Source organism: Nitrosomonas sp. (genome assembly GCA_016703745.1).
GTDB lineage: Bacteria > Pseudomonadota > Gammaproteobacteria > Burkholderiales > Nitrosomonadaceae > Nitrosomonas.
The window spans coordinates 2074731-2132401 of sequence record JADJBK010000006.1 but is presented as its reverse complement, the minus strand read 5'-3'; the positions used below and the strand labels follow the sequence as shown (position 1 = coordinate 2132401).

Below are 57671 nucleotides of genomic sequence, written 5' to 3'. Positions count from 1 at the left end.
AGATCTGGTCAAGCGTACAGATATTCGCCATTTGCCTTTGGTTACCATCGATGGTGAAACAGCCAAAGATTTTGATGACGCAGTTTTTTGCCAACCGGAAGACAAAAATTTCCGACTGTTTGTGGCCATTGCCGATGTCAGTCACTATGTTCTCGATCAGAGTGCGCTGGACAGAGACGCTTTCGATCGGGGCAATTCTGTGTACTTTCCCAGAAGGGTGATTCCTATGTTGCCGGAAAAACTCTCAAATGGGTTATGTTCGTTGATTCCTCAAGAAGATCGCTTGTGCATGGCATGTGAAATGCTTTGGACTCCCAAGGGAGAGCTGGTCGAATACCGCTTCTATCCGGCTGTCATGCACTCCCATGCTCGGTTGACCTATACCCTTGTTGCGGAGATGCTCAAAAAACCGAAAGGAGCCGCTGCCAGGAAATTTGCTGATTTACTGTCACCCATTCAGTCGCTCTACAAGCTATACAAAATATTGCTTAAATCCCGAAAAATACGTGGTGCCATTGATTTTGAGACGGTTGAAACCGAAATGGCTTTTAATGATCTGGGGAAAATTGAGCAGATTCGTCCAGTGATTCGTAATGAGGCGCATCGTTTGATAGAAGAATGCATGCTGGCAGCTAACGTATGCGCATCCGATTTTCTGCAGAAGCATGGACAACCGGTGTTGTATCGTATTCACGAAGGCCCTGCAGCTGAAAAATTGGTTGCATTACGTGATTTTCTCAAGGAATTTGGCCTGCAGTTAAGCGGAAAGGATGAGCCTCACGCCAAGGATTATGCAAAGACACTTTCCCAGATCAAAAATAGACCCGATGAACAGCTGCTGCAGACCGTTATGCTGAAATCATTGCGACAAGCCGTGTATAGCCCCGATAACATTGGCCACTTTGGTCTGGCGTATGAATCCTATACTCACTTCACCTCCCCCATTCGCCGTTATCCGGATTTGCTGGTACACCGAGCAATTAAGGCGGTTCTGGCTGGCAAAATGTATGCACCCGGTGACTGGTATGAATTAGGCAAGCACTGTTCTAAAACCGAGCGTCGCGCCGATGAGGCGACCCGTGAGGTAGAGTCCTGGCTGAAATGTTTTTATATGCAGGATAAAATTGGGAGTAGCTTTGATGGCGTGATCAGTGGCGTAACGGGTTTTGGCCTTTTTGTGGCACTGGATGATATCTATGTGGAAGGGTTGGTACATATCTCTGAGTTACCCAGAGATTATTTTCACCATGATGCGGTCAAGCATTTGTTACGTGGCGAGCGAACCGGCAAATGTTACCGATTGGGCGACAGACTGTGCGTCAAACTGGTTCGGGTCGATCTGGAAACGCGCAAGATAGATTTTATCCTCGACGGCAAAAGCAAACTCCATTAACCCGATTCAGCATCGCAGCCTGACTGGATAAAAAATGACGCACTCATACTCTATATTTAGCTTCCACGCCATTGCCAGCCGTTTGCGGCAACACCCTGACAGTATCCAAGAAATTTATCTGGATGAGAATCGCCAGGATCAACGTGCGCGCGACCTGGTTAAGCGTGCAAAAGAAACTTCGGTTCGACTGATCCTCTGTCATCAGGACAGACTGAATCGCATAGCTGGGACAGTTCACCACCAAGGTGTGGTTGCCAATGTGCGCCATCTCAAAAAATACGCCAGTATCGAGGACATGCTGGATAGCCTGGCGGAGCCGGCGCTACTCCTTGTGCTGGATGGCGTAAAGGATCCACATAATCTGGGAGCTTGTTTGCGGGTTGCTGATGCATTTGGTGTGCATGCTGTCATCACACCCAAGGATCGCGCAGTGGGCTTGACTGCTACTGTGCATAAGGTGGCAAGTGGCGCGGCCGACAACGTGCCACTTTTCCCCGTAACTAATCTTGCCAGAACCCTGGATGAGCTCAAGGAAGGTGGCATTTGGGTAATGGGCGCGGCAGCCGATGCGGGCAATCGGCTGGATTCGGTTACGTTAAAAGGCCCCATGGCCTGGGTGCTGGGCGCCGAAGGGGAAGGAATGCGCCGCTTGACCAGAGAGCGCTGCGATCAATTGGTGCAGATTCCCATGGTGGGCGGCGTCGAGAGCCTGAATGTATCAGTAAGTGCAGGGATTTGTTTATTCGAGACGTTCCGGCAGCATGCGTATGCGCTCAAGCTACCGGGTGAAGATATTGCATCAAGCCAGGAGGCTGTCCGAGAATAGCGATCGTAGCGAGAGCGAGGCTGGTTGAGCGGGATTTTTCGATCATTTGAGGCGAATAGTCGTTCTATTCAACGAAAAGGATCGGAAAATTCAGCCAGCCAGAATCGTCCGCAGTAGATCAGTCTATTCTCGTTATCCGTAGGCCTTTATCTCATAAAAAAAAGGTGACCGGATAACATCTACAGCCACCTTTACAGGAGGGGTAATCTTTGTTGAACGCGGGTTTCTATTAATCCGATCCCGATGCGACAACCAGCAGAATTTATGTATTACTTCAGCTTCATACAATTTGCGTAATAAGTGACCGTTGCAGGCCAGTCTGAAAAAATACCCAAAATACCAACTTGCTTTGCCAGCACATCAAGCGTAACGTATTTGTCTCCATCATTGTTGACGACTGCATCCGTCGTTTGATGGTACCAGGCACCATCATTGACCAGCGGTTCGGAACGCTCAAACGTCCAGGCGATGATATCGAGTCCTGCTTCCCTTGCTTTTCTAGCATAAATCGATGGGACAATTTCCTGGTTGTCACCGACAGCGACGAGCATCCACATTGGTGGCGCGATAATGCTGACTCCTGCGGCAATGAGTTCCTGCATGTCAGGTTGCCAGGTAGAAGGATTGGTGTGATCAAACTGCGGGTCATCATAGCGTCCGTCGAGATAGACTGCTTGTTTTCCAAAAACAGGTTCATTCTCGATCCAATAGCGCACATCTTCAAGGTTAAAGGATTGCGCGTAGACATCCTTTGGATGAATGCCAGCCTGTTTGTATTCATCGATCATTTTTTGTGCGTAGGTCTGCTGCGTAAAATCTCCCTGAAAAGGCATGGGCACTTCTGGTTCCTTGAGCTCAGGCGTCATTTTGGCGCCCAGAGATTTAAATAGCGCGATGCTTTCCCTGTGAGAAAGAACTGTACCCTTGTCAGCATAGAGATCCGTTCTCCATGGGACTGTGCCTTCCAGAAACTGCTGTACGGTGGTTGCTGCACGATTACTTGCATCCATTTTTCCAGAAAGAGTTTTGAATTCGGCAAGCGTGATGTCGCTAGTGCAGCATTTGGCTGATGCTGGCCTGATGACTTCACCGGTAGCAGAGTTAATTTCAGCGGGAGTAAATGGCTCGGAACATTTCGCGGCCAGCTCGGGGATGGCAAGAATGTTCGTGGTCGTATGCAGGTCGCATTGTGAATGGCGGCAGACCAATTCACGATCACGGGTGAAAGTAACATCGCATTCCAGAATCCCTGCACCCATTCTGGCGGCAGCAAGATAAGACTCGCGGGTGTGCTCTGGAAATTGTAAGGCCGCACCACGGTGGCCAATTGAAAAACTGCTGGCCTTGAATGGCCCTTCCGAACACGAAAGTAGTTTTGTTTTGAGCGGACTTTCATCCATATCATCAACCAGGAAGAAAGGACGCGGTCCTAATTGCACATTAAGATGCCGCGCTTTCAGCTTTTTGAGATGCTGTGTTTTAAGTGTTTTAAACTCTTTAGATGGTTTTGTCTTGATAAAATCATCATCGAAAGATGCAGCTGTGGCAGCCTGCAGTATCAAACCAGGCATTATCAGGGCGATCGTTATCGCAATTACTTTGAAGTAAATCATGGCAGTTCCCCGTATTGAGTCGTTGTATGCAGTCGAACCTCTCAATTAGCTGAATGAAGAGGTTAATACGTATGCTACTGCCAGTTTATGACATTATGATTGCCTGGAGATTAAGAACAGATGGCTGTATCGTAACCGTCCAACGCTCCCATCCACGCAATCACAGTTTTCTGGAATTACGGGAATTACGGTGACAGTTTATTAAATATACTAATTATGCTATGCTACCAGCATGATATAATTAGTATATTTAATAAACTGTCACCGTAATTGGTCAACATATGCAGCTATGTCAAAACAGGAGGGATATGGCGGGTATCCGGATCAGGATTGCAGCATAAGCTGCACGCGATAGATCAATCTTACGGACTGGGAAAGTATGCATTGGATTTTTCACAAACACCTGGCCCGGCATCGCCCGGCTGGAAAGGACAACATGACATGTTCAATTTAGGTTCCATGCTTAATCTGGGCTCTACCGAGCCTGTCGTAGGCAGGGCATCTACTTTAGTGCGATGCTCAACCGGAGAACTCTTCCGATTTCTCGGTGAAAATCTGTTCCAGAATTATCCGAAATGGTCACCGGAAGTCAAAGAACTCGATCAGATTACACCCGGCCCGGTTCAACTGGGCACAATCGGCCGCCAGGTGCGCATCGATCACGGACGCCGCACCGAATCCCGGTTCAAAATATCGGCGTATGATCCGGGTGAACGCCTGACGCTTCTGGGCATGCCCGATCCTTTTCGCTGCACCTATGAATTTCAGCGTATCGATTCGGATGAAACCACGCGGCTGACGTTTACGTTTGAGCTGCTTGAATTGCTGATGGTCATGCGGCCCATGGAGGGACTGGTGCGCGCAGCGATCAAGGATGGCGCCGAACGAACGGTGCAGAATATCAAACGCCTGATCGAAACCGAAAAATCCGCAAACGCACTGCCCGGCCAGAAATTGCCGTAAGCGCGCTGCATCGCTGCATCAATCACCGGCCAGTCCGCTAAACCAGGAAAAATAAACGCAATAAGGAGGCGTAATGTCGCACAATACTGATTCCAATGTTCAGATACCACAGGTGGATGATCGTCCGGTGTGGGATGTCGTCTTTGCGGTTTATGGCTATCCGGCATTACTCCTGGCCCACCGCTTGAAAATATTTCCTTTGCTGGCTGAACGTGCGTGCACCCTGCCGGAAATTTGCGCTGCGCTGAACATACATCAGCGCCCTGCGGAAGCGATCCTGACGGCGGCCACTGCACTGGGCTTTCTTTCCTTACAAGCGGAGCGATATGCACTGACGCCGGTTACGCGAGAGTATCTACTTGAAGAAAGCCCCAATTACTTCGGTTTTTTCTGGGATCTGATGATCGACAATTATCAGGTATGTTCCTTCAAAGAGCTCGAAAAAGCAGTCCTCACCGATGCGCCGCAGGCTTACGGCGGCGGCGATATATTCAAATCGCATGAAGAGCAGATCGAACTGCTCCACCGCTTCACTTGTGGCATGCACAGTATCAGCATCACGCCCGCGCTCGTCTGGCCGGGTATCATGGATTTTTCAAAGCACCGCGTGATGCTCGACATCGGCGGTGGTTCCGGCGCGCATTCGATCGGCGCGGCGCTGCGGCTGCCGGACTTGCAGAAAGCGCTGATCCTGGATTTTCCGCAGGTTTGCGAAGTGGCTGAAGGTTACATTGCACAATATAACTTGCAGGATCGCGTCAAAACACACCCGGGCAATATCTGGCAGGATCACTGGCCGCAGGCGGATTTGCATCTTTTCTCCAATCTGTATCACGACTGGTTGCCGGAAAAATGTCATTTTCTGACGGCAAAGAGCTTCAACAGTCTTGAATCCGGCGGGTGGATAGTCATTCATGAAATGCTCTACAATGACGAAAAAAACGGCCCTTTCGCTTCCGCGGCATTCAGCATGATGATGCTGGGCTGGACGGAAGGTAAACAGTATTCCGGCCAGGAATTGTCCGCCATGCTGAAGAAAATCGGTTTCCAGGATATCCGAATTCACAAGGCATTCGGCTATTACAGCATAGTGACCGGCGTGAAACCCTGATACTTGAATCCGCGTCTTTAAAAAAACCACACATATTACGATCGCTATTCCCGGAAAGCTTACTGGCCGCGCCTTGCCACCTGTGTGATCACCTTAAAAATACGCTCGACCGTTTCCCGCTCCATATCACGGGTGATGAAGACGATTTTCGAGCGGCGGTCATTGTCCGGCCAGGCGGGTAATGGTGTCAGCGGGTGGAGGATATGCTGCACGCCATGCATGGCCATAGGCTGGTCGTTGCGGGCATAGGAAAAATAAACCACCTTTTCCATGAGGGTTGAATGTACTGAAAGCTGGCACGGTTGTCAAACACCATGATAATCTATCAAAAAATGACTGTATTCCGATTCAGTTGTCACAAAAAGTCAAGGATTTTGCCGCGTTTTGGCGCTTCAGGCGAAAGACGCCCAAGGGTAAAGGAACCTCTGAAAAACAAACATTCTGAACGGCAGTCACTCAAAAACTAGCCACTATTTTCAAATAGTGACGCTGATTTTTATGAAAACAGCTATTTCTCCCTGGAAACAAGTCCATTTACTGGCTTGTTTTCAAATTTCAGACGCAACAAGACATCGACGTTCATAAGCATCACCACGGATGACGTTGGCAATGGCTGTCAGGAAGGTCAAGCGGGCCGCATTTTTGGCCAGGCCACGATAGCGATTTTTAGCATACCCAAAGCGGATTTTGATATCCCGAAACACGTGTTCGACTTTGGCGCGGCGTTTCGCCAGTTCGCGGGCGGCCTCGCGCAGTAGTTGAGCCGCTCCGGAATCGTCTTTCGTGAGTCTGGCCAGTTTGCCCGGACGCATCGCGATCACGCAGGCCGGAGGGTTTTCCACCGGCATCTCCGGGCGTTTATCCAGCCCCTGATATCCGGCATCGCCATGAATAAACTGTTCCTCGCCATGCAGCAGGGCGGCGGCTTCGGCAACGTCGCTGACATGCCCCGAGGTTACTTTGAGCGTATGCACCAACCCGGTTTCATGATCGACGCCGATATGAAACTTGCTGCCGAAAAACCATTGATTGCCCTTTTTACTGGAATGCATTTCTGGATCACGCGACCGGCTTTTATTTTTGGTCGAAGTCGGCGCGGCAATCAGGCTGGCATCGACGATGGTGCCGGCTTTCAAGAACAGCCCACGCTCACTCAGCGTTTGGTTGATGATCTGGAAGATCTGATCCATTAACCCGTGTTTTTCCAGTAAATGCCGAAATTGCAAAATGGTGCTTTCATCCGGCACGGCTTCCAGACGAATGCCGCAAAAGCGGCGCAGTGATTCAATCTCATACAGCGCATCTTCCATGCCCGGATCGGAATAGTTGTAGATAATTTGCGCAACATGCGCGCGCAGCATCAATTCCAGGGCAAATGGTTTGCGGCCACGCCCATTGCCTGGCGCATAGTGTGGTTCAATAACATCAATCATAGCCTGCCAAGGCAATAACCCGTCAAGTTGATCGAGAAACTTCTCGCGGCGCGTGACTTTGCCCTTATTGGCGTATTCTGCATCAGCAAAACTCATCTGTTGGTAAGGTTTCATGAATGGCTTCTCGGAAAAGTTTGATGCAGAATTATATTGCTTGCGGGGAATTAATCAGAGGTTCCTTAAACAACGCGATTTATCTTTAAAAATTCATAAAATGGCAGGAAAACAAATTTAAATTTCAAGTTTTCTCCTGTTGTTCTTGGATTCAGATGTTTTGTAAAGGTCTCTGGCAATATCTATACCAGTAAAAATCGAATTAAGCCTGGACGAAAAAACCAGAGAAGATCTGATTGAGCTTGCGGTTAAAATGAAGCGAAGAAATACACGACTCGGATATAGTCGCATTGACTCTCATTTTTTAAGGCTATGTCATCGTTAGTTAGTGGTTGTCATGTAACCCAATGAATTTAAAGAAAAATATCAATTATTGGTTTTTTGGCTAATGGCTCGTTTATAAATGATAAATAGTGTTTATTTGCAGCGACCAACAATTAACGATGACATAGCCTTTTTTAATGAACCTGGCACATCCAAATACAACTCCCGCAATTAAGACCCTAAAAATCCAGGACTTAAAATGAAAGGTGATCCGATTATTAATCAGAGGTGCTAGCCACAAAGTTAGAGACCTAAAAGTAACCTCTTAACATCTTGATTATAAATACTTAAATTTCTTAACAACAAACTTGATTTACATAACGCATATCGCAAAAATCTATATAGAGATATGCATAACCTTATGTATTTATTGAGTAAATATGAGTGGTGCCGGCACCAAGAATCGAACTCGGGACCTTCTGATTACAAATCAGCTGCTCTACCATCTGAGCTATGCCGGCATGATGATATCTATGCTACTAACTATAAGAAATTTATATAAAAAACTGAGGCAGTATTACTTTACGATTTTCAGGAAAGATTTATCGCGGTTAACTTGAGTATTTATTTTAGAGTCTATTGTTTTAACAGGTATCTTGACTTTTTCATTCTTAGTTTCAGGAGTGAAACTTAATCCATGTTCCAATTCCTTGGAAAAAATTGCTTTGACAGCTTCAATAGGAATTAAAATTTTTCTGGAAATTCCATTAAAACGAGCGTTAAATTGTACAAATTCATCGTTTATTGAGAGGCCATCCGTTGCGACTGGATCTATATTCAGAGTCACGTCCTCATGCAGAACCAGGTTTTCCGGCAAGTTGTGGCAATGAATAGAAACAGCAGTAAGATGAGGAGCGACCTCACTGGCAATGCACCACTCATAAACCGCACGTATTAAATAGGGTTTGATTGCTATATCTTTCATTTCCGCATCAATTTTTCGGAAGGTGTCAACGCATCAATAAACAATGGCCTGATAAATAAACGCTCGGCATACTTAAGTAGTGAGGCGGCCTGCTTAGGCAGTTTGATTCCATAATGATCAAGCCGCCATAAAAGTGGCGCAATTGCAACATCCAGCATGGAGTATTCGTCCCCCAGCATATATTTCTGCTTATCAAAAATAGCAGCAATCATGGTCAGTCCATTGGACATCTCGACACGAATACGATCAATCGATTTTCGATCATTATTTTCAAGCGCCTCGATATGACAGAACAGTTCTTTTTCAAACCGATGCAACAAAAGTCTCGCCCGCGCCCGCATCACCGGATCAGCCGGCATTAATTGTGGATGTGGAAAACGCTCATCGATGTACTCATTAATGATATTCGCTTCATATAAGACCAGATCTCGCTCTACTAACAGAGGCATCTTACCGTAAGGGCTGATGACTGCAAGATCCTCGGGGATGTTGTTAGGATCAACATCAATCACCTGAAAATCCATGTCTTTCTCGTGCAACACTATCCGACAACGATGACTGAATGGGCATGTTGCAATTGAGTAGAGCGTCATCATATTTTTTAATTTACTGCAATTAATTTATTATCTGGTAGCCGACTCTGTATTACTACTGAAATCAACCACCAATAGCAATTACATCTCGCTCGATCAGTGAATATCCCGCCAGTATTCTTTTTTAAGCAAGTAAGCTAGCCCCAACAACAGGAATAAAAACAATAGAACTCCCATTCCCAACTCTTTTCTATGCGCCGCATGAGGCTCGCCAAGATACACCATGTAGTTGACTAAGTCGACTACAAAATTATTAAACTCGGCTTCCGTCATTACGCCGGGGACAGCCAGCTCAAGCTGTTTAGTCGTTGAAGCTTTTTCAATTTTATGGTCGTTACCACTTAAAACCTGCTGACCTTGGAGCTGATGCAAAACATGAGGCATGGCCACTTTATCAAAAACCAAATTATTCCAACCGCTCACTGTTGATGAATCTCTGTAGAACGCCCTTAGGTAGGTATACAACCAATCTGCTCCACGCGCACGAGAAATGACTGATAAATCTGGCGGCACAACACCAAACCAAGTTTCCGCTTCTTTTTTCCTCATCGAGCTCTCCATCAACTCGCCAACTTTTTGACCAGTATGGATTAGTTGATCGACAATCTCACCCTCGCTCATGCCAAGATCACGATGGCGATTGTAACGCATAAATTCTGCGCCGTGACAAGTCAGGCAGTACTCGACAAAACTTTTAGCACCCCGTTTCAATGATTCTTTATCATCCACATTAATTGGGGCCTTATCCAAGGCAACACTGGCAGCAGCATGAGCAAAGCATGGAATCAGCAATACCATACTCGAAATCAGCAAAAGTTTCATTATTTTCATTTCGTCACACTTGTCGGTTCTGGTTTGGTTTTATCGATTTTGCTATACCACGGCATCAGAATAAAAAATGCAAAATACACCACTGTGAATATTTGTGCTAGCAAGGTATAGAGAGGGGTAGGAGTCTGCGTTCCCAGCCACCCCAACACAAAAAAGCTGATCACAAAAAGTGTGAGCGCTATTTTGAAGTAAGGACCTTTGTAACGGATAGACTTGGCTGGGCTACGATCCAACCATGGCAGAAAACAAAAAACCACCACACCAGCCGCCATTAGAATTACTCCCCATAATTTTGCATCTATCCAAAGAAAATTAACTGTGACTGCACGCAACATTGAGTAGTAAGGCGTGAAGTACCAGACTGGCGCAATGTGATCCGGCGTTTTGAGTCTATCAGCTGGAATAAAATTATTGTATTCCAGAAAATAGCCACCCATTTCTGGCGCAAAGAAAACAATTAGGCAGAAGATAATTAGAAATACAACCGTCCCAACGATATCTTTAATCGTGTAATAAGGGTGAAATGGAATTCCATCCACAGGAATTCCAGTTTTAGGATTGCGATTAGTCTTGATTTCGATTCCGTCTGGGTTATTAGATCCCACTTGATGCAGAGCGACAATATGCACGAACACGAGAACAACAATCAAGCCAGGCAAAGTAACCACATGGTAGGCAAAGAACCGGTTTAATGCTGCATCCGACAGCATAAAGTCCCCCAGTATCCAGTTTGACAAGGTTTCACCAATGAGCGGGATTGCACCAAACATACTGACTATTACCTGGGCCCCCCAATATGACATTTGTCCCCATGGCAAAATATAACCCGTAAAGGCAAGGCTCATCAAAACAAAGAAAATTGCCATCCCGATCAACCAAAGCAATTCACGAGGTTTACGATAGGAGCCATACATCATGCCGCGAAACATATGCAAGTAGACCACCACAAAAAACATGGATGCACCCGTTGAATGCATGTATCTGATCAGCCAACCCATATCCACATCACGCATGATGTATTCCACCGATGCGAATGCCATGCTGGCATCTGGTTTATAGCTCATCGTCAGAAAAATACCGGTCAACAACTGGTTAACCAGTACCAACAAGGCCAGAGAGCCAAAGTAGTACCAGAAATTAAAGTTTTTGGGCGCGTAATATTCTGATAAATGCGCCTTCCAGGTTACCGTCATCGGAAATCGTTTATCAATCCACGCTACTATCGAATTTTCTTGTTTGCTCATTTTATGAGGACTCTTTACTTTCAGCACCAATTAACAGACTGCTATCACTTAGATAGGTATAAGGCGGAACAACCAGATTAGTGGGCGCCGGTACACCACTATAGACCCTTCCGGCCAGATCAAATTTTGATCCATGGCAAGGACAAAAAAATCCTCCTAACCAATCGGTTCCCAGATCAGCCGGTGCAATATCTTTTCTGAATGTTGGGGCACAGCCCAGATGCGTACATACCCCTTCAACAACAAGAAACTCGGGCTTAATTGAGCGCGTCAAATTTTTTGCATATGCCGGCTGCTGTTCGCGCAGCGAATCTGGATCAGCGAGTTGCGCATTAAGCTTCTCCAGCGTCTCCAGCATAGCCTCGGTACGCCTTAGTACCCAGATTGGCTTGCCACGCCATTCGACTGTCAACAGCATGCCCGGCTCCAGCTTACCAATATCCACTTCGACCGGAGCACCAGCTGCTTTTGCTCGCTCACTTGGCATCATACTGCGCAAAAAAGGTGTTGCCACTCCCACTCCTGCAATGGCACCAGCAATTGAAGTAGTTACCAGAAGAAACCGCCTGCGCCCGCTCATCTCTCCCTTATTGAAGCTATCAGTCATTTTTCAAAAATTCCATGTCAGACAGTATAAATTCCTAGAAACCTTGCCGTACAACCAGCCAGCACCCCATACCCCAATAACCCATGCTGGGAAGGTGGGCATTTTAACACAACCAATAATATAGGTAAGTGCAAAACAATGTGATCATCACCTTTTAATTCAGGAAGGACATGATTACCACAAAATGAAGAAGCCATGAAAACCCAGAATCCAAAACCAGACTGAATATACGTCTAGCGGTTATGATATGACAGGTTAATACATTGAATAAACGTAAATATATTTTATAAGCGAAGCGGCACACAGCATAAGAAATCACCAAAACCTAAAATCTCAGGATGTCCTAAATCAAACCTATGGCAGGATGCTTGGTTAGCGCAACCAACACGATATACAAAAAAACAATCTGGGCTAGCACCCAGTTAACCAACCTCACTTGTTGAGTTTTGCCAAATCTGAAAGCCATCATTCCCAACACAATATAAATGATTAATCCGGCAATTTTTGCTGCCAACCAAGGCTCATCAACAGGATTTCTATGTGTCAGAACTGCCAGAGTAATCGCACTGGAAAGCAATATAGTGTCATTAACATGTGGCAGAATTTTTACCCAACGCTGCTGCAACACAGTCGAAACCTGCAGCATCCATATTCCACGGAATAAAAACAGAGCGTAACTGAGTATAACGCTTGCAACATGAACATATTTCAGTGCGAGATAATCCATAATCTTTTTTAGAGCATTAACCAGCCATGACTTCCGGCAACTGCACCCGCAACAGTCACTAGACTGATGCTCAAAAGAATCCAGTGAAAACGCTGCATTCTTCTGAATGTTGCTTCCGATGCTTGCTGAACGCTTGTCTCAACACGGCGACGTAACACATTCGGTTCCAAAATAAACAGGAGAATCGAGAACAGCAACCAGACAAATACCATCGCATGCATCCACCAATATCGCAGTTCACCAAAGCGACCCCAGGCGTGCAACGCATGCACCATATAAAACCCGCTCAGCCCAACTAATAAGGTAACAATTCTCGCCTGCGCCGCAAAGCGTTTTTCGAATTTCCTAAAAAACTCAGCACGATTCTGCGCTGAGGGCATCTGTATCAACAAGGGCAGCAGCACACTTGTTACCATGGCAACGCCACCAATCCATATGACAACACCAACCACATGCAGCGCCCTCGCCAGCAACAACTCATTCATTTTGTTCGGCTCTTATATTATTCAGGCAATAACCCATTTTTCAGCCTTATCGTAATCGGAAAAAACCATAACCTCCGCATCAGTCAGCAAACTGGACACCCAGGCACTCCATGCCTGCCATTGATTATCAGTTACGATCGCCACTCGACCAACTTCATCGCCATGTTCGCGTACAAATGTCAGCTCTCCCCAAGCCACATCAACTGTATAGGACAGCATATCTCGCAAATCCAACAATATGCTGACTTTACCGCCCAAATGTACCTGGTAGAGCACCTCATCTTCAAACTGCCGAAAATCATTCAGCGTAAATTCACCGGCAACCGCCACAGCAATCAAACTATCATCCTTGTTTATACTGATCATTTCAGTTCGCTCCAGTTAGTATCATATGACCTCAATCTGTTACTCGGTGATCTTTTATTCTGTCAAATAAGGCCCGATCTCGCGCCGTAGAAATTGATGAAAATGCGCCATGCCTGCTTCCATCGGAAGCTGATAAGGACCAACCTCATTTCTCCCCTGCTGATAAAGCGCGCGCCTGCCTGCGGTCATTCGCCGACAAATCTCATCATCTTCTTTGGCCGTTTCCTGATAGGCCGCCTGCTCTGCCTCAACAAACTCCCGTTCGAACAATGCAATTTCCTCCGGATAATAAAACTCGACAATATTGGCGCAACTCTCCTGGCCAGTTGGCAATATCGTGCTAATTACCAGTGTATGCGGATACCATTCCAGCATTATATTCGGGTAATACAGCAACCAGATTGCACCATGTGGCGGTAATTGACCATGATATTGCTGCTTAACGAGTTCACGCCACTTTTGATATGTAACCGAATCAGCCATGCTTGATTCAGTCCGCATTCCAACAGTCTGTATGCTGTACCAGTCGGAGAATGTCCATTCGAGTCGACTGACATCAACAAATTTACCCAGTCCCGGATGAAAGGAATCCACATGGTAATCCTCCAGATACACTTCGATAAAAGTTTTCCAGTTGCATTGATAATAATCGACCCGTACCCGATCGAGCATATATCCAGAGAAATTAAATTCATTGAAATGCAGCCCATTTAGATCTTTCTGAATATCTCGCTTTCCATCAAAGAGCAATCCATTCCATTGCTGCAATGATTTTTTTTCCAGATTCAGGCATGGATTTTGCCTGAAATGTGGCGCACCCAGCAGCTTGCCATCGGTTGCATACGTCCAGCGATGTATCGGACAAACAATATTACGAATATTGCCTCGCCCTTCAAGCAACAACGCTTGTCGGTGACGACAGATATTTGACAACAGCTCGATGCCATGCTGGTTGTGCACCAGCATGCTTGCATCATTTGTGCTCTGCAGTACATGGTAATCGCCTTGTTTCGGAACCATCAGTTCGTGACCGACATAGCCAGGCCCCTGATCAAAAAGTAGTTTTTTTTCTAGTGTATATATTTCATGATCCAGATACCAATCGACAGACAGTTGGGGAGAACCTGAATCTGCTCCTGAAATACAAACTGGACTGGTCATGACACACAAACGCAATCAAAAAGTGAACGCTCACAAATAAAGCGAAAAATGGAGCACAACGCACCCATAAAACGAAGAAACATCATCCTACTCGGCGAAAAATAAAGTTTCACGACTGCAGAAAAATTACTAAAAACCAAGCATTATAAGCCAAATAGGCAGACTTCAAGCATGTACTGCTTGCTAACCTGCAGGTACCGTCCTGAGTTCAATTACCCAGCCCACCTTGCCCAATCCTGCCAAACACTACGCCACACCTCAACTTTCAAACGCACTTTCCAAGAAACTTTATTGCACCCTTTGATTGCCGTTATCGAGCAGACAACGTCGATCACTTTTACAACATCTCGCATAAAAAACGACACCTCATCACAACTCAATGTAAACAAATGCTAATTATTCTTGGCACGTTAATTGCTTTTATACAAATACTGATTTTCAGTTCATGCAGCAAGAACTCCACAGCCTGACGTGGCAATGCATGAGCGATGAAAACACAGCAAAACTGACGATTTACGAATAACAAACAAGGAGACGAAGATGAAAAAATTATTAGTCATAAGTGCATTGGTTACTATTTCAGGCTTGGCAGGCAATAGTCACGCTACGCCAGTTTCCTGGGGGCTGTCCTCGGGCACATGCACTTCTGGCGTGGGTAATGAATGTACTTTTACCAATGCCGGCAAAACGCTCACGGCCCGCGCTTACGCAACCAATGACAATCCTGGACTGGGTTTGTTTGTTAAAGCAACGCTCAAACAGTTTAACGGAGGTTTAGGTGTCAAGAGTCCCGGTGAGTCAGATTCCTCCCCACAACATGCCGTAGATAACGACGGCAAGGATGAGCTGATCGTTTTTGAATTTGGTAGCGCCGATTATCTGTTTACCGATTTTCAGATTGGCTGGAAACAAAATGATGCCGATATCCGCGCCTGGATTGGGGGCGATGCGCTCGGTGCCGATTATAATTTCTTTGGCAAAAAATTCTCTGATCTGAGTAGCCTGGGTTTTACTGCTTTTGATTTCCTGAATGTACCCATCAATAACACACAAAATTTCGGTATAAATGGAATCGCCGGGCGTTACCTGATTCTTGCTGCAGCTCCCTATAACGCAAGAGGTTACGACAAAAACCTCGACTATTTCAAAATCAGCCGGATCAGTGGAAACGATCGCCCCACGCCTCCTGTAGCCATTCCCGAATCGGGCACGCTGGCGTTACTCGGTATTGCCCTGGCTGGTTTAGGTGTAAGCAGGGCACGTTCAATACGTCCGTAAATAAATCACTCGCAACTCTGGGATCAGGCTCTTCAACTGACTCCCAGGGTTGAAAAAGCAGGAGATTATCTTACTGCAGTTAATGCTTGTTTAATATTCAGCGCTTTCGCCAGCGCCGCGTCGAGCGTATCGGCCAGTACCGTGAAATGCCCCATTTTCCTGCCGTGACGGGCGGCCTGCTTACCGTACAGATGCAACTTTGCATCTGGATGATCAAGTATCGAACGCCAGTCAGGCGGAGAATCGCCCTGCCATAGATCACCCAGCAGATTGACCATCACAGCAGGACGCAGGAGACCAGTGCCGCCCAAGGGCAGGCCGCACAGCACGCGCACCTGTTGCTCGAACTGAGAGGTGACGCAGGCGTCAAGCGTAAAATGGCCGCTATTATGTGGACGAGGAGCCATTTCATTGATCAGGAGCTGGTTGTTATCCAGCAAGAAGAATTCAATACCCAATATACCGACATAGTCCAGCTGGACGGCGACTTGCCTGGCAATTTCACACGCCTGTGCGGCAATCGACTCTTCGATCTCTGCCGGAATAATGCTGACATCGAGAATACCGTTGACATGGCGATTTTCAGCAACAGGATAGCAGGCAGTCTGCTGATCCCGTCCTCTGGCGAGAATAACCGAAATTTCCCGCACCAGAGATACCCTTTTCTCCAGCACACAGCCCCCGTTATTCATGTGAATCAGCGCACCACGTAATTCACCAGGGCTGTCAACGGATACCTGGCCTTTTCCATCGTAGCCAAAACGGCTGCTTTTAAGTATCCCGGGAAACAGGGCAGGATCAATCGTGGCAATTAACGGTCGCTGACCATCCAAAACAAGGTAAGGCGCCAGCGCAAAACCATGACGGGTAAAAAACTTTTTTTCCCGAACTCGATCCTGTGCGGTGGCAACGCTATCCGCATCCGGACTGATCAAACAGAATTTTGACAGATAACGCAGAGCATCCGCTGGCACGTTTTCAAATTCGGTGGTGACACCTGCACAGGTCGAGCCCAACTCATCCAGCGCCACAAAGTCCAGATAATCCGCACACAGGTGCCGTTCGGCAACACGACCAGCCGGGCTATCCCGAGCCGGATCCAGCACCGTAACCCTGTACCCCATCGAATGAGCTGCCATGACAAACAGCCTTCCCAGCTGACCACCGCCCAGGATGCCAAGCATTGCACCCGGCTCGATCATGCTTCTTCTGAAGGAAGTGTCATTGCTGCAACTTGCGCTGACTGATTCTGACGAAACTGATCGAGACGATACGCGAGCACGCTGTCACTAATGGAAAGTAATGCGATTGCGAACAGCGCGGCATTAGCTGCCCCCGCCTCACCGATAGCAAAAGTGGCGACTGGTATACCTTTTGGCATCTGCACGATGGAAAGCAGGGAATCAATACCCTGCAGGTGCCGCGATGTAACCGGCACACCCAATACCGGCAACGTAGTTTTGGCAGCAAGCATGCCAGGCAGATGAGCCGCTCCACCCGCGCCAGCAATAATACATTTCAGACCACGTGTACACGCTGTTTGCGCATAGTCAAACATTTTATCCGGGGTACGATGGGCGGAGATGATCAGGTTTTCATATGACACCCCGAAATCCCTGAGCATGCTTGCAGCATGCTGCATCACGTTCCAGTCACTACTGCTACCCATCACAATGCCGACCTGGGGCTGATTCACTTGGTGTCCTTCAAATAAATATATCCGCGAGGTTTGGTGAAAAGGTAATAATAAACTAGAATAAAAATGTGAGTTCGAAATTTCCTCATCCACTAACCAACTGACCCCAGATGAATTTTCAACGAGGACGCAAAAAAGAAGAGCCTGAAATCAACCTGGTTCCCATGATTGATGTATTGCTGGTTATCCTTATATTTCTGGTTATTACAACCACTTACTCAAAATTTGCAGCGCTGGAGATAACCCTCCCGCAGGCAAACGCCCTGGAAACGGATATCGCCAAACAATCCGTCGTAATTGATGTGGCCGTCAGTGCAGGCGGGGAATACACCATCAACATGGTCCCGGTAAAGTTTGTCAGCATTGAAGATTTGCGCGATTCGCTGCATCGTGCAGCCAAATCACAGGAGCACCCCATCATTGTTATCAGTGCGGATGCCAGTGCCAGTCACCAATCCGTTATCACAGTCATGGAAGCTGCACGGTTGGCAGGGTATAATCAGGTCACCTTCACTACAGAAATTTCAAATGGTATTCAGTAAAATCTCCAATAGACTAGATCACCAGGCTGGTTATGGCTTCATTTTTTAACTTTATTTTCAAAGGAAGCAAGATGAGCAATTCTCTGGAAAACTTTTCTAAACCGGCTCAATCCGGCAATGTTTACGTACTAGCACCACTACCTTATAGCGACCATGCTTTGGAACCTGTTATTTCCGCACATACGCTCAGCTTTCACTATAGCAAGCACCACAAGGCCTATGTCGACAACTTGAATAAACTGGTGGCGGGTACGCCATTTGCAGGGCAATCGCTAGAGCAGATTATCACCGCAACGGCTGGAAAAGCGGATCAGGCAGGCATTTTCAACAATGCCGCGCAAATTTGGAATCATATGTTTTACTGGCACAGTTTGAGTCCCAATGGAGGGGGAGAACCCTCATCCACACTAGCACAGAAAATTAAAGCAGCATTTGGTACCGTGGACAACTGCAAACAAGAGCTTGCCAATGCGGCGGTTACTCAATTTGGTAGCGGCTGGGCGTGGCTGGCACAGGATGGTGACAAACTCGTCATTACCAAAACTGCCAATGCAGATTCACCACTAACCAGCAATCTTCGTCCATTATTGACCGTAGATGTATGGGAACATGCCTATTATCTTGATTACCAGAACCGACGCCCAGACTACATCAAGGCTTTACTCGACAAATTGATTAACTGGGAGTTTGCAGAAGCCAATCTCATTGGGTAGCTCCAGATTGTCGACATCAACACCTGATTCAGCAGTCACCATCGCTCTTTCAAAAGGGCGAATTTTTGAGGATACGCTGCCTTTTCTCAAGGCAGCTGGCGTGGTTACGCTGGATGATCCCGAAGCCTCACGTAAATTGATTATCGCTACCAACCGGCCAGGCATTCGTCTCATTATGGTACGCGCTACGGATGTGCCGACTTATGTGCAATATGGGGCGGCGGATATGGGAGTGGCTGGCAAGGATGTGCTACTTGAACACGGCACTAGCGGGCTTTATCTGCCACTTGACCTGCAGATAGCCAGTTGTCGCATGATGGTCGCTGTCAGAAATGATTTTGATTATGCCGCCACGGTTTTCCAAGGTGCGCGGCTACGCGTGGCAACGAAATATGTCAAAACGGCAAGAGATCATTTTGCAGCCAAAGGAATGCACGTCGATCTAATCAAGCTTTATGGCTCCATGGAACTGGCGCCATTGGTAGGACTAGCCGATGCCATCGTTGATCTGGTTTCAACTGGCAGCACGCTCAAAGCCAACAATTTACGAGTGGCAGAAGAAATCATGCCTATTTCTGCCAGGCTGATCGTCAACCAGGCCGCATTAAAATTAAAGTACCAAGCTATTCAGCCCTTACTTGATATATTCCGCGCAGTCATTCAAAGAAAATGATTAATATCAATCAACTATCGACTTTAGATGCGGACTTCGAGCAATCCCTTGCCAACTTGCTTGCAGTTGAGTCTTTACAGGATGTTGAAGTGACACAAGTAGTTCACCAGATTTTGAATAACATCAAAACGCTTGGTGACTCAGCACTGATGGACTATACCCGTCAGTTTGATCATCTGGAATTGACCCAGATCGATCAGATTGAAATATCTCAAGAACGCGCACAGAATGCTTTGCAGTCAATCGATATGGAAGCGCGAACGGCGCTGGAGTGTGCAGCAACGCGCATTCGTCGATATCACGAAAAACAGATAGCCGCCTCCTGGCAGTACACTGAGGCAAATGGCACCATGCTGGGACAGAAAATTACTCCACTGAAGCGTGTTGGGCTATACGTTCCTGGTGGGAAAGCAGCCTATCCTTCATCTGTATTGATGAACGCTATTCCAGCAAAGGTCGCGGGGGTGCAAGAACTGATTATGGTAACCCCTACCCCTGGCGGCTATTGCAATCCACTGGTGCTGGCCGCAGCAGCTATCAGCGAGGTAGACCGGATTTTCACCATCGGCGGTGCTCAAGCCATAGGCGCGCTTGCTTACGGAACAGCGACCATTCCGCGAGTCGACAAAATCGTCGGGCCAGGTAACGCCTTTGTGGCTGCAGCCAAACGTCAGGTGTTTGGAGCAGTTGGTATCGACATGATTGCCGGTCCATCTGAAATTCTCATAATCTGTGACGGATTGACCCATCCGGACTGGATCGCGATGGATCTATTCTCACAAGCCGAGCATGACGAACAGGCACAATCGATCCTGCTCTGCCCTGACGCGGCCTTTCTTGCACGCGTCAGGGAAAGCATCTCCAGGCTGATTAAAACCATGCCTCGTCATGAGATCATTCGCACATCGCTACAAAATCGTGGCGCCCTGATCCGGGTAAGAGATTTGCAGGAAGCCTGCAAGATCGCCAACCATATCGCGCCGGAACACCTGGAATTATCGGTTGAAAATCCAGAACAATGGGTAGACAGCATTGAACACGCCGGCGCTATTTTTCTGGGGCGACATACCTGTGAAGCGTTGGGCGATTACTGCGCAGGACCGAATCATGTATTGCCCACATCAGGCACTGCCCGCTTCTCTTCTCCACTGGGTGTCTATGATTTCCAGAAACGCACCAGCTTGATTCAGGTTTCATCGGCAGGTGCCGCACAACTGGGCCATATTGCCACAATACTGGCACGTGGCGAGGGGCTGGAGGCTCATGCGAGATCAGCACGCTATCGCTATGAGTAATAGCGATCCAGACAAACCGGGCGTCTTGCCTGAACAACAGGTTGACATACTTATTGCCGGTGGCGGGCCAGTGGGTATGGCGCTGGCACTGGCCTTACAGGAATATGATTGCTCGGTTCTGCTGCTGGAAGCACGTGCATTGCCTGAAGTAGTGGATGATCCACGGCCGCTGGCACTTTCTTATGGCAGCCATCTGATTCTGCGACGTCTGGGTGTATGGGAAAAACTGACGCAGCCCACACCCATTTTAGCGGTACATATTACCAATCGAGGTCATTCAGGCCAGACACACCTGACCCCGGGTGATGCCGGTGTTCCGGCACTCGGTTATGTGGTGAATTATCATGAGCTTTATGCTGCGTTACGCTCACAGGTACAACAAGGGCAAACCGATTATCAAACAGGAGCACAAGTGGCTTCATTCCAAACCGATGCGCAGCACGCCAGAATAAGATACCAGCAGAACGGAATCGATAAACTGGCATCAACCGCCCTGCTGGTATTAGCGGATGGTGGCAGGCTGGCGGAGCAGGTACCTGGGGTGAAGTACCAGACTCACGACTACGGCCAGACCGCTATCATCGCCAATCTTGAGGTAACGTCACAACAGCAGGGCGCGGCATTTGAGCATTTTACGCTGGATGGTCCGCTGGCGTTACTGCCTTCCGGCCAGGGCTATGCGCTGGTGTGGACATTACCCACTGACAAGGCTGAAACTATCCTGCAGCTTGCGGACCAGGAATTTTTGTCGCAATTACAAAACAGCTTTGATAATAAATTAATCAATTTTGTTGCAGCAGGCCAGCGTACCAGTTTTCCATTGATACTCAAGCATGCATCGAATGTCACTGCTGAACGGACTGTTCTAATCGGCAACGCCGCACAAACCCTGCACCCGGTCGCAGGCCAGGGCTTCAATCTCGGCTTGCGTGATGCATGGGAACTTGCCGATGAAATAAGTCATACCTCTCCTGGCGGCGCCAATGAAGCTGGTAGTCCTCACATGCTGGCAAGTTATAATAAACGGCGCCGCATTGATCGCGAAGGTGGCCGGTTGTTCACCGATTCCCTGGTTAAATTATTTACCCGCAATTTTCCTTTGCTACAAACCGCAACGGGGTGGGGGCTGGCCGCTCTCGACCATTTACCACCTGCCAAGCGTTTTGTCGCACGCAGAATGATATTTGGGGCAAGAGGATAGTTTTAATTTCCACCGTATTATCTGTCAGAACGGCTCTAAAGTTGAATGTCATCTCTATAGGTACCCGCAAAATTAACGGTTTTTTATGCAGATTGGTCAACATAAACTCAAAAATAAATTGATCGTTGCGCCAATGGCGGGAGTCACCGATCGCCCTTTTCGTCAATTGTGCAAGCGAATGGGAGCGGCGATGGCTGTCTCCGAAATGGTATCCAGCAACTCATTGCTGTGGGGGTCAGAAAAAACCCGGCGACGCGCTTGCCATGAGGGTGAAGTCCGGCCTGTATCGGTGCAGATTGCAGGTGCCGACCCATTGATGATGGCCGATGCTGCCAGACACAATGCTGAACAAGGCGCTGAAATTATTGATATTAATATGGGCTGCCCGGCTAAAAAGATTTGCAATGTCATGGCGGGATCCGCCTTGATGAAAGATGAAAGTCTGGTCAGCAAAATTCTGCAGGCAGTGGTGAATGCAGTCGATATTCCAGTCACACTTAAAATCCGAACCGGTTGGGATCCAGATCATAAAAATGCATTGGCCATTGCGCGTATCGCCGAGGATGCCGGCATTCAGGCGCTGGCAATTCATGGTCGAACTCGTGCCTGCGCTTACCGGGGAGAAGCAGAATATGAAACGATTTCGCTGGTTAAAACGGCGATCCGCATACCTGTTATCGCCAATGGTGATATTACTTCCCCACAAAAAGCCAGACAGGTACTGGCTGATACAGGTGCCGATGCCGTCATGATCGGACGCGCTGCACAGGGCAGACCATGGATTTTTCGAGAAATTGAACATTTTCTGATGACTGGCGAGTATATGCCTCCACCAACCACCGTAGAAATCCGCCGCATTCTGATCAATCATCTCCATGAATTATATGAATTTTATGGAGAATACTCGGGGGTACGCATGGCACGTAAACACATATCCTGGTACACCCGAGGGCTGGTTGGTTCCGCCGCGTTTCGTCATGCCATGAACCAGTTACAAACAAAAGATGCGCAGCTGACAGCAACCCATTTTTTCTTTGATGAACTCGCGGAGCAGGGTATGGAGCTCGCCTATACGGATAATGAGGAAACCGCACGATGACTGCTACCATTGATGAGAATGAAATTGCCTCGTGTGTCCGTAAATCCCTGGAAACCTACTTCCGGGCACTGGATGGTGAAAAGTCCTGCCCAATTTACGAAATGGTCATTAACAGCGCGGAGAAACCGCTTCTGGAAATCGCCATGCGCCATGCTAATGGGAATCAGAGCAGAGCCGCCCAACTGCTTGGCATCAACCGCAATACCTTGCGCAGCCGCCTGCTCAAACACCAACTCATCAAATAATTGACCCAAAAATGACTATCAAACAAGCTCTAGTGAGTGTTTCCGACAAAACAGGCATTGTTGAACTCGCCACCGCATTGCAGCAAATGAATTTCAGAATCCTCTCAACGGGAGGAACCGCCAGCACCCTGAAGCAGAATGGTATTTCGGTTACCGAAGTCAGCGATTACACTGGTTTTCCGGAAATGCTCGATGGTCGTGTCAAAACGCTACACCCCAAAATCCATGCAGGTATTCTGGCCAGGCTGGAACTGGATGAGCATCAACATGCCATGGAAACCTCGCAAATCCTCCCTATTGATCTCGTCGTCGTCAATCTTTATCCTTTCGCGCAAACGATTGCCAAACCGGATTGTCCCCTGGACGATGCAATTGAAAATATTGATATTGGTGGGCCAACTCTGATTCGCGCCGCAGCCAAAAATTATTCACGTGTGCTGGTCGTTACCGATCCACAGGATTACGCAACCCTGCTGGAAAAACTCAAATCAGCAGATGAACCGGATCTGGAGCACTATCGTTTTACATTGGCCAGAAAGGCATTCACGCACACAGCCCATTATGATGCCGCCATCAGCAATTATCTGACCGCACTGGATGCCACGCATCATCCGCAGACATTTCCCGATCAGCTCCATCTCAATTTCGCGTTAGTTGAACGATTGCGTTATGGAGAAAACCCTCACCAGCAGGCCGCCTTTTACCGTAACACCTATAATTTTGCTGGCAGCCTGGCAGATTATCGGCAGATTCAGGGTAAATCACTTTCCTATAATAATATTGCAGATACCGATGCGGCGTGGGCATGTGTCAAAACATTTGAACAGTCCGCCTGTGTAATCGTCAAGCATGCCAACCCCTGCGGGGTGGCGATTGCGGATACCCCGCAACTGGCCTACGAGAAAGCCCTTGCAACCGACCCGGTTTCAGCTTTCGGAGGCATCATCGCTTTCAACCGGACAGTCGATGAAGATACTATCCGTATCGTTCTTAAGCAGTTTGTCGAAGTCGTCATTGCGCCGTCATTTACTGAAGCAGCCCGGCATAGTTTGATGGAAAAACCCAATATCCGCGTGCTGGTCATTCCACTTGATACCCATCAAAACCAGTTTGATCTCAAACGGATCGACGGTGGACTGCTCGTGCAGACACCCGATGATTTCAATATCACCCCATCACAATTACGCACGGTTACCAGGCTGAAACCAACCGAAACACAGCTTGCCGATTGCCTGTTTGCATGGCATGTTGTGAAATTCATCAAATCCAATGCAATTGTATTTTGCGCTAATGGCCAGACACTCGGTATCGGCGCCGGACAAATGAGTCGGGTTGACAGTGTCCGGATTGCCAGCAGCAAAGCAAAACAGGCTGGTTACGACTTAACGGGATCGGTCGTTGCCTCCGATGCATTTTTTCCATTCAGGGATGGCGTCGATGTGCTGGCGGACGCCGGGGCCAGTGTCGTCATACAGCCGGGAGGCAGTATTCGCGATGAAGAAGTTATCACTGCTGCTGACGAACGTGGGCTCGTAATGGTATTGACTGATATCAGACATTTTCGACATTAAAACGGATATTACTTCAATGAAACTGCTGGTCGTTGGTGGAGGAGGCAGAGAGCATGCGCTGGCCTGGAAACTTGCGCAATCGCCGCTTGCTGAGAAAATCTATGTGGCTCCGGGCAATGCGGGAACGGCAATGGAACCCAAGGTAGAAAATATTTCCATTACCACCATACCAGAGCTGGTTACATTTGCTCGCCAGGAAAATATCGCATTGACTGTGGTTGGCCCGGAAGCCTATCTGGCAGAAGGCATTGTCGATACATTCAGCGCCGCCAACCTGAAAATAGTTGGCCCGGCTGCCGCCATCGCCCGGCTCGAATCTTCCAAATCCTTTGCCAAAGCTTTCATGTTTCGCCATGGCATACCGACTGCTCCTGGCAAAACTTTTGATGATGCCGCTGCAGCGCACGATTATCTGGATCAACACGCTTTACCGGTTGTTATCAAGGCCGATGGACTGGCTGCGGGCAAAGGCGTCATTGTGGCGCAGACACGGCAGGAAGCACACGATGCAGTAGATGCCATGCTGGTCAAAAACTGGCTGGGTCAGGCCGGTTCCAGCATCCTGATCGAAGATTTTCTGGAAGGGGTTGAAGCCAGCTTTATGGTTCTCTCCGATGGACACAATATTTTGCCACTGGCCACCAGTCAGGATCATAAACGCCTGCTCGATCAGGATCAGGGGCCGAATACCGGTGGCATGGGCGCTTTTTCCCCTGCTCCCGTGATTTCTCCAACGCTGCATGCCAGAATCATGCGTGAGGTCATTTTGCCGGCCATCGAAGGCATGAAGCAGGAGATCGCCCCCTATGTCGGTTTTTTGTATGCCGGATTGATGATTTCAAACCAGGGTGACATCAAGGTGCTGGAATTTAACTGCCGACTGGGCGATCCGGAAACACAGGCAATCCTGATGCGTCTAAAAACTGATCTGGTATCGCTGCTGACGCATACCGTCAATGACACACTTGATAAAATCGGGATCGAGTGGGATCAGCGAGTTGCCTTGTGCGTGGTAATGGCTGCGCACGGTTATCCCGATACTCCCAGGAAAAATGATATCGTACTTGGAGTGGATGCGCTGCAAACCGAGCAGCTCAGATCCAGTGCTTTTCATATTTTTCATGCAGGCACCCGGTTCTCCGCTCCAGGTATTCCGGAGATCGTCACAAACGGTGGCCGTGTTCTGGGTGTTGCCGCGTTAGGCGAGAATATCAAGCTGGCACAACGACTTGCTTATGAAACGGTTGCAAAGATACATTTTGATGGCGCACAGCTGCGCCACGATATTGGCGGAACAAAGTAAAAACATCAGTCAAACCGCGAAAAAAGCCAGAATCTCCCCTTAATTCGGTAATTTGCGGTTAGAATCTGCACATTACACTCGTAATGACGATTGGATATTGACTAGTCAATTCTTTTGCTGGTAAAAATCTGTTTACTAGAACGGCGTCCCGGCCAAATAATAATAACCATGCCAACTACTCGACCATCTACCCCGATTCGTGATCCTGAATTTACCCTTCCCCGTATCGTATGTCTGGCAACCAGCTCGTTTCGTTTACCCAGCGACTACGCTGACTGGGAAACGGACTACTACTCTCGCCTTGAAGACTGGACGTCAGACAAATCCGGGCAGGTTATTTTTGTCATCGCAAATAAAGACCCTTCGGTAGTTGTTTCGCTACTGCAACAGATACGTCGGCATCGCGACTTCTATACGGCATTATGTTTGGTTACTGACGGCGTCAGTCCCGAAATCGAGCAGCTGGCTGATGGGGAATTGCCGGAAGCTGCAGCGCTGCGAGAAAGATTCGGCTACTTTCAGGAACGGCTCACCTCATTTCATGAGCATGCGACCGCCATTCTGCCTACAGGCCAGCTGATCAAGTACCTTTGGCTGCGACCGCATTTTGTGATCAAACCTTGTCATGCCTGGCAATCCCCCCGTTACTGGTTTTATCCGCTGCTGAACGCCCTCAACCCGGATGATGATACGTTTGACTGGTTACGCGCGCTTGCCAACCAACGCGTGCTCGAATCTGATGACTTGGTTGACCGACAACGGGAATGTCCACACTGTCGCTCATCACACCTCAGCTTTATTGACGTTTGTCCAAATTGTGGATCGCTGAATATTGCACAACAGGCATCTCTGCACTGTTTTACCTGTGGGCATGTTGATGTTCAGAACAATTTTCTACAGGGTGATGCGCTGGTCTGTCCAAAGTGTCTGACTCAGCTGCGTCATATCGGCAGCGATTTTGACCGGCCGATCGAAAATCACAACTGTCATGCCTGTCACCATATTTTCGTCGAAAGTGACGTGCAGGTACGCTGCATGCATTGCGGAAAATCATCGCAGCCAACCGATCTTGTCGAACACAAAATCCAAAGCTGGCGATTGAGTGATCGGGGTCGTATCATTGCGCTGCGGGGTGAGACCTTCGATATCGCCACAAGCTTTGAGCAACTGCAGTTCATTTCCAGCGAGCTATTCAGACACGATCTTGACTGGCTGCTGATCCTGGCAAGACGCTATCCGATGATCAACTTCAGCCTGTTTGGCATTTATTTCCCGCAGCTTCCCGAGCTGGCAGAAAAAATAGGGCATGCACACTTGACGCAGCTCCTCGAAGTTTTTTCGCGTCGACTCCGAAGCATGCTGCGTACCCCTGATTTGTCGACTCGTACCGCAGAAAATATGCTGTGGTTACTTTTGCCACAGACAGATAAAAAAGGATTGCAGGGTTTTCATGCCCGGATCAAGGCCAGCCTCGGCGAAATCATGAAAGACAGCGAACATCAGCTGAATTACCAGTTAATCGGCATCCATTCCGGGCAGATCAATGAGCAGGAAGACGCGCAATTGCTCATGGCCAGACTGTTTACAGAAGTGAAATAAGGCATGGATGGATTCATACAGATTATTCAGCTGTTTTATCTGCACTTTTTTCATCGCTATGAACTGGTTTCCTTTCTGCTGCTGTTCGTTCCTTTTGTACTATTATTCGAGCTCCCGCTTTATCTCGCCAGCTGGTTTGGTATTTTCCGGCACCTGACGCAGGAGACTTTTGATCAGCCATTCTCGCCCCCCTTCCTTCCAGATGTCAGTTGTATCGTAACCTGCTACAGCGAAGGAGATGCCGTGAAACGCACCATTCATTCGTTATTGGAGCAATCCTACCCAGGTCATATCGAAATCATGGCCATGGTCGACGGCGTGCAAAAAAATCGACAAACCTATCATGCGCTGATGGCCTGCATGCCCCGGGCAAAACTTTATGCCAACCGTTCACTGGTCATCATTCCCAAGATTCAGCGTGGCGGTCGGGTTTCTTCAATGAACGCCGGGCTGAGCCGGGCAAGCGGCAAAATCGTCATGGCGCTCGATGGCGATACTTCCTTTGATGTACAAATGGTCCATCACGCCGCACGTCATTTCCACAACAACCATACGATTGCAGTCACCGGAGCATTAAGAGTGCGCAATAGCAGGCAATCACTGGTGACTCGCCTGCAGCATCTCGAATATCTGCTTACCATTCATGCCGGCAAACTCGGCTTTGCCAATCTTCGGGTCATCAACAACATTCCTGGCGCCTTTGGCATCTTCAGAACATCCTTTCTGCAGAGTATCGGCGGCTGGAATACGGGGTCAGCTGAGGATCTGGATTTGACCTTGCGCATCAAACAATACCAGCAGCGTCATCCGGAGAAACAGATTATCTTTGAACCAGGCGCGGTGGCGCACACGGATGCGCCAGATACGTTCCGCCAGTTTTTCCAGCAGCGCCTGCGCTGGGATGGAGATCTGGGATTCATCTATTTCAACCGCCACCACAAAGGGATGGCACCGGCATTGATGGGTTGGCGCAATTTTCTGTTTCTACTGTGGTACGGCCTGTTTTTCCAGATCATCATGCCATTCGTGATCGTGCTCTACATCCTTTACATGGCAATGACCTTACCGGTAACTTCCATACTGGTCATCATGTTACTGATTTACTTTTTTTATCTGTTCCTGACAGCCCTGCAGTATGGATTGTATCTACTACTGCTATCCGAACGGGTCAGAGAAGATCTGGCGGCAGCATGGGTACTGCCCGTTTTTCCTCTGTTTCAATTCGCCACGCGGTTGTGGAGCGCACTGGCGCTCTCAAACCAATTCCTGAACCGCGCTCATCTCGATTCTGCCATGGCGCCTTACTGGGTTCTGAAAAAGGGTAAGCAATGATCCGTTCCATACTGTTCCTCTTTCTTTCAGGCATGTTCGGCGCAATGAGTCTGCATGCGCAGACGCGCCTGCTTTCCGAATTTTCACCACTGATTGATCGTGCGGCATCGGTACTGAAAACACAGGCAGATCAGGAAGCATCGCAGGCTGAATTGGAGATTCGCGAAGCGCAACAGGGGTGGGAGTTATTTGGCAGTGTTGCGGCAGGCTACCAGAAAAGCCCGTTTGCACGCGAACCGTTTGGGCGTTTTTTTGATCCGACGCTGCGGCTGGGATTGCGTTATCCGCTACTGGGCAGCGCCGAGAGACAAAACCGCGCCATACTCGATGCAACCGCCCGCGTTGCGATAGAAACCATTCGGCTCAACTGGAGCAGACACCTCGCGGTATTTTTTATTGAAGAAAATTATGCGGCCTACTGGAGCGCCCAGCAACTCCTTAAAATTAATGACAGTTTCGCGCAATTGGCTGAGTCCACCAAACGAAAACTGGAGGCGAGGCGAACCAGCGGATTGCTCCTGTCGTCGGATTACCATGAATTTCTGTCGGCATTTGCAATGGCGGAGCGCACCAGAGTGGAATTCCAGCATGAACGTGATCAGGCGCTGACCCGCCTGCGCCATCTGACGGGAGAGCCGGTACCAGTATTCGAGTCCGTCAAACCACGGCTCGATCAAGCTATCGCCCCGGACAACATGCCTATCGACGAACAGCCCGATCTACTGATACTGCAGACACGTATCGATGCGCTGCGCACGGTGCAGGACAAAGAAAAATGGCAAGGAATTGAGTCTGACATCTCGGCAACGATTTTCGGCGGCCCTGCCATTCCCCATCCTTCACCGGATTCTCCGCAATTCGGTTATGGCGGGGCAATTGGGCTGAACTTCAGGATGCCCCTGGAAATTGCCAGGCTGCGCAAGAATGAGCGAAACTGGGTCGTGCATCAACTAAACAGCCTGCAATCGGAGTATCAGCAGCGCCAGCAGGAAATCGAGCTCGAACTGCAATCTCTGCGCGATCGTTACACTCAGTCACGCCGTCAGCTGGATTTTATCCGGGTTCGTCTCGATGCCGCGCGCGAAGCAACTCGTGAGCGCTATCTGCGCCTGCGCGCGCTGGATGGTGATGTCATTGAAAAATACCTGCAAGCCATCCAGGCATACCACCAGGCAGCCACAGGTTATCTGGAAGCAGAAAGCGAACAATGGAAACTGCACATCCGTCTGCGACAATTTGGTATTACCCCGCCGTTATCCGAACCTGTTGCCACAGGTGAGATTTCGACTGAAACCCTGTTACAACCGCTTACCCAGGCTGCCGAACTGTTTGGCGCCACTTCCATGCGTCAAATACCGCCTGCCAGAGCTATTAGCTACCGCCCACAACCAGATCAGCTGATTGCAGGTCATGAACTGACAAATGGCTATGGCAGCTATGTCTGGAATTATGCTCTGGACTGGCCGGTCGCCCAATTTCTCGATCAATGCCAGCAACTTGGCGTGCGACGGGTGTTGCTGTCACTGAGTGCGGCACAGATCGATTCTATTGCTGCCAACTCAAACCCAATGAATCAATTGCTTGACCAAGCGCACCGGCGTGGAATAAAGGTGGAATTGCTGCTCGGCGATCCTGGCTGGATAGTGCCATCACAGCGCACCAAATTGCTGGTCATCCTGCAACGGTTGCGTCACATTGGTTTTGATGGACTGCATCTCGATATTGAGCCGGATCAACTGGAAGACACCATCCTGACGGGCAAGAATCGCCTTGCAGCGTGGCTGGAGACTATTCAACAAGCCAAAACCATAGTTTCCTGGCCGGTTGGCGTCAGCATTCATCCGCGTTATCTCGATGAACGCCATAGTTTTGGTGAATGCGTCCCCTGCCAGTTTGCACAGTTCGATATCCGAGAAGTGACGGTGATGTTTTACTCGCGCAACCTGACCAGTATCACTTCGATTCTGCAAGGCGCAATGCAAAAATATCCGAGCCTGATTTTTACCCTGGCACAGAGCCTGGAGCGCGATCTCGGGCCGGAGAGCAGTTATGCCGGACAACCCGTCAGCGTTCTTCAGCATTCGATGAAAACACTAGAATCACAACTTGGCGCTCCCAATTTTGGGGGGATCATCATTCAATCCTGGCAAGACATGCAAGGTTATTTCCATGAAAATCCGCTTTAACCCCCCTGAAAAGAAAAATCCGGAAAGTGAGCAGGGAATCCGTATCCGTTACGATTCCGCCAAACGTACTGGTGCCGCGTGGCGCTGGTATCTGATACTTGCCGTTGCCAGCCTTCCATTGTTGTATCTGGCAGGGCTGATATTTCGAGAAGTCCTGCTGACCGAAATTGATGGCCGCATCATCCTGCCGCATACCACCATTCGTGTACAGGGCGCAGGCTATGTGCAGCAATTGCAAATAGCCCCTCTGGAAACGGTATCGGAAGGAACGCAACTGGCGAGGCTGACCAACCCTTCCCTGGAAAGCAGCATACAACGTCTGCACGGCGAAATCGTCTTTCTATCCACGCAGAAAGAATCATTACAACGTGACGACAGCCAGAAGCAGGCTTCGCGCCTGGCCCTGTTTGCGCAGGATCAAAGCCAGTTCTATTTGAAACGCTTACGTCAATTCGAGTCTCTGTTGAAGCAGGGCGCGGCAACGCAGGCCGAAGTAGCAACGGCTCGCAGTCAATATATTGCAACACTGGAAAGACTGGATTCGCTCGCGCAGACCGGAAAGCAAATCAACACCCTGGGTGCAGAAACACGGCAAATCGATACCCGCATCAGTCAACTGCAATTAGAGCACGACATGCAGAGCAACCAGCTGCAAATGTTATCTCTGATCTCCCCGGCAACTGGCCTGGTCACAGAGATTCATGCACAACCCGGAGAATATCTGGCACAGGGGCAGCCGCTGTTGGACATTGCTTTTCCTGAACAGGCCTATATCAGTGCATTTATTCCACCCAAATACCTCGACAAAGCCGTGCTGGGTCAGCAGGCAACCATTATTTTCCCAAATGGCGAAAAATATGGGGCACGAATCAGCTTTGTGCCTAGTGTAACTCATAGAACTTTAGCAGAAGATTTAACGCCTCTGGAAGCGCCCCGCTCCACTATTCTGGCGCGCATGCAGTTTATCGATACAGTGGATAGCTCCCGGCTGATGAATGGCATGCCGGTCAAGATAAGATTCGATACCTGGTAATTCTGGTAATTTGTGATCCGGTTGATAAAGTAAAAATCACCGTATTTTGTTCATGCACAGACCATTCCTTAAGAAATATTTTCACCTGCTCAGGGCTAACCAGCACACTCGATATTTGGACCAAAGTGACTAATGCCGTTTCATTTTTCTGTTTTTAAAATCTCTTGTGCATCAATCAGCTGAAATTGATAATTACCAATATGCTGCATTCTCACTTTATAGAAAGTTCCCATGGCCTTAACTTCCTGGATAGTTAATATTTCAGTTTCCGCAATAAAAACAGAATGATTATTAAGGTCGGCTACTGCTGAAACTGCCAGTTCAAATTTATCGTGTTCAAGACCACGATAAAAACCTATTGCAATAGGGGACGCAGCGATAGAAACAGAAGTATCGCTATTCGCTTGAGACTCGAATAATTTGAGCTGGATGCTTTAGGCACCGACGCTGCCGCCTAACGCATTAGAAGCATCAAAAATAAACATCTCGATGTGTTCGTGCAGCCCCCCCATCGCCGCCAATTTCACCGATCACTGCTGGCCTATTACTCACACCGTTGCGGCGATACGAAATAACATTGCCAAGCGCGTTGGTAATTTCAATCCGCTCTCCGTTTAGTACGATCGCACTCCAATTTCAGTGCCATTCTAAAATTGCAGTTGATCGACGGGTTGAGAACGCAGCCAATTTCCCGGAGTGAATGTGATTTGTAATCAGAAGGTTACGAGTTCGATTCCTGGTGCTGGCACCAGCATAATCAAAGGCTTTCATTAAAAGATGTGAGCCTTTTTCTTTTGGTGAGACACCGGAGGGATATTCGCAAAAAAGTATTTTTTCAATTGTTCCGTGAGCGTTCCATTAAAAGAATTAATAAATATAACATTATGATTATGAGTTAATTTAATTCTGATCTTGTCTGATTGAGTATTAGTTGTGCCAGGTTAATTGTCATCTAATATGCGTATTTTTATTACAATGCTGTACTGACTTAAGCTGCTCCGTGATCCACGGATCCACGGATCCACGGAAAGAAGATTACCAACTACTCAATAGGCTGTTATCAAATATGATATCTCTATATTTTGTGGTATAGCTTTTGTCTGATTAATGAGGTGTAATTCAAATAAATAGAAAGGAATAATCATGATCGATTTATCCCATACTCTGAAGCACTTTTTTTTTGCTGCCATACTGGGTGCGTTGCTGATGGGCTTTAATCCGCTTGCCAGCAGTGCGGTACTAGTCAATCAATCTTATCTCGCCAATGATGACGGTTTTTTATCCAGTGTTGGCGGTAGTTCTGAGAATGCCGAATCATTTACTCTGTTGGATGCCGCGAATCTGACTTCTATCGTATGGTGGGGATCGAGTGCCGGTACTAATGATTTTCTGGTGCGAATCGGTGTCAGCCTCGGAAACTGGACAAGCCTGGCTGGGACGATTGTTGAAACTCCAACTGCCGATTTCGACAATGAAAACCGCGCAATCTCTCGTTTTGAGCAGACACTTAACGCCACACTTTCTCTGCCTGCGGGCGCTCATTTTTTGTCGGTTTCGCAGGAAGTGGAAGAGTGGTACTGGACGGTTGGTTCCATAGATAACGATTTTGGTCAGGTTGGAAATTTTTTTGGAGACGGTCAAGACTGGTTCCCCGACGATACTGCCGAGCTTTCTTTTCAGTTGATTGGCGAGCGTCAGTCACAAGCTGCATCCGAACCAGGCATGATTGCGCTGCTTCTGATGGGTATTTTCGCTCTCCAGATGGGAAGAAGACGGCTTGGTTGAATCAGATGTGTCAGAGACGGATCGGGATGTGATAATTCTTAAGGCGGATTAACGACATCCTGGTAGATGATGTATTTTGCAACTGCTGTTACGGGATGTTAAATTAATCGTCATACACGTGCTGGTCTGAAAGCCGGTATCGCCCTACAAATATTTCATCCACGCCATATCTTTTTGGTTCTGCTTCATTCTGGCAAACCAGCGTGTTGGAAAATAAAGGAGGGGTAACAAAATAACCGCCCATAGCCATACGGTCAAAATATGATCGACACTGAAATATTGGCCTTGGGTCGGGCCATATAGCGCCAGAGCAGTTAGATAAAGTACTTTCAGCACATACAGGTGCAGCAGGTAGAAAAACATCGGTGCGCCGCCCAGAAATGCAAGTTGATGCAGTATAAAATGAGGCCGCATGCGTTCAAACAGTGCGAGCAGCAACAACCCGGTACCTAGCGTCGGTAACAGGAATAGCAGGGAAGGCGGGTACTTGGTCAAAGCCAGAAAACTCATAACCGTGCGCAGGCTGCTCTCTGCGACAAACCAGGGTTTGTCGCCATAGAAATTAAGATAGCGGACAGCGGCAAAGGTGATGAGCATCATGCCACCGACTATCCACAAATGGCGGATACGTCCCAGTGGTTCGGTGCCATGTGCAAACCACGGTCCCATTGCATAACCGAGTAGAATAACGCCAATCCATGGCAACACCGGGTAGGTTGTCTTGATGATGAGGCCGCTGCTTAATTCGATGGCCGCGCGCTGATGGAGCATTGCCCAGGATATGTAAAGGGGAGAATCTGGTGCGATTATGATGTCATCGAGCAGATTGTGACCGCAAACAATGATGATCCCCAGTATGAGCTGCCCGGTACGCGGTAGATGGAGTAATGCCGCCAACATGATCATGCTGATTCCAATCGCCCAGATTACCTGCAACCAGATCGTCTGTGGTGGAAACTGCGCCGACCAGGCAAAGCTGACGAAAGTAATTTCCAGAAATACTAGAAACAAACCGCGCTTAAGTAAAAAAACGGAAATCTCCCGCTTGGTATGCGATTGGCCGTAAAGCCAGGCTGACAGCCCTGTCAGCGCAACAAAGACGGGCGCGCAGAAAGTTGAAAGTAACCGTGTGAAAAATAGAGCAGGGTCTGCTGTGCTGGCATCGACCGGATCGCTCACCTGCAAGTGCAGAAAAAAGGTTTCTCGCACATGGTCGACCAGCATGAATGCCATCACCAGCCCCCGCAGCGCATCAATTGCAAGCAGGCGCGTGTTTGCTTTTTCTACTGATGGTAAAGTCATATCCGATATTCAGTCAGGCCGAAGGGAGTCGAATTCAGTGGTTAAAAGGCTACCGAAACCGCGCCATAGAAAGCTCTCCCAGCGGCAGGCGAGTGCAGGCTCTGCGAGCCATCGTACCAAACGTATTCATAAAATTCGTCGTTGATGTTTCTGATCTGGAAATCAAAATTGACTCGCCTGGTCGCCTGATAGGCAAGCCCCAGATTGGCCACGATAAATCCACCAAATTTCCCGGTTGAATTGGTGCGTTCCAGAAAATAATTGCTTTGATAGTTTCCCCACATTGAGAAACGTAATTCAGGAATAACCTGATACTCGATGCCAGCAGAAGCCATATGATTGGGAATATGATCAATCTGATTGCCCCGCGTGGTTTCCAGACCTGTGCCGGCTCTCAGTATCTCGGAATCCTGCCAGGTGTAGGTGCCCCAAAGATCGATCTGGCTGATGGGCTTGACATTGAATTGCACATCCACGCCGCGCCGTCTGGTACGGCCGATATTTTCAGAATCGTTATTGGCGCTGTTAAGAATTCTTCTGGCTTCGTTAGAAGCGGTTTGCTCCCAAGTAGCAATCCGGCCTTCCAGCCAATTGACCGGGTTAAGCTTGATCCCGGCTTCCCAGCCATGGTTCAGGGAAGGCTGCAGATTATTAGTGCGTGGTGGAATTAAATAGGCATCGGCACCTACGCCCACCTGAAACGTTCGCCCCCAGTTTCCATACAGGCTATATCCCTGTATAGGCGTATAAACCACGCTGATTTTGGGTTGATGAATGAAGTCATAATCATTGATTGCAAATTTCTGCCCCGTGAGTGTGTTGGTGAAATGACCATCTATGGTATCCACCCGGTAGGCAGGTACAATTTTGAGCGATTCAAACGGCTTGAGTATGGTCTGGATATAAGCGCCATAAATATTAAAATCAAAATCCTGGCCACGTGTCTGGCTGGTTCTCGTGCGCTGATTGGTCAAATAGCGGTCACTCTTGTTTTCCTGGAACTGAATGTCAGTGCCGGATTCGATTGCAAAATCATGCAGAAACGGCACTACTGGACGATACGTCAGAGTGGATAACACGCCATAATGCTTTTCGTTGGATACCCGTTCCTGCTGTGAAACGTCGGCTGAAAATTTCACAAAACGCCGTTTATTGAAATCGTTGAAATAGACTTTGGTCGTCCAGAACAAATTATCCAGCACGTCTATGTCAATGAACGCACTGTACTGATTGGTTGTCTGCTTGCCCATATCTGTTGCATTAAATGCATTGCTGCTGAAAGGGCGCGCACGGCTGTCGGCAAACGTCAGATATCCTGCTTCATCTGCCTGGTTTCGATAATGGCGCACGCTGGTTCCAATCTGATAACGTCCAGACTCCGGCACGTAAGCCCATTTACCAGAAATCGAGAATTTGTTGAGATCAGAGTGATCGCGATGGCCATCGGTAGTCCGGTAACCAATAAAGTAATTCTGGGTAAACCCACCGGTTTCATAACCTGCAGCCGTCTGAAGATCGGTGGTGCCAAAACTGCCATGGCTCACCCGTGCGTTAGCATAGGTTCCCCCTATTTTGGTGGTGATATTGGCGTTACCGGCAATGCTATGTAGCCCATAGCGCGGATCATTGGTACCGCGAACTACTTCGATCGATTCGATATTCATTGGAAACAGGGCGTCGATGAATGGCATGTTGCCATCGTTGGAGTTGCTTGGGATGCCATCGATCAGAAACTTGACTGCATTGATCTCGCCTTCACCGTTAAAGCCGCGAAACGAAAATTTTCCACTATCGTTACCCTGGTTGAAGTTGGTCAGCAACGCCCCCGGTACCCGGTTGAACAGCTCCCAGGCATAATTCACATTCTGGTTCTGAATCAGATTTTTGCCAAGAATATCTACCGAGGTCAGAATATTTCTGGTCGGCAGCCGCCCACTCTGCGTCGAGACAATATCGACGGTGCCCAGGGTAAAAGTGGAGTTTGCCACAGACGGCGTATTTGCCAATTGTCCAGTATTACTCTGACTCACAGTCAGCGGCTGGCTTGCTTGCGTCTGATCAGAAACGGCTTGTGCGTATAGCCAGCAGGGACACCAGGCCATAATGAGGCAAGCTAATAATCGGAACAGGGTTGGTTTTGTCATTTTTATATTTTATGGATTGATTTGAGGATTCGTGGTTACGTCAGCAATTTCAGTCGCATCATAAAGAAAAAGAAAATACTTGGGAATGTGACAAATTGTCGCAGGCGCAGCCAGGCACTACTGTTCCCCCCCTTTGGGGTTGCCTGAAACTGAGGAATATCCCTGTAAATGCCCTTCTAATCCTGCTTATCATTTTTAATGAAAACACTAAGGTTCATGCTGGTAAAAATGAACAGGAGAGCAGGGTAAATGGCTAACAAATTAAATCTGGTTATTAACGGGCTGTTATTGGCATGGCTGCTGACGGGCACGCCGGTATCGGCACTATCGATTCAATGGTTATCGATGCCTGATGCGGCTACGCGACAGGGTAATCCTGAATGGATTTTTGGAAGTCCTGTACTCAACTTCAAGAATGCGGGCAAGGACGGTATAGATTGGGTGGCCACGGGGGTGGGGCCACGCGGCGGGTATGGCAAACAGGAGCTATGGCTTCTGGATGACTCGAAAGCAGGAATACCGGGGACCAGTGAGGCGACGACGACTTTTTCTGTCATCAGTAACAGCGTTGCTTTTATCCTGAATGGTGATCATAACGACGGCTATGCACAGTTTTATGTGGATGACGCCGACATTGGTATTTTTGATTTGTATCACCGGGGACGTACCATTCTGGCCGTAACCGGACTGGAGTTGGTTACGCACAGCCTTCGCGTTGTCCAGCTTGGCTATCACAATCCAGCGTCTACCAAGGCGGATGTTGCCATTTTTGGTGGAGCGGCATTCAACGTGGCAACCAGTAACACTGAGGTCATCGAACCGCCTGTTTTGCTGCTTCTCTTGACTGGGTTTGTATATTTTATCGGTAGGCGCCTGCTATGCCGCAACGATCACGGGACAGCCTGAGCTTGTAGGTTGGGGCAAGCCATGCGCACCCCAGCATAATGGTTTTGTTGGGCTTCGTAAACTCACCCCAACCTACTGATGCTGTTTTAGATCGGCAGAATATACCGAACGCAAGGAGGCGCATCGGTCGTATCATTCAAGCTCCCTCGATACATAACCCGCATGATTTTCCAAAGTCCCGGAATCGACGTTACCATATTTCCCTTTCCCGGCGAGATTTCCGGCTGGTAGAAATTTTTTCTCCTTTTGTGCTGTAGCGGGAAAAATAACCTTTCAACATATTCCATCGGGTTGAACAATCCGCATCGGCCTGTGGCAGCGTCTGGATACCGTGCAAGTGATCCGGAAAAATAACGACGGCATCCATGCGAAAAGGGCAGCGCTGTTTTGTGTATTTAAATACGCTGCGTGGTAAATCAATTTTCTCGACTAACAGCCGATTGGTCTTGCGGTTGGCACGCCCTCCCGGGTTGGCGGTTATGAAAGTTGGAGAAATCGCTGATAATAAGCGTAACAATCAACCGGCGATCAGGTATAGATTGATCCGATAGCTTCACTCGCCATGAAACCAGTGTCATAAAAAATTTACTTTGCCGTCACTGATATTTCATCTACGCCAGTTATCTTAACGTCGCAGTGAATGTATGCTGCATTGATTAAGAAACTCAGACTAAGCACTTGTAAATCATGGAGATAATTATGGCTGGTAACAATAGAAAAATCAGAACAGGCACTGAATTAGTACGGTTTTCGCTTGTTCTGGCAGTTTTTGCTTGTTCGTCCGCAGGTATCGCGAATGACAAAATTGGCAGTGGAAACGATTTTGGCGCTAAAGCAGAAAAAATGCTGAATGCTCAGTCATTAAAATATTTTGGTATCAGAAAATCACTGCAGGCGTCTGCTTCTGCCACAAGCGGAGCATACAGGACGGAAGGGCAGTCAGCTACGGATCAGGTGTTGCTGGCAAAAGGGTTGAAAGCTGAATATGTAACCCGCAATGCCGGTAATCTTACGGATATGATGGTGTTATGGCCACAGGATAAGCCGACACATCTGGTGACCTGCGTTGAAGGTGGCAGAGAGGATATTGGCCTGGGCAAGTTTAACCCTTCGGTGCAGCGAATTGATTTGCAAACGGGCATGGTCGAAACAATATTGCGTGGCATGGATCGATGCGATGGTATTAGCGCCACTGCCTGGAATACGATACTTGCTACCGAAGAAACGGGTGATGGTACTGCATTCGAAATTGCACATCCATTGACGACCACCGAGAACACCGTAGTTGACCGGGTAACGGGAGAAATTTCAGGTGCTACTGCGGAAAATATCCGGCATCGCCCAAATTTACCTATCATGGCCTGGGAAGGTTTAGTCGTTCTGGAGTCTGGCGTAGTGTTTGCGGGAGATGAATTGCGTCCCGGAACAGCTCAACCGGATGCTGACGGTGGGGCAATATACAAATTTATTCCGACGACACCGTGGAACGGCGTAAGCGGCATCGAAAATTCCCCTCTTGCCTCAGGCTCAGTATATGTCATGCAGGTGAGCTGTCGAGGAGACAGGCAACAATTTGGTCAGGGTTGTGAAGTCGGCAAGGCAAACTGGGTCGGCCCCATTGATCCGTTGCATGCGCGTGCCGAGGCGACTGTATTTCAGGCTACCGGATATTACCGTCCGGAAGATATGCATAAAGATCCCCTGTATGCTGCACCCGAAGGATTCGATTCGGCTACGCGATTCTGTTGGACCAATACTGGCAATGAGGACGCTGGCAACTACGGTGAAGTGATGTGCGCCGTCGATCTTGAACCCCTGACGGCAACGGTTGCTGACGGTGATAGCCGACTGGTGGAGGTCAATCGTTTTATAGAAGGCGATACAGATTTTAACTCTTTTGATAATCTGGCATTTCAGCCGATGACCGGAAATCTATATGTCATCGAGGATCATCCCAACGGCGATGTATTCGCGTGCTTGCCGGATGGTGCGGACCGGGATATTAAATCAGACGGTTGCATCCGGATTTTATCAGTAAAGGACAGCTCGGCAGAGCCGACCGGCTTTTTGTTTAGTAACGACGGCGAAACAGCTTATGTCTCCATCCAGCATTCAAATGATGAAAATATGCCGGAATTTGATGGCTACCCGACTGATGATGTATTGAAAATCACAGGCTTTAGAATTAAAGGCTCCAAATTCCTCCATAAAAATCATGAACGTAATGATTAATTATAATTAATTGACTTTGAGCATTATCAATGTCAATGCACAGGCTGTGAACAGACTGACGGATCCGCATGCAAAGTGCGGATCCTTTTTATAGAACCGGGTTCAATTGCGTGATTGTCAGTCTGATTTTGAATCAGGAGGAGATTTGAGTAAACTCGAAGGCCAGGTTCCCCCCCGGGCCTAATGGAATATCCAACAGCAGCCAGCCAACCAGCAGCAAGCTCCAGATCAGGGCAAAAGCAATGGTGTAGGGTAGCATCATCGCAATCAGCGTTCCCATACCCGCCTTTTTCGCGTATTGCTGCACGAACGCCAGAACGATGATCATGTAGGGATTAAGCGGTGTAATGACGTTGGTAACCGAATCCCCCACGCGATAGGCCGCCTGGGTCAATTCAGGGCTGAATCCCGCCAGCATCAGCATCGGCACGAAAACCGGTGCCAAAAATGCATATTTTGCTGAAGATGATCCAATAAACAGATTGGCCAGCATCGCCAGTGTGAGAAAGCTGCTGAGTAAAACTGGTGAGGGAAGGGCTAAAGATGCCAGCCATAGTCCACCGGAAATTGCCAGCATTTCTCCAAGACCGCTGTATTTAAAAGCCTCGATGAACTGTGCAGCAAAGAATGCGAGCACAATATAAGGCCCCAGTGCCGCAATGGTGGCGCCCATCATGTCGGCAATATCTTTGTCATTGCGAATGTTGCCGATGCTTACACCAAAGACGATCGCAGGAATGACGAAGACCAGAAACAAAAGAGGCACCGTCGCTTCTATCCAGCGCGCAAATCGGTTACCCTCCCCATGCAGCACACCTTCCGGCAGAAAAATCCACAGCAAAATGAGCAGAACCGTCAGCAGCAAGGCGGCGAAAGCGCGATACAGTGCGCGAATTTCCCATGCCGTGATTGTTATTCCGACGGATGCTTCTGCCGCTGCCGGATCTGCTGGATAATAGGTGCTCAACGGCTCGACCCATCTTGTGGTCACCCCCCAGCCGGTGAGCGTTAGGGAACCTCTGAAAAACAAACATTCTGAACGGCAGTCACTCAAAAACTGACCACTACTTCAAATAGTGACGCTGATTTTTATGAAAACAGCCGTTCCTCTCTGGAAACAAGCTCATTTACTGGCTTGTTTTCAAATTTCAGACGCAACAAGACATCGACGTTCATAAGCATCACCACGGATGACGTTGGCAATGGCTGTCAGGAAGGTCAAACGGGCCGCATTTTTGGCCAGGCCGCGATAGCGATTTTTAGCATACCCAAAGCGGATTTTGATATCCCGAAACACGTGTTCGACTTTGGCGCGGCGTTTCGCCAGCTCACGGGCGGCACCGCGCAGTAGTTGAGCCGCCCCGGAATCGTCTTTCGTGAGCCTGGCCAGTTTGCCCGGACGCATCGCGATCACGCAGGCTGGAGGGCTTTCCGCCGGCATCTCCGGGCGTTTATCCAGCCCCTGATATCCGGCATCGCCATGAACAAACTGTTCCTCGCCATGCAGCAGGGCGGCGGCTTCGGCAACGTCGCTGACATGCCCCGAGGTTACTTTGAGCGTATGCACCAACCCGGTTTCATGATCGACGCCGATATGAAACTTGCTGCCGAAAAACCATTGATTGCCCTTTTTGCTGGAATGCATTTCTGGATCACGCGACCGGCTCTTATTTTTGGTTGAAGTCGGCGCGGCAATCAGGCTGGCATCGACGATGGTGCCGGCTTTCAAGAACAACCCACGCTCACCCAGCGTTTGGTTGATGACCTGGAAGATCTGATCCATTAACCCGTGTTTTTCCAGTAAATGCCGAAATTGCAAAATGGTGCTTTCATCCGGCACGGCTTCCAGACGAATGCCGCAAAAACGGCGCAGTGATTCAATCTCATACAGCGCATCTTCCATGCCCGGATCGGAATAGTTGTAGATAATTTGCGCAACATGCGCGCGCAGCATCAATTCCAAGGCAAATGGTTTGCGGCCACGCCCATTGCCTGGCGCATAGTGTGGTTCAATAACATCAATCATAGCCTGCCAAGGCAATAATCCATCAAGTTGATCGAGAAACTTCTCGCGGCGCGTGACTTTGCCCTTATTGGCGTATTCGGCATCAGCAAAACTCATCTGTTGGTAAGGTTTCATGAATAGCTTCTCGAAAAAGTTTGATGCAGAATTATATTACTTGCGGGGAATTAATCAGAGGTTCCTTAGCACCAGAGTGGATGTGATCATAAACCACCAGTTGGCAGTTACTGGAACCTGGTAATCTGGCACGAGAATGGTTGCAGCACTCTGGGTAAACCCCGCCAGCAGCGGATCGATTGCAGTGATGAACAGATTTGCGCTAAACCCGGCTGAGACCCCGGCGAAAGCGACTGCAATGCCAACCAGCGGTGATCTGCCCGCTGCCAGATAAAGTGCTGCTGCAATGGGGGGTAATACGACATAACCGGCATCTACGGCAAGTGATGACATAATGCCCAGAAACAGGGTAACAGGCGTTAGCATTGCCTGGGGCGTGCGTGCGATGACCAGTCTCAGAATCGTTGACAACAGCCCGGTACGCTCCGCCATGCCGATACCCAGCATTCCGACCAGTACGATTGCCAGTGGCGGAAATTTAATGAAATTGTCCACTAGGTGGCTTAACAGCCACCATGCACCATCGCGGGAAATGAGATTGCGGGCGGACAGATTTACCCCACTTGCTGGATGAATCACACTCCAATTCAGGGTAAACGCCAGCCAGGACAGTGCCATAACGCAGCAAAGCCCAAGAAAAAACAGGCTTGCGGGATGGGGCAGGCGGTTACCGGCGCGTTCGATCAGGCTAAGAATGTTCATGGAGTGTCAATGTAAGTGGCTTCACGTCTAAAATATTGACCGATGAATCGATTTAATCCATCGACTGTGGCGAGTGTGCTGTCCTCGTGGGGAAGACCCTGGGCTGCCAGGGCTGAATGAACTACCTTGTCCGGAAAACAGATCAAGCTGGACTGAAAGATGAACAGCAGCAACGAGAGTACCAGCCAACCCGCAGTCAAACTGATTATTATCAGCCGGATTATCCACTGCATTCGGTATTACCCCGTTGAATTGTCTGCCGAACGAATTAAAATAGCCGCTTGCTTATGATGCCTTCGCGGCGGCATGATCCAGCCAGATTGCCAGCCCTTGCGCGTTCAGTTCGATATCAGTTTTCAGCAAAGATGTGATTGCGGCGGTTGACAGCGTACAGCCATGCACAGTCAGCTTCTGCAACAGTAACGCATTTAACGCCTCGACCATGCTGGCGTGCCGTTCTGGGTGGGTTGATGCCTTGCGGGCAATTTCGACGAAAGCATCGATTAACTCGTGCATCTGCACGGCATGATGTTCCAGATGCCGGATCCGGCCAAAGTGTGTGAGAAACGCCTGACGGGGCTGCAGTGCCATCAGTCGGTCAACCGAGGCATGCGCCGCCTGTGGATCGAATTGTACCGGCGAGGTTGTGGGGAAAACGAACTCCAGTCCATCGACATCCAATTCACGGTAAGACACCCCAAAGGTATCGCCGCTAAAAATAGATTCGCTGCACGCATCATGAATGCAGTAATGATGCCGCGCATGTCCGGGCGTATCGAGCAACAGCAGTGGTCGGCCACCAAGTTCAATGATTGTTCCGTCCGGCGCCTCAATGACACGTTCAGCAGCAATGGGTTCGATTTCACCATACATCCGCCGGAATGCTGCTTCGCCATAAACCGCCATTACGCCCGCAACCAGCTTTACCGGGTTGATCATGTGCGCGGCGCCACGTGGATGCACCACCAGTTGCGCATTCGGTAGCTGGTGCATGAATTCGCTCGCACCACCGGCATGGTCAAGATGAATATGCGTCAGAAAGACATAGGCAACCTGTTCGGGCGCAATATTTTTCTGTGCGAGCACCGCCATCACGCCTGGAACTGAAAAGCGCGTACCGGTATCGATCAGTGCCGCCACGCCATTTTCGACCAACAGATGAATCGCGGCCCGCCCTGGACGATGATATTGGGCATCGATCACGCTGATGCCTGTTGCGTAATCAGTGATGGCAGGAATAGCCTGAAAATCGGTTGGCATCATTTTTTAGCGTGTTGATTGACTGAGTTGTTCGAGTATGGCTGGATTTTCCAGCGTGGATGTGTCCTGAGTAATGCTCTCCCCTCTGGCCAAAGCACGCAGCAACCGCCGCATAATTTTTCCGGAGCGGGTTTTTGGCAGATTGTCACCGAAACGAATTTCATCGGGACGGGCAATCGGGCCAATTTCCCTGGCAACCCAGTCACGCAGCGTGGCTGTAATCTCGACAGCTTGCTCTCCCTGAGGCCGACTGCCCTTCAGCACCACGAATGCGACGATTGCTTCCCCCTTGATTTCATGGGGTTTGCCGACAACGGCGGCTTCCGCGACCAGTGAATTGGCAACCAGCGCTGATTCGATCTCCATCGTGCCCAATCTGTGACCGGAAACATTCAGCACATCATCAGTACGCCCCATAATCCAGAAATAGCCATCATTATCGCGTTGCGCGGAATCCCCTGCGAGGTAGTAGCGGCCACCAGCAATATCCTGCGGGAAATAAGTCTGCCTGAAGCGATCCGGATCATTCCACAAGGTGCGCAATTGCGAGGGGAAAGGGCGTTTGATCACCAGAAAACCGCCTTGCCCAGGCGGAACAGCATGCCCCGCCTCATCGACCACGGCAGCATCGATGCCGGGTAACGGAAAGGTGCAGGAACCCGGTTTGAGCGCAATCGCCCCCGGTGTTGGCGCAATCATGTGACTGCCCGTCTCGGTTTGCCACCAGGTATCGACAATCGGACAGCGCGACTGACCCACTACTGTGTAATACCACATCCATGCCTCCGGGTTGATCGGCTCTCCCACCGAACCCAGCAACCGCAGGGATGACAAATCATACTGCGCAGGTAAATCCGCCCCCAGCTTGATCAGCGAGCGAATGGCAGTGGGTGCGGTGTAAAAGATTGAAACGCGATGATTCTGGATGATTTTCCAGAAGCGCCCCGCATCGGGGTAGGTGGGCACGCCCTCGAAGATGACCTGTGTCCCGCCCATCGCCAGCGGGCCATAAGCAACATAGGTATGACCGGTAATCCAGCCGACATCCGCTGTGCACCAGAATACATCGTCTGGCTTGAAATCAAAAATCCATTGCATGCTGACCATCGCGCCCAGCAGATAACCCGCCGAGGCGTGCTGCACGCCTTTGGGCTTGCCGGTCGAACCCGAGGTATACAGGGTAAACAAGGGATGTTCGGCGCTGACCCACACGGGGTCGCATTCGGCAGATTGATTCTCCGTCAGCTCGTGCCACCAGTGGTCGCGAGACGCATTCCATGCAATCGTGGCGCTGGTGTGGCGATAAACGACGACGGCATGTACACAATCAGCGCCACCCATCGCCAGCGCCTCATCAACCGTTGCTTTCAGTGCATGCTGCTTGCCACCACGTGTTTGCTCGTCTGCTGTGATAATGACGCAGGCACCTGCGTCAATCGTGCGCTCATGCACACTTTTTGCCGAAAAACCACCGAAAACCACTGAATGAATCGCACCAATGCGCGCACATGCCTGCATGGCCACCACCGCCTCGATACGCATCGGCATGTAAATCAGCACGCGGTCACCGGTTTTGACGCCAAGGGATTTCAGGCCATTGGCAAACCGGCAGACCTGTGCATGTAATTCCCGGTAACTGCAACGCGCAACTACCCCCTCATCAGATTCGAAGATGATCGCGGTTTTGTTCCCATTCGTGGCAAGATGTCGATCCAGACAATTCCACGATACATTGAGTTGGCCATCGTCGAACCATTTGTAGAATGGCGCGTCAGTTTCATCCAATACGCGCGTGAATGGAGTATGCCAATCGATATGATGCCGTGCCAGTCTTGCCCAGAACGCCGAATAATCCTGCTGTGCTTCATTACATAACGCCTGATAAGCCTCTAAACCAGAAACATTAGCGTGTTGGACAAACTCGTCACCGGGTGGGAACACACGTTTTTCATGCAGAATGGATTCGATTGTAGCCATGCGACTCCTCATTGAACGAACAGGAATGATGAGTGATTGTATCATTCGCCGTCATTCCAGCATGATCCAAACAGGAAATGAGAAAGAGGCGTTTAACAGTCTGGAAAGCTCGGAATGAGTTCCCAGACTGCCGGTAAAGCGGGCTACGGTTTCGTGGGTTTATAAATCAGAGTGTATCCAGCAATTTGCGCGCTTCTTCCCGTTGTGGGAAAGGCTGTTCGTTTGCCAGCAGATGTTCCAGTTCCTTGCGCGCTTTGGATTGGTCGCCGGCCCGACTGAGGCCGACTGCATAGTGATAGCGGATTTCTGCAGCTTCCGGCAATATCGAAACGGCTTTTTCCAGTAGCGTGACGCCGCGCTGAGCTTGTCCCTGCTCGATTAGAATCCAGCCAAGGGTGTCCATGATTGCTGGCGCACCAGGTGCCTGCTGATGGGCTTTTTCAGCAAATTCCAGGGCTGCCGGATTTTTCTGTTGCTGATAAATCCAGGCCAGATTGTTTAATGTGGCGGCATGTTCGGGATGCTGTGCCAAAATGGCCTGATATTGCTTGATTGCCGGGTCATATTGCTTTTTGGCAAGATGAATACCCGCCAGATAGGTGCGGGTGATCGCATCTGTCGGGTGTTTCTTGAGCCAATCATTGATACGTTTTTCAGCCTGTTTTTCATTTTTACTGCGCGTCAGCGCTTCATGCAGTTTGATCATTAACTGACTACTTTCTTGATTTGTCAATGCCTTGTCATAAGCCTTGGCTGCAGCGGCGGCATCTTTCTGGCTCAACAAATCTCCTTCCAGCTCGAATCCAACTGCCAGCTTATTCTGTTGTTGCTGAATTCCCCGTGTGATTTTGAGCGCCTGATCTTCGTGGCCAGCCTGGGCGGCGAGGCGTGCCTGAGCAATTTTGGCTTCGACCAGATCGGGTTGGATTGTCAGGGCTTTTTTAAGTGCCGCTTCAGCCGCCTTGTTATCCTGCATGGCAACATACAGTTGTGCCAGTTGTAGTTGAGCAGGCGCGGAATCTGGCATACGTGCAGCAAGTTTCTGGAAATTGTCGAGCGCGGCTTCCTTGTCATTATTGCCAAGGGATGCGCGTGCCAGTAACTCTATAACGCTGAGATTTTCACCATGGGCGATCTGCAGTTTTTTGGCGAGTGCCAGCGATTTCTTGGGTTGATCAACACGCAGATAGTGCAGTCCCAGTTGCAACGCAGCCGCCAGGTTATCCGGATTGGCTTCACTTGCCTGTTCCATCCAGCGGGTTGCCACGTCATTGTCGCCTTGTGCAAGGGCAATTCCAGCCAGCGTTTGCATGGCCTGTAAGTGTTTTTTGTCTTTTTGCAAGACGGCGGTCAGGCGCGCGCGCGCCGCACTGGGATTGTTTTCCTGCATATCGAGTCTGGTCAGATTAACGATAGCAGGAAAATAATCGGCCTGTAACGTGACTGCCTGGTTAAAACTGGCGCGTGCCTTGGCCAGATTTTGTTGACCCAGATAAATGCCGCCCTGTAAATTGTGAAACAAGGGGTTGTTAGGTTGGTTGGCCTGGAGTGCAGCAACAGCCTCCAGCGCTTTATCGTATTCTTTACGTTGTAAATGGGTCATAGCCAGCATGACTCCGGCCCGGCCAGACTCGCTATCCAGCTGGGTGGCCATTTCCAGGTCGGCTATCGCACTTTTACTGTCTCCTTGCGCCAGCTTGCTCATGGCCATGGCAGTATGCAGTTCGGCATTATTCGGAATTAAGGCATCGGCTTTTTCAAAATATTCGGTTGCCTTGGTGAAATCACCGGCTCGCATGTAGGCTTCGCCGGCCAGGGCGAGCAATTGTGGATCCTGTTGTGCGGCATTGAGTGCGGGAGTCAGTGTGACTACCGCCTGTTTGGCTTGATTGTTTTTAAGCTGAATCGACGCCATCAATTTGATGGCGTACAGGTTGTTAGGGATGGACTTGAGGTAGGTTTCTACTTGCTGGTGTGCCTGGGCATACGATCCAAGTGCGAATTGTGTCGCGCCCATTAACAGGACGCTCGGCATGTGCCCCGGGGCCGCGCTGAGAATTTGTTGCAGCATTTCCCGGGCAGCTTCATGTTTGTTCTGGCTGAAATCCAGTAGTGCTTGTGCGTAGCTGACAGCCAGGCTTCCAGGTGAGAGCTTGAGCGCGGTTTTTAAATCTGCCTGGGCGGTTTCAAATTTTTTGTCGCCAATCAAAATAGTTGCGCGATTAATATAGGCCGCTACGGCATCTGGTTGCAACGAGATGACTTTTTCATAGAGCGTCAGTGCTTCGGCAGTCCTGCCCTGTGCCCGTAACAGGTCACCCTTGAATAGGGCAGCATCACTATTTTGCGGATTGCGTGTTACGGCATCATCAGTAAAGTTCATGGCAGCTTCGAGATTATTCTGAGTAAGCGAATATCGGGCCATGCCGATCAGGGCGTCTACCTGGCCAGAATTATCTTTCAGCACCTGTTCGAACATTTCTTTGGCTTCCTGAAATTTTCCCAGTGCCAGTAACGCATTGCCACGTAGTACCAGCAGATCTACCTGGTTTTCCAGATTGTCCAGCTTATCAGTTTCATCAAGCAGCTTCTGGAATTGCCCGGTTCCTAGCCAGGTTTGCCCTAATTCAGGTAACACCTTGGTGGCGTCCATTCCAAGACGTAGCGCTTGACTTAATTCTTTCTCGGCTGCTTGAATATTACCTTCCTTGTTATGGAGGGCGCCAAGTAGAAAGCGTATTTCCGCATCGTCGGGGCTAAGCTGTAACGCATTTTTTAGCTGAATAATCGCTGCCTTATCATCTCCTTTTTGCTGGTGCTGCTTTGCTTCGGCGACCAATGCCTGTGCATCCTTTGACTGGCCGCATGCCGAAAGAATAAGAACTGCAATTAGTATTAGCGCTGAAGTCGTTCCAAGTTTTGCCTGCATACTGGTTTTGTCTGGCTGATTCATTTTTACCTCGCTTGGTGAATATAATGACAGGGGACGTCTCTTTGGCAGAATACATCAGACCAACAGATTCATCGGGAATATTACTTCGTCATCGACGATGGAATGTGTCAGTTATATCACAGTTTTCAGGAGGGGCGTTTCTGGTAATTAACGGTTATTTCACGCTTTGATGTTAAACTTAAACCCGAAATAATCGGTTATTTTGTTTTCTGAATGCGCTGTTTTTTATCTCAAGGATTCCAGGCAGCCGTACCAGCAGAAATCATTTCATCCCTAAAATTTTGACAGACAAGGAACACGCTTATGCAGATAGTCGCCGTGGTAGGACTGGGATATGTTGGATTACCCCTTGCTATCGAATTTGGTAAAAAAATCAATACGATTGGTTTTGATATCACTCAACATAAAATCGACAGTTATCGATGTCAGTCTGATCCTACCGGTGAAGTATCATCCGTTGAGTTTGCGGCGGCAAAACAGTTGACATTTACTGCTGATCCGGCAGAACTGGCACACGCAGATTTTATTATCATTGCCGTACCAACACCGGTAGATCTTGCGCACCAGCCCGATTTTACCGCATTGAAACGTGCCAGCGAGACGGTTGGTAAACACATGAAAAAGGGTGCAACTGTTATTTATGAGTCCACAGTTTATCCAGGTGCTACTGAAGAGGTCTGCATTCCGGTACTCGAAAAATTTTCTGGAATGCGCTGGAAGACAGATTTCAATGTTGGCTATTCGCCGGAGCGGATTAATCCTGGTGACAAACAGCATACATTGACTACGATCACCAAGGTGGTTTCTGGCGACTCCGTGGAATCGATGGAACGGATCGCAAGGCTTTATGAAAGTGTGGTTTCTGCGGGCGTTCACCGTGCTTCCAGTATTAAGGTTGCCGAAGCTGCCAAGGTGATCGAAAATACTCAACGTGACCTCAATATTGCGTTGATGAATGAGCTTGCCATTATTTTTGACAAATTGGGTATTGATACGCTGGAAACTCTGAAGGCAGCAGGAACTAAATGGAACTTCCTGCCCTTCAGGCCAGGTCTGGTAGGAGGGCACTGTATCGGCGTGGATCCCTATTACTTGACGCATAAAGCGGAAATGGTCGGTTACATGCCGCAGGTTATTCTTGCCGGTCGGCGTATCAATGATTCCATGGCTAAATATGTTGCGGAGCAAACTGTTAAACAGATCATTAAAGCGGGTTTCAACGTCAAAGGTGCGCAAGTCAATGTGCTTGGCTTGACGTTCAAGGAAAATTGCCCGGATCTAAGAAATTCAAAAATTGCTGATGTCATTCGTGAACTACAGGACTATGGCGTGGATGTGCATGTGCATGACCCGATCGCGGAGCGCGATGAAGCGAGTCATGAATATGGCGTTACGCTCAAGTCATGGGAAGATTTGCCAAGAGCCCATGCGCTGATTGTTGCGGTGGCGCATCAGGAATTTATCAGCAAACCACAACTGGAATTACAGACCAAGCTGGTTGAGCACGGCTGCTTCATCGATGTCAAATCGCAGTTTGATACAGACACCCTTGCGCAGGCCGGGTATCACGTTTGGCGGCTTTAATTAAAGGCTATTTCTGTAAATCTGATTTTGTCACGATATATTGTTGTTTGCAAAGAATATTTCATTGTAGTTTGTTTGTGTCTGAACTTGCAAAGTCTATCCTGAGTAGTTTTTTTAATATATTTCAGAAAAATTCATGACAAATCATTATCAACAGACGCAACAACATCTTCTGGAAAACCGCTATCACTGGCTGGTGACGGGGGTTGCTGGTTTTATCGGTTCCAATATCCTGGAAGCATTGCTTAAATTGAATCAACGAGTAACCGGGCTGGATAATTTTGCAACCGGTTATCAGCATAATCTGGATCAGGTAAAAGCTGCAGTAACTGCGGATGCCTGGTCAAACTTCGATTTTATCAGGGGAGATATTCGCGATTTGGTATCTTGCCAGCAGGCTTGCAAGAATGTGGATTTCGTTTTACATCAGGCTGCGCTTGGGTCGGTTCCGCGATCAATAGAAGATCCCATTCTGACAAATGAGAACAATATCTCTGGATTTGTCAACATGCTGGTGGCTGCGCGCGATGCTAAAGTCAGACGCTTTGTCTATGCTGCGTCCAGCTCTACTTACGGTGATCATCCGGATTTGCCCAAAGTGGAATCAGTCATTGGACGCCCTCTTTCGCCTTACGCTGTTACCAAATATGTAAATGAATTGTATGCGGATGTATTTTTTCGTTGTTATGACACCCAATCGATCGGGTTGCGTTATTTCAATATTTTTGGCCCACGACAAGACCCGGAAGGTGCCTACGCGGCAGTCATTCCACAATGGATTGCTGCACTGATCAAGAACCAGTCACTTTATATTAATGGAGATGGCGAAACCAGTCGCGATTTCTGTTATGTGGAGAATGCGGTGCAAGCCAATATGTTGGCTGCGTTAGCAACGAATGATAACGCGATCAACCAGGTTTATAATATTGCTGTCAACGCTCGTTCCAGTCTTAATCAGCTTTACGCCATGATGCAGACTCTGCTGGTCGATCAGTTTCCACACTTGCGGGATCATCAGCCGGTTTATCGTGATTACCGCGTTGGCGATGTCAGGCACTCGCAAGCGGATATCAGTAAAGCCGCTCAATTATTGGGTTATGTCCCGACACATCAGGTTGATCAGGGGCTCAGGCAAGCAATGGAATGGTACATACAGCATTTATCTTGAGGGTATTTTTGGTTAACTCGTGCGACATGATGCGTTTATGCAGCCACTACTCTTAAATCCGGTTCGATAGTTCTCAGCAGTTGTTCTATTCCTCTCAGTGTGCCGCTGATTGAGCTCGGACAAGTCCCGCAGGCACCTTGATAGTGAATGCGCAAAATATTCTCCTCAAGCCCCAGTATATGAAGATCACCACCATCACTCTGTAAAAATGGCCTGACTTCTTCATCCAATAAGATATTAATCTTCTGCAGTCGTTGTTGATCTGTCTCACTGAGATTGGAGAGTGTTTCGTTTGCCGCTGCTACTGCAACTGCTGATTCTGCAGTCGCTGCTGGCGCTGCCCGGATTGGATCAGCAACAGCACGTGCCAAATCCTGCCAGTTCGCCTCGCCATCCTGGGTAATGGTAATCCAGCGGTCTACATAGAACACATTGGTAATATGATCAATTTCGAATAATGCATTTGCAAGGGGGTCGCCCTCAGCCTGCTCGGCATTTTCATAAGAACGAACGATTCCCCAAGTGAGGGGTTCTTTCAGGATGAATTTCAGTGCGTTGGGATTGGGTGTTCCCTCAATTTCGGCAATTTTTGGCATAGGTTACTCACTAACTGGTAGCAAATTGTACTGAGTTGCTGGTTTCTTTTTTTGTTTTTTCTTCTGTTGAGACGCTGACAACGGAATTCATCGCAGCATGCAGTGTATGCCATGGCAAAGTTGCGCACTTGACCCGGGTCGGTAATTCGCGTACACCAGCCAATACTTTCAGTCGCCCAAGATGTTCCAGACTTTCCGCGTCTGCGCCACTTACAAGCATTTTACGAAATTCCTGAACAAGGGTTTCTGCTTCCTGGCAAGATTTCCCCTTAACGGTTGCGGCCATCATCGAGCAAGATGCTTTACAGATCGCACATGACTCTCCGTGGAAGGCAATTTGATCAATTATTTCATTCTGGATTTTCAAGTCAACATGGATCTTGTCGCCACACAGGGGATTATGGCCCAAGGCATGATGAGTGGGATGTTCAAGCGAACCGTAGTGTCGTGGTTTCCGGTTGTGATCCAGAATAACTTCCTGGTAAATAGATTGTAGACTCATAGTGCGAAGACCTTTTGTACGGATCGAATTCCTGCAGCCAGAGTATCGATCTCATTTTTAGTATTGTAAAAAGAAAATGAAGCCCGGGAAGTGGCCGGGATATTAAAACGTTGCATAATCGGCTGTGCGCAATGATGTCCCGTTCTGACCGCTACACCCTCCTCATTTAACAACGTGCCAACATCGTGTGGGTGAATGCCATCAATCGTGAATGATATCACCGCCACTTTCTGTGAGTTATCACCAATAATGCAAACACCGGGAATGGAGTTGATTGCCTCAGTTGCATAAACCAGTAACTCGTGCTCAAAGGCAGCTATCTTACTAATGCCCACCTCATTGAGGTAGTCGATTGCGGCGCCAAACCCAATTGCCGCCATGATGGGTGGTGTACCCGCTTCAAATTTATAGGGCAGTTCGTTATAAATAGTTTGTTCGAAGGAGACCGAAGCAATCATGTCGCCCCCCCCTTTGAAAGGTTGCATCGATTCCAGCAGGTGTGCCTTACCGTAGAGTACGCCAATACCAGTTGGGCCACACATCTTATGTGCCGAGAATGTATAAAAGTCACAATCCAGCGCCTGCACGTCAATCTGCATATGCGGCGCGGCCTGTGCGCCATCGATCAAAACGGGCACCCCATGCTTATGGGCAATGGCAATCATTTCTTTGGCCGGGTTGATAGTGCCTAGTGCATTGGAGACATGCGACAGCGCGACAAAACGAGTATTGGCATTGAATAGTCGCTGATACTCATCCAGCAACAATTCTCCTGCATCATTGATCGGCACTACCCGAATATGTGCACCTTTCTCTTCCGCCAGCATCTGCCAGGGAACGATGTTTGAATGATGTTCAAGTGTTGTCAAAATGATCTCATCATTCTGATTAATAAACTTACGCCCGTAACCATGCATCACCAGATTAATGCCTTCCGTTGTTCCGCTGGTAAAAATTACTTCGCGTGCTTCCCTGGCGCCGATGAAGTGCTGTAATTTATGTCGTGCGGCTTCATACTCATGCGTAGCAAGTTCGGACAGGTGATGCACTGCACGATGAATATTGGCATGTTGAGTAGTTTGATAACGAACCAGGCAATCGATCACAGGTTGTGGCATCTGGCTGGAGGCGGCATTATCCAGGTAGACGAGCGGTTTTCCTGCTACCTTGGTGGAGAGAATCGGAAAATCCGCACGCAGTTGCGCTAACTCTGTTCCCGAGTGCCGCATGGCAGGTGTCAGTAATGCATCAACAATTTTCATGATTTAATGGATTTGTGTTTTGGTGAGAATTAAATCCGCAAGCTGCTGCTTAACAGAGTCTACGGGAATAAATTCAATTACCTCTGCACCAAAGGCGTAAGTCAGTAAATTACGCGCGCTGGTCAGATCCAGCCCTCTGCTTTGCAGATAAAACAGCGCATCCTGATCCAGCTGACCTACCGTGGCGCCATGCGAGCATTTTACGTCATCAGCAAAAATTTCAAGCTGTGGCTTGGTATCCACACTTGCTTTGCTTGACAACAATAAATTGCGGTTCATCTGTCTGGCATTGGTCTGCTGCGCATCTGCGTGCACGATAATTTTTCCGCTGAACACTGCGCGAGCATGGTCATCTGCAATGCATTTGTGAAGTTGTCGACTGGTGGCTTGGGGTTTGATGTGATCGATCCATGTATGCGTATCGGCTAACTGCTGACCTGAAATTAACGTCAATCCATCCACACCGCATTGCGCATGTTGGTCAGCAAGAGAAATGCGCTGATCAAAGCGCGAAATTTGTGCGCCCAAGGCAATGCTGACTGACTGATAACTGGCGGCATGCGCTACCTGTACGCTGGTATGGGCGACATGAAAAGCCTTATGGCCTTCCCGTTGCAGGCGTATATGTTCGACGTTGGCAGAATCAGCAAGTTGCACTTCGACGACCGCATTGGTTGTATAAGCACAATCTGTCAATGCCAGATACTCTTCAACCAAGGTAATACGGGAACCAGTACCCGCGATCAGCAGGCAGCGAGGGCAGGTTGTCACCCCCTGCTGGGTGGCTACAAATAAAACGTGGATCGGTGCACTGACCGTAATATCTTCCGAAATAATAATACCCGCGCCTTCTTGCATAAAAGCAGTATTGAGTGCCACAAAAGCATTGTCACGATACTCGGCGAACCGCCCCAGATGCTGAGTTACGGCTGAAGCGTTCTCTGCCGTCAGTTTGGATAGACTGTCGATCATCACGCCGTGCTGAGCAGTAATACTTGATAATCCGGGCGTGTACTGACCATCCACGAATACCACCCGAATAACCGATTCATCAACAAAATATTGTGAAAGATCGTTCGTAGTCAATTCCGTCACAGCGGAGGGCTGCTTGAAAGCTACGTGTTTCAGCGGGGTGATGTCAGTAAAGCGCCATTCCTCATCCCGTGTTGATGGGAATTTAAGAGTGGCGATGTGATCAAGTGCGCTTGTACGCAGTTGATCCAGATAGCTGGCTGAATGACCGGGGGTCGTTATTTTTCCGGAATTCCAGGACGCGATCCATTGCTGAAAGGAATCATCCTTGATGAGTGGGTTCATGACCGCGCTCCATGCGTTTGGGTTTTATCGCTACTTACCCAGTCGTAACCACGCGCTTCAAGTTCAAGCGCGAGCTCTTTGCCACTCGTTTTGATAATCCGCCCAGCTTCCATTACATGCACGTAATCAGGTTCGATGTAGTCGAGCAAGCGTTGATAATGGGTCACCAAAATCATGGCATTATCCTGATTGGCAAGTTGATTAACGCCCTTTGCCACAATTCTGAGGGCATCAATATCGAGACCAGAATCCGTTTCATCGAGCACAGCAAGCATAGGCTCCAGCAGGGCCATTTGCAGAATCTCATTACGTTTTTTCTCGCCGCCAGAGAATCCTTCATTGACACTGCGATCAAGAAAACTTGGACTCATGTCGAGCAGTTTCATTTTTTCTCGAACAAAGTCATCAAACTCAAGTGGATCCAATTCTTCTTTACCACGTTGTCCCTGCACGGTATTGTAAGCCAGGCGTAAAAACTGATCATTAGCCACTCCTGGAATTTCAACCGGATACTGAAAAGCCAGAAACAGCCCAGCACGAGATCTTTCCTCTGGTGCGAGACTCGTGATATCCACCCCATTAAACAGAATTTCGCCACGCGTCATTCTGTAGGCGGGATGTCCAGCCAGAACTTTGGCAAAAGTACTTTTGCCGGAACCATTCAGCCCCATGATGGCATGAATTTCGCCCTGCTTGACGGTAAGGTTCAGTCCTTTGAGGATTTCGGTATCTTCAATATTGGCATGTAAGTCATGAACTTCCAGCAAGACATTGCTATCAGCGCGAATCATCCTACGCTCCCTTCCAGCTTGAAGCTGAGAAGTTTGGTCGCCTCCACAGCGAACTCCATGGGTAACTGCTGAAAAACTTCTTTACAGAATCCATTAATAATCATTGATACGGCTTCCTCGGCATCGATACCGCGTTGTGCAAAATAAAATAATTGATCCTCACCAATCTTGGAGGTAGATGCTTCATGTTCGACGTGCGCACTATTGTTTTTTACCTGTATGTAGGGAAAGGTGTGTGCGCCACATTGATTACCAATCAACATGGAATCACATTGAGAATAATTGCGCGCATTTGTTGCGGTAGGCGCCATTCTGACCAGGCCGCGATAGCTGCTATTGGAGTGGCCAGCTGCAATCCCCTTGCTGACAATAGTGCTGCGGGTATTGGCGCCGATATGCACCATTTTGGTGCCGGTATCTGCTTGTTGATAATTGTTGGTTACCGCAACCGAATAAAATTCTCCTACTGAGTTTTCTCCACGCAAGATGCAAGACGGATATTTCCAGGTGATCGCCGAACCAGTTTCGACTTGTGTCCACGATATGCGGGAATTACGTCCTTTTGCCA

54 protein-coding genes and 1 tRNA gene (2 of these 55 cut by a window edge) are annotated in these 57671 nt (G+C 48.7%); 24 read left to right on the top strand and 31 right to left on the bottom strand.

Translation table 11 applies throughout. The annotated features are described in order from the left end of the window. Together rnr and rlmB are read left to right on the top strand one after the other, a co-directional pair. Positions 1 to 1393: the 3' portion of a ribonuclease R gene (rnr, locus tag IPG31_11205; GenBank protein ID MBK6618893.1), read on the top strand. The gene continues 800 nt to the left of window position 1, outside the view; the window shows 1393 of its 2193 coding nt (coding positions 801-2193); its start codon lies beyond the left edge, outside the window; it ends in the stop codon at positions 1391 to 1393. Positions 1394 to 1427: 34 nt separating this feature from the next. Next, on the top strand, positions 1428 to 2219 hold the full coding sequence (gene rlmB / locus IPG31_11200; protein MBK6618892.1) for a 23S rRNA (guanosine(2251)-2'-O)-methyltransferase RlmB: 792 nt from the start codon (positions 1428 to 1430) through the stop codon (positions 2217 to 2219). A gap of 269 nt (positions 2220 to 2488) precedes the next feature. On the opposite strand, the gene IPG31_11195 is transcribed toward rlmB, so the two are convergent. Next, positions 2489 to 3790: a glycerophosphodiester phosphodiesterase gene (locus tag IPG31_11195; protein MBK6618891.1), complete on the bottom strand. Its 1302-nt coding sequence runs from the start codon at positions 3788 to 3790 to the stop codon at positions 2489 to 2491. A 95-nt stretch (positions 3791 to 3885) separates the two neighbouring features. Here IPG31_11195 and IPG31_11190 point away from each other — a divergent pair, with 95 nt between their 5' ends. The 3 genes from IPG31_11190 (at position 3886) to IPG31_11180 (ending at position 5906) form a co-directional block, all read left to right on the top strand. Continuing rightward, positions 3886 to 4026 carry a hypothetical protein gene (locus IPG31_11190; protein MBK6618890.1) on the top strand — a complete coding sequence of 47 codons (141 nt, stop codon included), beginning with the start codon at positions 3886 to 3888 and terminating at the stop codon, positions 4024 to 4026. A gap of 247 nt (positions 4027 to 4273) precedes the next feature. Beyond that, positions 4274 to 4795, top strand: a complete 522-nt coding sequence (locus tag IPG31_11185) for an SRPBCC family protein (protein ID MBK6618889.1) — start codon at positions 4274 to 4276, stop codon at positions 4793 to 4795. A gap of 73 nt (positions 4796 to 4868) precedes the next feature. Beyond that, the gene (locus IPG31_11180; protein MBK6618888.1) at positions 4869 to 5906 is read left to right on the top strand and encodes a methyltransferase; all 1038 of its coding nucleotides are present in this window, start codon (positions 4869 to 4871) and stop codon (positions 5904 to 5906) included. Between the two features lie 59 nt (positions 5907 to 5965). On the opposite strand, the gene IPG31_11175 is transcribed toward IPG31_11180, so the two are convergent. The 12 genes from IPG31_11175 to IPG31_11120 all read right to left on the bottom strand — a co-directional run bounded on the left by IPG31_11175 (position 5966) and on the right by IPG31_11120 (position 14716). Continuing rightward, positions 5966 to 6178 carry a GTP-binding protein gene (locus IPG31_11175; protein ID MBK6618887.1) on the bottom strand — a complete coding sequence of 71 codons (213 nt, stop codon included), beginning with the start codon at positions 6176 to 6178 and terminating at the stop codon, positions 5966 to 5968. A gap of 276 nt (positions 6179 to 6454) precedes the next feature. Further along, positions 6455 to 7453, bottom strand: coding sequence for an IS5 family transposase (locus tag IPG31_11170; protein ID MBK6618886.1), 999 nt, complete (start codon positions 7451 to 7453; stop codon positions 6455 to 6457). Between the two features lie 709 nt (positions 7454 to 8162). Further along, a tRNA-Thr gene (locus tag IPG31_11165) sits at positions 8163 to 8238 on the bottom strand. A 56-nt stretch (positions 8239 to 8294) separates the two neighbouring features. Next, positions 8295 to 8702: a ClpXP protease specificity-enhancing factor gene (locus IPG31_11160; protein ID MBK6618885.1), complete on the bottom strand. Its 408-nt coding sequence runs from the start codon at positions 8700 to 8702 to the stop codon at positions 8295 to 8297. Then, positions 8699 to 9298 carry a glutathione S-transferase N-terminal domain-containing protein gene (locus IPG31_11155; protein ID MBK6618884.1) on the bottom strand — a complete coding sequence of 200 codons (600 nt, stop codon included), beginning with the start codon at positions 9296 to 9298 and terminating at the stop codon, positions 8699 to 8701. The genes IPG31_11160 and IPG31_11155 overlap by 4 nt, the downstream gene beginning before the upstream one ends. A 93-nt stretch (positions 9299 to 9391) precedes the next feature. Further along, on the bottom strand, positions 9392 to 10126 hold the full coding sequence (locus tag IPG31_11150; protein ID MBK6618883.1) for a cytochrome c1: 735 nt from the start codon (positions 10124 to 10126) through the stop codon (positions 9392 to 9394). Further along, positions 10123 to 11370 (bottom strand): cytochrome b N-terminal domain-containing protein, encoded by a 1248-nt coding sequence (locus IPG31_11145; protein ID MBK6618882.1) that lies wholly within the window; start codon positions 11368 to 11370, stop codon positions 10123 to 10125. Before IPG31_11145 ends, IPG31_11150 begins: the two co-directional genes overlap by 4 nt. Before the next feature lies 1 nt (position 11371). Then, positions 11372 to 11977 (bottom strand): ubiquinol-cytochrome c reductase iron-sulfur subunit, encoded by a 606-nt coding sequence (gene petA / locus IPG31_11140; GenBank protein ID MBK6618881.1) that lies wholly within the window; start codon positions 11975 to 11977, stop codon positions 11372 to 11374. Between the two features lie 343 nt (positions 11978 to 12320). Continuing rightward, a complete protein-coding gene (locus IPG31_11135) occupies positions 12321 to 12704 on the bottom strand; it encodes a SirB2 family protein (protein MBK6618880.1) in 384 nt (127 codons plus the stop codon). Between the two features lie 8 nt (positions 12705 to 12712). Next, positions 12713 to 13189 carry a hypothetical protein gene (locus IPG31_11130; GenBank protein MBK6618879.1) on the bottom strand — a complete coding sequence of 159 codons (477 nt, stop codon included), beginning with the start codon at positions 13187 to 13189 and terminating at the stop codon, positions 12713 to 12715. 21 nt (positions 13190 to 13210) lie between these two features. Continuing rightward, entirely contained in the window at positions 13211 to 13555 is a 345-nt protein-coding gene (locus IPG31_11125) for an STAS/SEC14 domain-containing protein (GenBank protein ID MBK6618878.1), read from the bottom strand. A 54-nt stretch (positions 13556 to 13609) separates the two neighbouring features. Beyond that, entirely contained in the window at positions 13610 to 14716 is a 1107-nt protein-coding gene (locus IPG31_11120; GenBank protein ID MBK6618877.1) for an aromatic ring-hydroxylating dioxygenase subunit alpha, read from the bottom strand. 540 nt (positions 14717 to 15256) lie between these two features. On the opposite strand from IPG31_11120, the gene IPG31_11115 reads away from it, so the two are divergent. After that, complete coding sequence (locus tag IPG31_11115; GenBank protein ID MBK6618876.1) at positions 15257 to 15994, top strand: PEP-CTERM sorting domain-containing protein; 738 nt, start codon at positions 15257 to 15259, stop codon at positions 15992 to 15994. A gap of 65 nt (positions 15995 to 16059) precedes the next feature. Here IPG31_11115 and IPG31_11110 read toward each other — a convergent pair whose 3' ends face one another. Both IPG31_11110 and purE read right to left on the bottom strand, forming a co-directional pair. Beyond that, complete coding sequence (locus tag IPG31_11110) at positions 16060 to 17196, bottom strand: 5-(carboxyamino)imidazole ribonucleotide synthase (GenBank protein ID MBK6618875.1); 1137 nt, start codon at positions 17194 to 17196, stop codon at positions 16060 to 16062. Next, a complete protein-coding gene (purE, locus tag IPG31_11105) occupies positions 17193 to 17663 on the bottom strand; it encodes a 5-(carboxyamino)imidazole ribonucleotide mutase (GenBank protein ID MBK6618874.1) in 471 nt (156 codons plus the stop codon). The genes IPG31_11110 and purE overlap by 4 nt, the downstream gene beginning before the upstream one ends. 137 nt (positions 17664 to 17800) lie before the next feature. Here purE and IPG31_11100 point away from each other — a divergent pair, with 137 nt between their 5' ends. The 14 genes from IPG31_11100 to IPG31_11035 all read left to right on the top strand — a co-directional run bounded on the left by IPG31_11100 (position 17801) and on the right by IPG31_11035 (position 34267). Then, entirely contained in the window at positions 17801 to 18232 is a 432-nt protein-coding gene (locus tag IPG31_11100; GenBank protein ID MBK6618873.1) for a biopolymer transporter ExbD, read from the top strand. Positions 18233 to 18303: 71 nt separating this feature from the next. Next, the gene (locus IPG31_11095) at positions 18304 to 18945 is read left to right on the top strand and encodes a superoxide dismutase (protein MBK6618872.1); all 642 of its coding nucleotides are present in this window, start codon (positions 18304 to 18306) and stop codon (positions 18943 to 18945) included. Positions 18946 to 18952: 7 nt separating this feature from the next. After that, positions 18953 to 19618: an ATP phosphoribosyltransferase gene (locus IPG31_11090; protein MBK6618871.1), complete on the top strand. Its 666-nt coding sequence runs from the start codon at positions 18953 to 18955 to the stop codon at positions 19616 to 19618. After that, positions 19615 to 20913, top strand: coding sequence for a histidinol dehydrogenase (gene hisD / locus IPG31_11085; GenBank protein ID MBK6618870.1), 1299 nt, complete (start codon positions 19615 to 19617; stop codon positions 20911 to 20913). The genes IPG31_11090 and hisD overlap by 4 nt, the downstream gene beginning before the upstream one ends. After that, complete coding sequence (locus tag IPG31_11080; protein MBK6618869.1) at positions 20906 to 22114, top strand: FAD-dependent monooxygenase; 1209 nt, start codon at positions 20906 to 20908, stop codon at positions 22112 to 22114. Before hisD ends, IPG31_11080 begins: the two co-directional genes overlap by 8 nt. Positions 22115 to 22199: 85 nt before the next feature. Beyond that, on the top strand, positions 22200 to 23213 hold the full coding sequence (dusB, locus tag IPG31_11075; protein ID MBK6618868.1) for a tRNA dihydrouridine synthase DusB: 1014 nt from the start codon (positions 22200 to 22202) through the stop codon (positions 23211 to 23213). Further along, positions 23210 to 23458, top strand: coding sequence for a Fis family transcriptional regulator (locus tag IPG31_11070; GenBank protein ID MBK6618867.1), 249 nt, complete (start codon positions 23210 to 23212; stop codon positions 23456 to 23458). Before dusB ends, IPG31_11070 begins: the two co-directional genes overlap by 4 nt. Positions 23459 to 23469: 11 nt before the next feature. Further along, complete coding sequence (purH, locus tag IPG31_11065; protein ID MBK6618866.1) at positions 23470 to 25029, top strand: bifunctional phosphoribosylaminoimidazolecarboxamide formyltransferase/IMP cyclohydrolase; 1560 nt, start codon at positions 23470 to 23472, stop codon at positions 25027 to 25029. A gap of 16 nt (positions 25030 to 25045) precedes the next feature. After that, complete coding sequence (purD, locus tag IPG31_11060; GenBank protein MBK6618865.1) at positions 25046 to 26332, top strand: phosphoribosylamine--glycine ligase; 1287 nt, start codon at positions 25046 to 25048, stop codon at positions 26330 to 26332. A gap of 168 nt (positions 26333 to 26500) precedes the next feature. Continuing rightward, the gene (locus IPG31_11055; GenBank protein ID MBK6618864.1) at positions 26501 to 27931 is read left to right on the top strand and encodes a diguanylate cyclase; all 1431 of its coding nucleotides are present in this window, start codon (positions 26501 to 26503) and stop codon (positions 27929 to 27931) included. Positions 27932 to 27934: 3 nt separating this feature from the next. Then, positions 27935 to 29263: a glycosyltransferase gene (locus IPG31_11050; GenBank protein ID MBK6618863.1), complete on the top strand. Its 1329-nt coding sequence runs from the start codon at positions 27935 to 27937 to the stop codon at positions 29261 to 29263. After that, the gene (locus IPG31_11045) at positions 29260 to 31449 is read left to right on the top strand and encodes a TolC family protein (GenBank protein ID MBK6618862.1); all 2190 of its coding nucleotides are present in this window, start codon (positions 29260 to 29262) and stop codon (positions 31447 to 31449) included. Before IPG31_11050 ends, IPG31_11045 begins: the two co-directional genes overlap by 4 nt. Continuing rightward, on the top strand, positions 31433 to 32482 hold the full coding sequence (locus IPG31_11040) for an efflux RND transporter periplasmic adaptor subunit (GenBank protein ID MBK6618861.1): 1050 nt from the start codon (positions 31433 to 31435) through the stop codon (positions 32480 to 32482). The genes IPG31_11045 and IPG31_11040 overlap by 17 nt, the downstream gene beginning before the upstream one ends. A gap of 1143 nt (positions 32483 to 33625) precedes the next feature. Then, positions 33626 to 34267, top strand: coding sequence for a hypothetical protein (locus IPG31_11035; GenBank protein ID MBK6618860.1), 642 nt, complete (start codon positions 33626 to 33628; stop codon positions 34265 to 34267). A gap of 144 nt (positions 34268 to 34411) precedes the next feature. Here the strand turns inward: IPG31_11035 and IPG31_11030 are convergent, their stop codons facing one another. Next, a complete protein-coding gene (locus tag IPG31_11030; protein ID MBK6618859.1) occupies positions 34412 to 35569 on the bottom strand; it encodes a DUF1624 domain-containing protein in 1158 nt (385 codons plus the stop codon). Between the two features lie 41 nt (positions 35570 to 35610). After that, positions 35611 to 37671 carry a TonB-dependent receptor gene (locus IPG31_11025; protein MBK6618858.1) on the bottom strand — a complete coding sequence of 687 codons (2061 nt, stop codon included), beginning with the start codon at positions 37669 to 37671 and terminating at the stop codon, positions 35611 to 35613. A 291-nt stretch (positions 37672 to 37962) separates the two neighbouring features. Between IPG31_11025 and IPG31_11020 the strand changes: the two genes are divergently transcribed. Beyond that, the gene (locus IPG31_11020) at positions 37963 to 38619 is read left to right on the top strand and encodes a PEP-CTERM sorting domain-containing protein (GenBank protein ID MBK6618857.1); all 657 of its coding nucleotides are present in this window, start codon (positions 37963 to 37965) and stop codon (positions 38617 to 38619) included. 190 nt (positions 38620 to 38809) lie between these two features. On the opposite strand, the gene IPG31_11015 is transcribed toward IPG31_11020, so the two are convergent. Further along, positions 38810 to 39136 carry a transposase gene (locus tag IPG31_11015; GenBank protein ID MBK6618856.1) on the bottom strand — a complete coding sequence of 109 codons (327 nt, stop codon included), beginning with the start codon at positions 39134 to 39136 and terminating at the stop codon, positions 38810 to 38812. A 182-nt stretch (positions 39137 to 39318) separates the two neighbouring features. Here IPG31_11015 and IPG31_11010 point away from each other — a divergent pair, with 182 nt between their 5' ends. After that, a complete protein-coding gene (locus tag IPG31_11010; protein ID MBK6618855.1) occupies positions 39319 to 40851 on the top strand; it encodes a DUF839 domain-containing protein in 1533 nt (510 codons plus the stop codon). A 133-nt stretch (positions 40852 to 40984) separates the two neighbouring features. Here the strand turns inward: IPG31_11010 and IPG31_11005 are convergent, their stop codons facing one another. The 7 genes from IPG31_11005 to prsT form a co-directional block, all read right to left on the bottom strand. Continuing rightward, positions 40985 to 41842 (bottom strand): AbgT family transporter, encoded by an 858-nt coding sequence (locus IPG31_11005; GenBank protein MBK6618854.1) that lies wholly within the window; start codon positions 41840 to 41842, stop codon positions 40985 to 40987. Between the two features lie 150 nt (positions 41843 to 41992). Next, the gene (locus tag IPG31_11000; GenBank protein MBK6618853.1) at positions 41993 to 42973 is read right to left on the bottom strand and encodes an IS5 family transposase; all 981 of its coding nucleotides are present in this window, start codon (positions 42971 to 42973) and stop codon (positions 41993 to 41995) included. 72 nt (positions 42974 to 43045) lie between these two features. After that, positions 43046 to 43693 (bottom strand): AbgT family transporter, encoded by a 648-nt coding sequence (locus IPG31_10995; GenBank protein ID MBK6618852.1) that lies wholly within the window; start codon positions 43691 to 43693, stop codon positions 43046 to 43048. Further along, positions 43690 to 43926, bottom strand: coding sequence for a hypothetical protein (locus tag IPG31_10990; GenBank protein ID MBK6618851.1), 237 nt, complete (start codon positions 43924 to 43926; stop codon positions 43690 to 43692). Before IPG31_10990 ends, IPG31_10995 begins: the two co-directional genes overlap by 4 nt. A 52-nt stretch (positions 43927 to 43978) precedes the next feature. Beyond that, positions 43979 to 44953 carry an MBL fold metallo-hydrolase gene (locus IPG31_10985; GenBank protein MBK6618850.1) on the bottom strand — a complete coding sequence of 325 codons (975 nt, stop codon included), beginning with the start codon at positions 44951 to 44953 and terminating at the stop codon, positions 43979 to 43981. Between the two features lie 6 nt (positions 44954 to 44959). After that, the gene (acs, locus tag IPG31_10980; protein ID MBK6618849.1) at positions 44960 to 46930 is read right to left on the bottom strand and encodes an acetate--CoA ligase; all 1971 of its coding nucleotides are present in this window, start codon (positions 46928 to 46930) and stop codon (positions 44960 to 44962) included. Between the two features lie 166 nt (positions 46931 to 47096). Next, entirely contained in the window at positions 47097 to 49883 is a 2787-nt protein-coding gene (gene prsT / locus IPG31_10975; protein ID MBK6618848.1) for a PEP-CTERM system TPR-repeat protein PrsT, read from the bottom strand. Between the two features lie 303 nt (positions 49884 to 50186). Here prsT and IPG31_10970 point away from each other — a divergent pair, with 303 nt between their 5' ends. Together IPG31_10970 and tviC are read left to right on the top strand one after the other, a co-directional pair. Beyond that, positions 50187 to 51467, top strand: a complete 1281-nt coding sequence (locus IPG31_10970) for a nucleotide sugar dehydrogenase (protein ID MBK6618847.1) — start codon at positions 50187 to 50189, stop codon at positions 51465 to 51467. Between the two features lie 136 nt (positions 51468 to 51603). Next, positions 51604 to 52635, top strand: coding sequence for a Vi polysaccharide biosynthesis UDP-N-acetylglucosaminuronic acid C-4 epimerase TviC (gene tviC, locus IPG31_10965; protein ID MBK6618846.1), 1032 nt, complete (start codon positions 51604 to 51606; stop codon positions 52633 to 52635). 35 nt (positions 52636 to 52670) lie between these two features. On the opposite strand, the gene IPG31_10960 is transcribed toward tviC, so the two are convergent. The 6 genes in view from IPG31_10960 to sufB are tightly spaced (at most 10 nt apart) and all read right to left on the bottom strand, a layout consistent with a single transcriptional unit that may run on beyond the window. Further along, positions 52671 to 53231 carry a NifU family protein gene (locus IPG31_10960; GenBank protein ID MBK6618845.1) on the bottom strand — a complete coding sequence of 187 codons (561 nt, stop codon included), beginning with the start codon at positions 53229 to 53231 and terminating at the stop codon, positions 52671 to 52673. A 10-nt stretch (positions 53232 to 53241) separates the two neighbouring features. Beyond that, the gene (locus tag IPG31_10955; GenBank protein MBK6618844.1) at positions 53242 to 53733 is read right to left on the bottom strand and encodes an SUF system NifU family Fe-S cluster assembly protein; all 492 of its coding nucleotides are present in this window, start codon (positions 53731 to 53733) and stop codon (positions 53242 to 53244) included. Further along, positions 53730 to 54995, bottom strand: coding sequence for a cysteine desulfurase (locus IPG31_10950; GenBank protein MBK6618843.1), 1266 nt, complete (start codon positions 54993 to 54995; stop codon positions 53730 to 53732). The genes IPG31_10955 and IPG31_10950 overlap by 4 nt, the downstream gene beginning before the upstream one ends. Positions 54996 to 54998: 3 nt before the next feature. After that, the gene (gene sufD / locus IPG31_10945; GenBank protein ID MBK6618842.1) at positions 54999 to 56312 is read right to left on the bottom strand and encodes a Fe-S cluster assembly protein SufD; all 1314 of its coding nucleotides are present in this window, start codon (positions 56310 to 56312) and stop codon (positions 54999 to 55001) included. Then, a complete protein-coding gene (gene sufC / locus IPG31_10940; protein ID MBK6618841.1) occupies positions 56309 to 57103 on the bottom strand; it encodes a Fe-S cluster assembly ATPase SufC in 795 nt (264 codons plus the stop codon). The genes sufD and sufC overlap by 4 nt, the downstream gene beginning before the upstream one ends. Next, on the bottom strand, positions 57100 to 57671 hold the 3' portion of the coding sequence (sufB, locus tag IPG31_10935) for a Fe-S cluster assembly protein SufB (protein MBK6618840.1). It continues 865 nt past the right edge of the window; 572 of the gene's 1437 nt are visible here — the last part of the coding sequence; its start codon lies off the right edge, out of view — the gene reads right to left on this strand; its stop codon occupies positions 57100 to 57102. The genes sufC and sufB overlap by 4 nt, the downstream gene beginning before the upstream one ends.

What these genes read in the sequence shown, in the direction of transcription:
- rlmB (MBK6618892.1), top strand. Translation starts at nt 1,428, where the DNA reads ATGACGCACTCATACTCTATATTTAGCTTCCACGCCATTGCCAGCCGT.
- IPG31_11195 (MBK6618891.1), bottom strand. Translation starts at nt 3,790, where the DNA reads ATGCCTGGTTTGATACTGCAGGCTGCCACAGCTGCATCTTTCGATGAT.
- IPG31_11190 (MBK6618890.1), top strand. Translation starts at nt 3,886, where the DNA reads ATGAAGAGGTTAATACGTATGCTACTGCCAGTTTATGACATTATGATT.
- IPG31_11185 (MBK6618889.1), top strand. Translation starts at nt 4,274, where the DNA reads ATGTTCAATTTAGGTTCCATGCTTAATCTGGGCTCTACCGAGCCTGTC.
- IPG31_11180 (MBK6618888.1), top strand. Translation starts at nt 4,869, where the DNA reads ATGTCGCACAATACTGATTCCAATGTTCAGATACCACAGGTGGATGAT.
- IPG31_11175 (MBK6618887.1), bottom strand. Translation starts at nt 6,178, where the DNA reads ATGGAAAAGGTGGTTTATTTTTCCTATGCCCGCAACGACCAGCCTATG.
- IPG31_11170 (MBK6618886.1), bottom strand. Translation starts at nt 7,453, where the DNA reads ATGAAACCTTACCAACAGATGAGTTTTGCTGATGCAGAATACGCCAAT.
- IPG31_11160 (MBK6618885.1), bottom strand. Translation starts at nt 8,702, where the DNA reads ATGAAAGATATAGCAATCAAACCCTATTTAATACGTGCGGTTTATGAG.
- IPG31_11155 (MBK6618884.1), bottom strand. Translation starts at nt 9,298, where the DNA reads ATGATGACGCTCTACTCAATTGCAACATGCCCATTCAGTCATCGTTGT.
- IPG31_11150 (MBK6618883.1), bottom strand. Translation starts at nt 10,126, where the DNA reads ATGAAAATAATGAAACTTTTGCTGATTTCGAGTATGGTATTGCTGATT.
- IPG31_11145 (MBK6618882.1), bottom strand. Translation starts at nt 11,370, where the DNA reads ATGAGCAAACAAGAAAATTCGATAGTAGCGTGGATTGATAAACGATTT.
- petA (MBK6618881.1), bottom strand. Translation starts at nt 11,977, where the DNA reads ATGACTGATAGCTTCAATAAGGGAGAGATGAGCGGGCGCAGGCGGTTT.
- IPG31_11135 (MBK6618880.1), bottom strand. Translation starts at nt 12,704, where the DNA reads ATGGATTATCTCGCACTGAAATATGTTCATGTTGCAAGCGTTATACTC.
- IPG31_11130 (MBK6618879.1), bottom strand. Translation starts at nt 13,189, where the DNA reads ATGAATGAGTTGTTGCTGGCGAGGGCGCTGCATGTGGTTGGTGTTGTC.
- IPG31_11125 (MBK6618878.1), bottom strand. Translation starts at nt 13,555, where the DNA reads ATGATCAGTATAAACAAGGATGATAGTTTGATTGCTGTGGCGGTTGCC.
- IPG31_11120 (MBK6618877.1), bottom strand. Translation starts at nt 14,716, where the DNA reads ATGACCAGTCCAGTTTGTATTTCAGGAGCAGATTCAGGTTCTCCCCAA.
- IPG31_11115 (MBK6618876.1), top strand. Translation starts at nt 15,257, where the DNA reads ATGAAAAAATTATTAGTCATAAGTGCATTGGTTACTATTTCAGGCTTG.
- IPG31_11110 (MBK6618875.1), bottom strand. Translation starts at nt 17,196, where the DNA reads ATGATCGAGCCGGGTGCAATGCTTGGCATCCTGGGCGGTGGTCAGCTG.
- purE (MBK6618874.1), bottom strand. Translation starts at nt 17,663, where the DNA reads ATGGGTAGCAGTAGTGACTGGAACGTGATGCAGCATGCTGCAAGCATG.
- IPG31_11100 (MBK6618873.1), top strand. Translation starts at nt 17,801, where the DNA reads ATGAATTTTCAACGAGGACGCAAAAAAGAAGAGCCTGAAATCAACCTG.
- IPG31_11095 (MBK6618872.1), top strand. Translation starts at nt 18,304, where the DNA reads ATGAGCAATTCTCTGGAAAACTTTTCTAAACCGGCTCAATCCGGCAAT.
- hisD (MBK6618870.1), top strand. Translation starts at nt 19,615, where the DNA reads ATGATTAATATCAATCAACTATCGACTTTAGATGCGGACTTCGAGCAA.
- IPG31_11080 (MBK6618869.1), top strand. Translation starts at nt 20,906, where the DNA reads ATGAGTAATAGCGATCCAGACAAACCGGGCGTCTTGCCTGAACAACAG.
- dusB (MBK6618868.1), top strand. Translation starts at nt 22,200, where the DNA reads ATGCAGATTGGTCAACATAAACTCAAAAATAAATTGATCGTTGCGCCA.
- IPG31_11070 (MBK6618867.1), top strand. Translation starts at nt 23,210, where the DNA reads ATGACTGCTACCATTGATGAGAATGAAATTGCCTCGTGTGTCCGTAAA.
- purH (MBK6618866.1), top strand. Translation starts at nt 23,470, where the DNA reads ATGACTATCAAACAAGCTCTAGTGAGTGTTTCCGACAAAACAGGCATT.
- purD (MBK6618865.1), top strand. Translation starts at nt 25,046, where the DNA reads ATGAAACTGCTGGTCGTTGGTGGAGGAGGCAGAGAGCATGCGCTGGCC.
- IPG31_11055 (MBK6618864.1), top strand. Translation starts at nt 26,501, where the DNA reads ATGCCAACTACTCGACCATCTACCCCGATTCGTGATCCTGAATTTACC.
- IPG31_11050 (MBK6618863.1), top strand. Translation starts at nt 27,935, where the DNA reads ATGGATGGATTCATACAGATTATTCAGCTGTTTTATCTGCACTTTTTT.
- IPG31_11045 (MBK6618862.1), top strand. Translation starts at nt 29,260, where the DNA reads ATGATCCGTTCCATACTGTTCCTCTTTCTTTCAGGCATGTTCGGCGCA.
- IPG31_11040 (MBK6618861.1), top strand. Translation starts at nt 31,433, where the DNA reads ATGAAAATCCGCTTTAACCCCCCTGAAAAGAAAAATCCGGAAAGTGAG.
- IPG31_11035 (MBK6618860.1), top strand. Translation starts at nt 33,626, where the DNA reads ATGATCGATTTATCCCATACTCTGAAGCACTTTTTTTTTGCTGCCATA.
- IPG31_11030 (MBK6618859.1), bottom strand. Translation starts at nt 35,569, where the DNA reads ATGACTTTACCATCAGTAGAAAAAGCAAACACGCGCCTGCTTGCAATT.
- IPG31_11025 (MBK6618858.1), bottom strand. Translation starts at nt 37,671, where the DNA reads ATGGCCTGGTGTCCCTGCTGGCTATACGCACAAGCCGTTTCTGATCAG.
- IPG31_11020 (MBK6618857.1), top strand. Translation starts at nt 37,963, where the DNA reads ATGGCTAACAAATTAAATCTGGTTATTAACGGGCTGTTATTGGCATGG.
- IPG31_11010 (MBK6618855.1), top strand. Translation starts at nt 39,319, where the DNA reads ATGGCTGGTAACAATAGAAAAATCAGAACAGGCACTGAATTAGTACGG.
- IPG31_11000 (MBK6618853.1), bottom strand. Translation starts at nt 42,973, where the DNA reads ATGAGTTTTGCTGATGCCGAATACGCCAATAAGGGCAAAGTCACGCGC.
- IPG31_10995 (MBK6618852.1), bottom strand. Translation starts at nt 43,693, where the DNA reads ATGAACATTCTTAGCCTGATCGAACGCGCCGGTAACCGCCTGCCCCAT.
- IPG31_10990 (MBK6618851.1), bottom strand. Translation starts at nt 43,926, where the DNA reads ATGCAGTGGATAATCCGGCTGATAATAATCAGTTTGACTGCGGGTTGG.
- IPG31_10985 (MBK6618850.1), bottom strand. Translation starts at nt 44,953, where the DNA reads ATGCCAACCGATTTTCAGGCTATTCCTGCCATCACTGATTACGCAACA.
- acs (MBK6618849.1), bottom strand. Translation starts at nt 46,930, where the DNA reads ATGGCTACAATCGAATCCATTCTGCATGAAAAACGTGTGTTCCCACCC.
- prsT (MBK6618848.1), bottom strand. Translation starts at nt 49,883, where the DNA reads ATGAATCAGCCAGACAAAACCAGTATGCAGGCAAAACTTGGAACGACT.
- IPG31_10970 (MBK6618847.1), top strand. Translation starts at nt 50,187, where the DNA reads ATGCAGATAGTCGCCGTGGTAGGACTGGGATATGTTGGATTACCCCTT.
- tviC (MBK6618846.1), top strand. Translation starts at nt 51,604, where the DNA reads ATGACAAATCATTATCAACAGACGCAACAACATCTTCTGGAAAACCGC.
- IPG31_10960 (MBK6618845.1), bottom strand. Translation starts at nt 53,231, where the DNA reads ATGCCAAAAATTGCCGAAATTGAGGGAACACCCAATCCCAACGCACTG.
- IPG31_10955 (MBK6618844.1), bottom strand. Translation starts at nt 53,733, where the DNA reads ATGAGTCTACAATCTATTTACCAGGAAGTTATTCTGGATCACAACCGG.
- IPG31_10950 (MBK6618843.1), bottom strand. Translation starts at nt 54,995, where the DNA reads ATGAAAATTGTTGATGCATTACTGACACCTGCCATGCGGCACTCGGGA.
- sufD (MBK6618842.1), bottom strand. Translation starts at nt 56,312, where the DNA reads ATGAACCCACTCATCAAGGATGATTCCTTTCAGCAATGGATCGCGTCC.
- sufC (MBK6618841.1), bottom strand. Translation starts at nt 57,103, where the DNA reads ATGATTCGCGCTGATAGCAATGTCTTGCTGGAAGTTCATGACTTACAT.